The organism is Deltaproteobacteria bacterium HGW-Deltaproteobacteria-6, assembly GCA_002840435.1.
Lineage (GTDB): Bacteria > Desulfobacterota > Syntrophia > Syntrophales > Smithellaceae > UBA8904.
Genome location: PHAT01000008.1, coordinates 57,672 through 115,342 on the forward strand (window position 1 = coordinate 57,672; position 57,671 = coordinate 115,342).

General features: G+C 52.4%; 54 protein-coding genes (2 of these 54 cut by a window edge). 9 read left to right on the forward strand and 45 right to left on the reverse strand.

Translation table 11 applies throughout. The features are described from left to right. The 23 genes from CVU71_16420 to CVU71_16530 form a co-directional block, all read right to left on the reverse strand. Positions 1-15 carry the 5' portion of an NAD synthetase gene (locus CVU71_16420; GenBank protein ID PKN17361.1) on the reverse strand. It extends 1,374 nt beyond the left edge of the window, so 15 of the gene's 1,389 nt are visible here — the first part of the coding sequence; its start codon is at positions 13-15; its stop codon lies beyond the left edge, outside the window. Between the two features lies 1 nt (position 16). Then, entirely contained in the window at positions 17-298 is a 282-nt protein-coding gene (locus CVU71_16425; GenBank protein ID PKN17362.1) for an NAD(P) transhydrogenase subunit alpha, read from the reverse strand. A 5-nt stretch (positions 299-303) separates the two neighbouring features. Beyond that, positions 304-1,497 carry an NAD(P)(+) transhydrogenase (Re/Si-specific) subunit alpha gene (locus tag CVU71_16430; GenBank protein PKN17426.1) on the reverse strand — a complete coding sequence of 398 codons (1,194 nt, stop codon included), beginning with the start codon at positions 1,495-1,497 and terminating at the stop codon, positions 304-306. 19 nt (positions 1,498-1,516) lie between these two features. Further along, positions 1,517-4,579, reverse strand: a complete 3,063-nt coding sequence (locus tag CVU71_16435; GenBank protein ID PKN17363.1) for a multidrug efflux protein — start codon at positions 4,577-4,579, stop codon at positions 1,517-1,519. A 15-nt stretch (positions 4,580-4,594) separates the two neighbouring features. Next, positions 4,595-5,725, reverse strand: a complete 1,131-nt coding sequence (locus CVU71_16440; GenBank protein PKN17427.1) for an efflux transporter periplasmic adaptor subunit — start codon at positions 5,723-5,725, stop codon at positions 4,595-4,597. Positions 5,726-5,745: 20 nt separating this feature from the next. After that, positions 5,746-7,260 carry an RND transporter gene (locus CVU71_16445; GenBank protein PKN17364.1) on the reverse strand — a complete coding sequence of 505 codons (1,515 nt, stop codon included), beginning with the start codon at positions 7,258-7,260 and terminating at the stop codon, positions 5,746-5,748. 170 nt (positions 7,261-7,430) lie between these two features. After that, entirely contained in the window at positions 7,431-7,721 is a 291-nt protein-coding gene (locus tag CVU71_16450; GenBank protein ID PKN17365.1) for a hypothetical protein, read from the reverse strand. A gap of 183 nt (positions 7,722-7,904) precedes the next feature. Continuing rightward, positions 7,905-8,360: a universal stress protein gene (locus CVU71_16455; GenBank protein ID PKN17366.1), complete on the reverse strand. Its 456-nt coding sequence runs from the start codon at positions 8,358-8,360 to the stop codon at positions 7,905-7,907. Between the two features lie 41 nt (positions 8,361-8,401). Then, positions 8,402-9,019 carry an NAD(P)H:quinone oxidoreductase gene (locus tag CVU71_16460; GenBank protein PKN17367.1) on the reverse strand — a complete coding sequence of 206 codons (618 nt, stop codon included), beginning with the start codon at positions 9,017-9,019 and terminating at the stop codon, positions 8,402-8,404. 326 nt (positions 9,020-9,345) lie between these two features. Then, the gene (locus CVU71_16465) at positions 9,346-10,170 is read right to left on the reverse strand and encodes a hypothetical protein (GenBank protein ID PKN17368.1); all 825 of its coding nucleotides are present in this window, start codon (positions 10,168-10,170) and stop codon (positions 9,346-9,348) included. A gap of 70 nt (positions 10,171-10,240) precedes the next feature. After that, complete coding sequence (locus CVU71_16470; GenBank protein ID PKN17369.1) at positions 10,241-11,401, reverse strand: hypothetical protein; 1,161 nt, start codon at positions 11,399-11,401, stop codon at positions 10,241-10,243. 3 nt (positions 11,402-11,404) lie between these two features. After that, a complete protein-coding gene (locus CVU71_16475) occupies positions 11,405-11,788 on the reverse strand; it encodes a hypothetical protein (GenBank protein ID PKN17370.1) in 384 nt (127 codons plus the stop codon). After that, entirely contained in the window at positions 11,781-12,548 is a 768-nt protein-coding gene (locus CVU71_16480; protein PKN17371.1) for a phosphoribosyltransferase, read from the reverse strand. The genes CVU71_16475 and CVU71_16480 overlap by 8 nt, the downstream gene beginning before the upstream one ends. Before the next feature lie 134 nt (positions 12,549-12,682). Then, positions 12,683-13,801 (reverse strand): sorbosone dehydrogenase, encoded by a 1,119-nt coding sequence (locus CVU71_16485; protein PKN17372.1) that lies wholly within the window; start codon positions 13,799-13,801, stop codon positions 12,683-12,685. A 15-nt stretch (positions 13,802-13,816) separates the two neighbouring features. Next, the gene (locus CVU71_16490) at positions 13,817-14,284 is read right to left on the reverse strand and encodes an NUDIX hydrolase (protein ID PKN17428.1); all 468 of its coding nucleotides are present in this window, start codon (positions 14,282-14,284) and stop codon (positions 13,817-13,819) included. 43 nt (positions 14,285-14,327) lie between these two features. After that, entirely contained in the window at positions 14,328-14,789 is a 462-nt protein-coding gene (locus CVU71_16495) for a YHS domain protein (protein PKN17373.1), read from the reverse strand. A gap of 200 nt (positions 14,790-14,989) precedes the next feature. Continuing rightward, entirely contained in the window at positions 14,990-17,659 is a 2,670-nt protein-coding gene (locus CVU71_16500) for an acetyl-CoA synthetase (GenBank protein ID PKN17374.1), read from the reverse strand. A 58-nt stretch (positions 17,660-17,717) separates the two neighbouring features. Then, positions 17,718-18,158 carry a DUF1499 domain-containing protein gene (locus tag CVU71_16505; GenBank protein ID PKN17375.1) on the reverse strand — a complete coding sequence of 147 codons (441 nt, stop codon included), beginning with the start codon at positions 18,156-18,158 and terminating at the stop codon, positions 17,718-17,720. A 12-nt stretch (positions 18,159-18,170) separates the two neighbouring features. Beyond that, a complete protein-coding gene (locus CVU71_16510) occupies positions 18,171-18,881 on the reverse strand; it encodes a TVP38/TMEM64 family protein (protein ID PKN17376.1) in 711 nt (236 codons plus the stop codon). After that, complete coding sequence (locus CVU71_16515; protein PKN17377.1) at positions 18,878-20,344, reverse strand: mercuric reductase; 1,467 nt, start codon at positions 20,342-20,344, stop codon at positions 18,878-18,880. Before CVU71_16515 ends, CVU71_16510 begins: the two co-directional genes overlap by 4 nt. 140 nt (positions 20,345-20,484) lie before the next feature. Continuing rightward, positions 20,485-21,585, reverse strand: a complete 1,101-nt coding sequence (locus tag CVU71_16520; protein ID PKN17378.1) for a methionine sulfoxide reductase — start codon at positions 21,583-21,585, stop codon at positions 20,485-20,487. A 162-nt stretch (positions 21,586-21,747) separates the two neighbouring features. Further along, entirely contained in the window at positions 21,748-22,005 is a 258-nt protein-coding gene (locus CVU71_16525; protein PKN17379.1) for a hypothetical protein, read from the reverse strand. Positions 22,006-22,133: 128 nt separating this feature from the next. Next, positions 22,134-22,415, reverse strand: a complete 282-nt coding sequence (locus tag CVU71_16530) for a hypothetical protein (GenBank protein PKN17380.1) — start codon at positions 22,413-22,415, stop codon at positions 22,134-22,136. A 254-nt stretch (positions 22,416-22,669) separates the two neighbouring features. Between CVU71_16530 and CVU71_16535 the strand changes: the two genes are divergently transcribed. Further along, the gene (locus CVU71_16535; protein ID PKN17381.1) at positions 22,670-22,891 is read left to right on the forward strand and encodes a hypothetical protein; all 222 of its coding nucleotides are present in this window, start codon (positions 22,670-22,672) and stop codon (positions 22,889-22,891) included. Positions 22,892-22,917: 26 nt separating this feature from the next. On the opposite strand, the gene CVU71_16540 is transcribed toward CVU71_16535, so the two are convergent. The 8 genes from CVU71_16540 to CVU71_16575 form a co-directional block, all read right to left on the reverse strand. Further along, on the reverse strand, positions 22,918-23,421 hold the full coding sequence (locus CVU71_16540) for a cytochrome p460 (protein ID PKN17429.1): 504 nt from the start codon (positions 23,419-23,421) through the stop codon (positions 22,918-22,920). Between the two features lie 119 nt (positions 23,422-23,540). Further along, a complete protein-coding gene (locus tag CVU71_16545; protein ID PKN17382.1) occupies positions 23,541-24,530 on the reverse strand; it encodes a formate dehydrogenase subunit gamma in 990 nt (329 codons plus the stop codon). A 15-nt stretch (positions 24,531-24,545) separates the two neighbouring features. Next, positions 24,546-24,734 carry a hypothetical protein gene (locus CVU71_16550; GenBank protein ID PKN17383.1) on the reverse strand — a complete coding sequence of 63 codons (189 nt, stop codon included), beginning with the start codon at positions 24,732-24,734 and terminating at the stop codon, positions 24,546-24,548. Further along, positions 24,731-25,339 carry a formate dehydrogenase gene (locus CVU71_16555; protein PKN17384.1) on the reverse strand — a complete coding sequence of 203 codons (609 nt, stop codon included), beginning with the start codon at positions 25,337-25,339 and terminating at the stop codon, positions 24,731-24,733. Before CVU71_16555 ends, CVU71_16550 begins: the two co-directional genes overlap by 4 nt. Positions 25,340-25,417: 78 nt before the next feature. Further along, positions 25,418-28,306 (reverse strand): formate dehydrogenase, encoded by a 2,889-nt coding sequence (locus CVU71_16560; GenBank protein PKN17385.1) that lies wholly within the window; start codon positions 28,304-28,306, stop codon positions 25,418-25,420. Between the two features lie 35 nt (positions 28,307-28,341). Beyond that, positions 28,342-28,539: a formate dehydrogenase gene (locus CVU71_16565; GenBank protein ID PKN17386.1), complete on the reverse strand. Its 198-nt coding sequence runs from the start codon at positions 28,537-28,539 to the stop codon at positions 28,342-28,344. 4 nt (positions 28,540-28,543) lie between these two features. Further along, positions 28,544-29,203, reverse strand: coding sequence for a hypothetical protein (locus CVU71_16570; protein ID PKN17387.1), 660 nt, complete (start codon positions 29,201-29,203; stop codon positions 28,544-28,546). Continuing rightward, on the reverse strand, positions 29,179-30,678 hold the full coding sequence (locus CVU71_16575; protein ID PKN17388.1) for a hypothetical protein: 1,500 nt from the start codon (positions 30,676-30,678) through the stop codon (positions 29,179-29,181). The genes CVU71_16570 and CVU71_16575 overlap by 25 nt, the downstream gene beginning before the upstream one ends. Before the next feature lie 88 nt (positions 30,679-30,766). Between CVU71_16575 and CVU71_16580 the strand changes: the two genes are divergently transcribed. Then, a complete protein-coding gene (locus CVU71_16580; protein PKN17389.1) occupies positions 30,767-30,985 on the forward strand; it encodes a hypothetical protein in 219 nt (72 codons plus the stop codon). On the opposite strand, the gene CVU71_16585 is transcribed toward CVU71_16580, so the two are convergent. The 8 genes from CVU71_16585 to CVU71_16620 all read right to left on the reverse strand — a co-directional run bounded on the left by CVU71_16585 (position 30,968) and on the right by CVU71_16620 (position 36,152). Then, on the reverse strand, positions 30,968-32,068 hold the full coding sequence (locus CVU71_16585) for an alcohol dehydrogenase (protein PKN17430.1): 1,101 nt from the start codon (positions 32,066-32,068) through the stop codon (positions 30,968-30,970). The two genes, CVU71_16580 and CVU71_16585, sit on opposite strands and share 18 nt — an antisense overlap. A 217-nt stretch (positions 32,069-32,285) precedes the next feature. Beyond that, positions 32,286-32,786 carry a hypothetical protein gene (locus tag CVU71_16590; protein PKN17390.1) on the reverse strand — a complete coding sequence of 167 codons (501 nt, stop codon included), beginning with the start codon at positions 32,784-32,786 and terminating at the stop codon, positions 32,286-32,288. Positions 32,787-32,885: 99 nt separating this feature from the next. Continuing rightward, a complete protein-coding gene (locus CVU71_16595) occupies positions 32,886-33,311 on the reverse strand; it encodes an OsmC family peroxiredoxin (GenBank protein PKN17391.1) in 426 nt (141 codons plus the stop codon). Positions 33,312-33,400: 89 nt separating this feature from the next. Next, positions 33,401-34,000: a hypothetical protein gene (locus CVU71_16600; GenBank protein ID PKN17431.1), complete on the reverse strand. Its 600-nt coding sequence runs from the start codon at positions 33,998-34,000 to the stop codon at positions 33,401-33,403. A gap of 262 nt (positions 34,001-34,262) precedes the next feature. Continuing rightward, a complete protein-coding gene (locus CVU71_16605; GenBank protein PKN17432.1) occupies positions 34,263-34,682 on the reverse strand; it encodes a hypothetical protein in 420 nt (139 codons plus the stop codon). 137 nt (positions 34,683-34,819) lie between these two features. Further along, positions 34,820-35,278 (reverse strand): universal stress protein, encoded by a 459-nt coding sequence (locus CVU71_16610; protein PKN17392.1) that lies wholly within the window; start codon positions 35,276-35,278, stop codon positions 34,820-34,822. 123 nt (positions 35,279-35,401) lie between these two features. Next, complete coding sequence (locus CVU71_16615; protein ID PKN17393.1) at positions 35,402-35,938, reverse strand: ferritin; 537 nt, start codon at positions 35,936-35,938, stop codon at positions 35,402-35,404. A 31-nt stretch (positions 35,939-35,969) separates the two neighbouring features. Then, a complete protein-coding gene (locus CVU71_16620) occupies positions 35,970-36,152 on the reverse strand; it encodes a hypothetical protein (GenBank protein ID PKN17394.1) in 183 nt (60 codons plus the stop codon). A 238-nt stretch (positions 36,153-36,390) separates the two neighbouring features. On the opposite strand from CVU71_16620, the gene CVU71_16625 reads away from it, so the two are divergent. Beyond that, positions 36,391-37,017 (forward strand): hypothetical protein, encoded by a 627-nt coding sequence (locus CVU71_16625; protein PKN17395.1) that lies wholly within the window; start codon positions 36,391-36,393, stop codon positions 37,015-37,017. 125 nt (positions 37,018-37,142) lie between these two features. On the opposite strand, the gene CVU71_16630 is transcribed toward CVU71_16625, so the two are convergent. From CVU71_16630 to CVU71_16650, 5 genes are all read right to left on the reverse strand, one after another. Next, positions 37,143-38,477, reverse strand: coding sequence for a hypothetical protein (locus tag CVU71_16630; protein ID PKN17396.1), 1,335 nt, complete (start codon positions 38,475-38,477; stop codon positions 37,143-37,145). Between the two features lie 63 nt (positions 38,478-38,540). Beyond that, positions 38,541-42,023, reverse strand: coding sequence for a hypothetical protein (locus CVU71_16635; GenBank protein ID PKN17397.1), 3,483 nt, complete (start codon positions 42,021-42,023; stop codon positions 38,541-38,543). 352 nt (positions 42,024-42,375) lie between these two features. Continuing rightward, positions 42,376-43,089, reverse strand: coding sequence for a peptidylprolyl isomerase (locus CVU71_16640; GenBank protein ID PKN17398.1), 714 nt, complete (start codon positions 43,087-43,089; stop codon positions 42,376-42,378). Positions 43,090-43,217: 128 nt separating this feature from the next. Next, on the reverse strand, positions 43,218-43,934 hold the full coding sequence (locus CVU71_16645) for a peptidylprolyl isomerase (protein ID PKN17399.1): 717 nt from the start codon (positions 43,932-43,934) through the stop codon (positions 43,218-43,220). Between the two features lie 55 nt (positions 43,935-43,989). Beyond that, entirely contained in the window at positions 43,990-45,231 is a 1,242-nt protein-coding gene (locus CVU71_16650; GenBank protein PKN17400.1) for a hypothetical protein, read from the reverse strand. A 262-nt stretch (positions 45,232-45,493) separates the two neighbouring features. On the opposite strand from CVU71_16650, the gene CVU71_16655 reads away from it, so the two are divergent. From CVU71_16655 to CVU71_16680, 6 genes are all read left to right on the forward strand, one after another. Further along, entirely contained in the window at positions 45,494-46,399 is a 906-nt protein-coding gene (locus CVU71_16655) for a quinolinate synthase (protein ID PKN17401.1), read from the forward strand. 31 nt (positions 46,400-46,430) lie between these two features. Further along, positions 46,431-49,985, forward strand: a complete 3,555-nt coding sequence (gene mfd, locus CVU71_16660; protein ID PKN17402.1) for a transcription-repair coupling factor — start codon at positions 46,431-46,433, stop codon at positions 49,983-49,985. A 221-nt stretch (positions 49,986-50,206) separates the two neighbouring features. Beyond that, entirely contained in the window at positions 50,207-51,193 is a 987-nt protein-coding gene (locus tag CVU71_16665) for a hypothetical protein (GenBank protein PKN17403.1), read from the forward strand. A gap of 29 nt (positions 51,194-51,222) precedes the next feature. Continuing rightward, positions 51,223-52,200, forward strand: coding sequence for a hypothetical protein (locus CVU71_16670; protein PKN17404.1), 978 nt, complete (start codon positions 51,223-51,225; stop codon positions 52,198-52,200). An 18-nt stretch (positions 52,201-52,218) separates the two neighbouring features. Further along, positions 52,219-55,053, forward strand: a complete 2,835-nt coding sequence (locus CVU71_16675; GenBank protein ID PKN17405.1) for an excinuclease ABC subunit UvrA — start codon at positions 52,219-52,221, stop codon at positions 55,051-55,053. A 147-nt stretch (positions 55,054-55,200) separates the two neighbouring features. After that, complete coding sequence (locus CVU71_16680) at positions 55,201-56,337, forward strand: hypothetical protein (GenBank protein ID PKN17406.1); 1,137 nt, start codon at positions 55,201-55,203, stop codon at positions 56,335-56,337. 72 nt (positions 56,338-56,409) lie between these two features. Here CVU71_16680 and CVU71_16685 read toward each other — a convergent pair whose 3' ends face one another. Continuing rightward, on the reverse strand, positions 56,410-57,671 hold the 3' portion of the coding sequence (locus CVU71_16685; GenBank protein PKN17407.1) for a hypothetical protein. Its footprint extends 568 nt past the window's final position; the window shows 1,262 of its 1,830 coding nt (coding positions 569-1,830); its start codon lies beyond the right edge, outside the window; the stop codon is at positions 56,410-56,412.

Below are 57,671 nucleotides of genomic sequence, written 5' to 3' on the forward strand. Positions count from 1 at the left end.
GTAAATGCTGTTCACATTATTCCTTTCTTTTAAACATTTTAAGCATCCGGTGCGTAATCAGAAATCCGCCGACAACATTGATGGTTGCAAAAGCAACGGCAACAAATCCTAAAACGGAGATCAGCAGCGATTCCTTTGCGCCGGCGGCAATCAGGGCCCCGATCAGGGTGATGCCGGAGACGGCATTGGCGCCCGACATCAGCGGGGTGTGCAGAATGGGGGGCACTTTGGTAATGACTTCAAAGCCCACAAAGGTGGCCAGAACAAAAATGGTCAAAGCGGTAATGAAAGCATCCATTAATTTTATCCTCCCGTCATTTCATTTTGGGAAGCGGTCGCAGGTTCGAGTAATTTATTGACTGCCGGATGTATGACCCGGCCGTCCCGTGTAATCATGGTTTCACGGATGATTTGATCATCCAAGTTAAAGTTTGCCGGAAGTATTTTACCGTTGCCGGTCAGGTGCAGAATAAAATTTACGACATTGTTGGCAAACATCTGGCTGGCATGATAGGGAACCGTCGAGGCCAGGTTTTCGGGTGCGATGATGGTTACATCGTGTTTTAAAACTATTTTACAAGACTCCGTGAGTTCGCAGTTGCCGCCCTGTTCACCCGCCAGATCAATAATGACCGTACCCGGAGACATTCTTTGCACCATCTCTTCCGTAATCAGGATCGGCGCTTTGCTTCCGAAGACGGCGGCGCTGGTCACGACAACGTTACTTTCCATGATCGCCTTGGTCATTAACTCGCGTTGCCGAAGGTAGAATGCCTCATCCATTGCCCGGGCATAGCCTCCGCCTGTTTCAGCATCCTGAGCTTCCGCGGGCAGATCCAGAAACTTTGCACCCAGACTCTCTACCTGCTCTTTGGCCGCCCCGCGAATGTCCCAGGCCTGCACCAGGGCGCCAAGTCTCCGGGCAGTGGCTATCGCCTGCAGACCAGCCACGCCGGCGCCGATAATGAATACATGGGCGGGCAGAATTGTACCGGCCGCCGTCATTAGAAGCGGAAACAGGCGGGGAAGATGATCGGCAGCCAGAATAATGGCCTTGTAACCGGCAATCGAAGCCATGGAAGATAGCACATCCATGCTCTGCGCCCGGGCTATTCGGGGCATGAGTTCCAAGGCAAATGCGGTTACCATATGATCGGCCAGCGCTTTGACCGAAGTCGGTGCACCCAGCGGGTTTAAAAGCCCGATCAGGACCTGACCCTCGTGCATCAGGGAAAGATCATCCTCATCTATCATGCCTTCCCGATTCAGAGCATGAACCTGGAAAATGTAATCGCTTTGATCAAAGACAATTTGCCGGTCTGAGACAATAGCAGCGCCTCTGGCCCGGTAATCCTGATCGGTAAAGCCGGACAGGCGGCCGGCCCCTTCCTCCATTAGGACTGTAAAACCGGCAGCCGTGAGCCTGGGAATGACCTGGGGAATCACGGCGACACGCTGTTCGCCGGGATACATTTCTTTAGTGATGCCGATATTTATCATTTTCTATCCCTGCTTTCTAACTTCCTTTTTCTTCATCAACGTCTTTTGAGTGTTCCGCAGCCAGCAGCAGATACATGCCGGGTACGACAAAAATGGTGAACAATGTGCCGATGGCAATGCCGGTCATAATCACCAGGCCCATATTAAAACGGCCCTCGGCGCCGGCGCCCGATGCCGTAACCAGCGGCACCACCCCGACAACCATGGCGGCCGTCGTCATCAAAATCGGGCGAAGCCTGATGCAGGCTGCCATCTCGATGGCATCGCGCTTATTTTCGCCTTCTTTTTGCAGATCATTGGCAAACTGAACAATCAGAATGCCATGTTTGCTGATCAATCCGATCAGCGTCACAAGGCCGACCTCGGTATAAATATTGAGGCTGGCGCCGCCCACGCCCAGACTGATGAAGATCATGGCGCCGCAAATGGACATGGGCACGCTGATCATCACGATCAGCGGATCGCGAAAACTTTCAAAGAGCGCCGCGAGAGCCAGATAAATGATGAACAGGGCAAAAATAAATGTCACCAGAAGCGTGCTCGATTCATTCATGTACTGCCTGGACTGGCCGGCATAGTCAATGCTGTATCCCTGCGGCAGCAGATCCACGGCAATATTTCTGAGCGCAGCCAGGGCATCACCCAGGGTGACTCCGGGGGCGGGCACCGCTGAAATCGTCGCCGAATTCAGTTGTTGAAAATGATTGAGCGATTCCGGCACAACACTGGTCTTCAGATCGACAATCGTTGAAAAAGGAATGGATGCACCGCTTGACGTTTTGAAATAGTAATCCCGCAATTGACTTGTGTTAAGTCTGAAATTCTGCTGGACTTGGGGAATCACTTTGTACGACCGGCCCTGCAGATCAAAATAATTGACATAGCCGCCGCCCAGCATCGAGCCCAACGCGGAGCCGACGTCGCGCATGGTCAGTCCCATCTGGGCCGCTTTATCCCGGTTGATGTTTAAAATGGTCTGCGGCTTGTCAATTTTCAGATCCGTGTCCACATAAGCAAACAGGCCGCTCCGGTAAGCAGAGGCCAGCATGTTTTGCGATATCTCATTGAGATTTTCGAAGGATTCCGTTGTGCCAATGATAAATTGCACCGGCAATCCGCTGGTGCCCGGCAACGGCGGTCTTAAAAAGGAGACGGCCTGGGCGCCGGCGATGCCGCCCAGCTGCATCTGAACCTGCGGGTTTAACTGCATGGTGGTGCGTTTGCGCTTATCCCATGGTTTCGTCACCATTCCGGCCACGGCCGTATTCAATCCATTAACGCCGTCAAATTGAAACACATGATCCGTTTCGGGGTATCCTTTGATGATATCAAATACCTGCCGGGTATTGAGTTGCGTCTGCGCAAGCGTCGCATTCGGCGCAGCCGTAATGAAAGAAATGATAATGCCCTGATCTTCCTGCGGAGCCAGTTCACTATTGGAGCTGATAAATAAAAAATAATTACTGAAAATGATCAGGACGGCGAAGACAATCGTCACCGGCAGGTAGTCCAGAGCCGTGGCAAGCATTTTTTTGTAGATGCGGCGCAAAAATTCAAACTGGCCGTTGACAAATTTTTCAAAACGGTTTTGGGCGGCATCGCTTCCCCCCTTCAAAAACCTGGAGCACATCATGGGAGACAAGGTTAAGGCGATGACAGCCGATACGGCCACGGCGGCGGCCAGTGAGTAAGCAAATTCGGTAAAGAGCGCTCCGGTAAGGCCGCCCATAAAACCAATCGGGACATATACGGCAATCAGCACCACGGTGATGGCAATGATCGGCCCGGCCAGTTCTCTCGCTCCATCGATGGCCGCCTGCACCGGCGACAAGCCCATTTCGATATGCCGGTGAGCATTTTCGACGACAATGATGGCATCATCGACGACCAGCCCAATGGCGAGCACCAAGGCCAGAAGGGTCAGCAGATTAATCGAATACCCGAGAAGCAGCATGATAAAAAACGCCCCGACCAGAGACAGCGGGATGGCAATCGTCGGGATGATGACGGAACGAACCGACGCCAGAAACAGATAAATCACGATCGTGACAATCAACAGCGCCTGGAGGATCGTGATGATCACTTCTTCGATGGAGCTGTTGATGTATTTGGTGGCGTCGTAGACGATGCGGCCTTTGAGTTCGGAGGGAAACTGCTCCTCGATGGGAGGAAAAGCCTTGCGCACCTTGTCAATAACAGTCAGCAGATTGGCGCCCGGCGCTACTTTAATGCCGATAAACGTTGCCTTGTCGCCGTCAAAGGCAACCGATGTATCATAGTCTTCCGACCCCAGTGTAATTTTGCCGATATCACCGAGGCGGATGATGGCGTATTTGCGGGATTTAACGATCAGCGCCTTAAATTCCTCCACCGAATGAAGCGTGGTATCGGCCACCAGATTGACGGTAATCATCTGTCCCTGTGTGCGGCCGATGGCGGAGATAAAATCATTGTCGGCCAAAGCATTGCTTACATCCGTCGCGGTTATGCCATAGGCCGCCATCTTCTGCGGATCGAGCCAGATGCGCATGGCGAAGCGCCTGGCACCCAGAACCTCGGCCGTCTGAACGCCCTCCACCGCCTGCAATTTCGGCTGCACCACCCGAATCAGATAATCGGTTATTTTATTGGCAGGCATGACTTTGCTGTAGAAGCCGATATACATGGAGGCGATGGTTTCGCCGATGGCAACGGTGATAACAGGATGTTGCGCATCTTTCGGCAACTGGTTGAGGACGGCATTTACCTTCGTATTGATTTCCGTCAGCGCGGAATTGGGATCGTAATTGAGGCGCAAATTGGCCTGAATGGAACTGACGCTTTGCGTGCTGGTCGAGGTGAGGTAGTCAATCCCGTTGGCCTGGGCAATCGAATTTTCCAGGGGGGTGGTAATAAAGCCCGCAACAACCGACGGATCTGAGCCGGTATACACGGTTGTCACCGTCACCACCGCATTTTGAGTGTAGGGAAACTCCCGGACCTTTAACAGGCCGATTGAACGCAGTCCCAGTGTTAAGATCAGCAGGCTGATTACAATGGATAAAACCGGCCGCCGGACAAATATATCCGTGAAATGCATGGATAATCCTTTCGCTCATTCATCGACAGTCACTGGCGCTGCATCATTTTTGGGTTGAAACTTGTTATCAATGACCACGGAGCTCCCCGATTTCAGTTTGAAATGACCGCTTGTCACAACCGTATCACCCTCTTTGACGCCGCTTAGTATGGCCACCTGATCTCCGCGGACCGGCCCCGTTGTGACGATGGATTGCTTCACGGTCCATGCCTCGCGTCTGGCCTGATCCTGCGCGCCTTTTTCAACAATGAAAACCATTTCTCCATAGGGGTTAAAGGAAACGGCGGTCTGAGGAAGCGTCAGATACTTATTGACAACACCCGTCTGAATTTCGATGGAAACAGACATGCCCGGCAGAAGTTCGCCCCGGGCATTGCGAATGACGGATTCCACCTGGATATTGCGTGTTTCCGGATCGACCTTCGGATTAATGGTTGTAATGATTCCCTGAAACGTCCGTCCCGGATACGCGTCACTCACTGCAATAATGCTCTGGCCTTTTTTTATACGCCCCAGTTCCTGCTGGGGCAGATAGAAATTGCCATAGAGGGCGTCCAGAGACTGCAGGGTAACAATTTTATCACCGGCGTTGAGGTATTGCCCGAGATTAACCATGCTGATTCCCAGCCGTCCATCAAACGGCGCCCGGATAGACTTTTTCGCAACAAGCGCCTGCTGCTGCGCAAGCAACGCCCGCTTACTCTTGAGATCGGCCTCATCGGCATCCAGGACGGCCCGGCTGACAGCCGAAGCGGCATACTGCCTGACGTCGCGATCATAAACGATTTTAGCAAGCTCCGCCGCCGCTGCCAGGGAATGCATCTGCGCCACATCCGAATCGGCATTAAGCTCAACCAGAAGCTCGCCTGCCCGGATATTTTGTCCCGGTTGAAAATGAATCCGGCGCACCAGACCCGATATCTCGCAGGTCACATCCACGCCGCGAACGGCGCGCAGGCTGCCGACCACCCTGAGCTGCGGCTGCCAGACTTTTAATTCGGCTTTTGCCGCCGTCACCGTTACCGGAGGCATCTTCCGGCCGGCCATTGATTTCCCGGCCATCTGCGTCTGAAGAGCCTTGTATCCGAAAATACCGCCGAAGATAATCCCCGCCGCCAGCAGCATGATCACCATACCCCTGACCATTCTTTTTCGTTGTTCAGAAATCATTGGCGCTTCTCCTCAATAGATTCCGAGGTTTCCACATGCTTTTCATTGCTGTCCCACCAGCCGCCGCCCAGCGCCGCAAAGAGCGCCGCCGTATCGGCATAACGGGCTGCCTGCGCCTGAATCAGGCTGATCGCAGCACCCTGATACTCACGCTGGGCGTTGAGCAGAAAAAGATAATTTACCGCGCCCAGTTCATACTGCCTCCGGGCCAGCGCAAGGGATGTCCATGCCGCCCGTTCAGCCGTCGCCCGGGCCTGCAGGGCTTTCGCATCGGTCTCCAGCGTGCGCAGGACATCGGCCACGTTTTGAAAGGATTGCAGAACCGTCAGGCGGTATTGCGCCAGGGCTTGATCGTATACGGCGATGGCCGCACGCTTTCTTGCTGTGAGCGCTCCGCCTTGAAAAAGGGGCTGCAGAAGCCCCGCCCCAAAATTCCAGAGAATGGAACGGCTGTCCAGTAAATCGCCTATATTGTTGGATGCAAATCCATACGAACCGGTCAGTGTAATTCGGGGATATAGATTGGCTGTGGCAACGCCGATTTCCGCACTGGCTTTGTGCAACACCGTTTCGGCCGCTTTGATATCCGGGCGCTGACGCACTAATGCGGAAGGCATGCTGACAGGCAGTTCCTGCGGCAGAGACATCGCATCGAAGTCAAATTCCGGAAGTTGTATTTCCGCAGGTGCTTTTCCGACGAGAACAGTCAGTTGATGGCGGACCATCGACAGATTTTTTTCAAGTAAAGGCAGCGCAGCCTGACTTTGCGCCAGTTGAGTCTGCTGAGTCAGGACGTCAGGGAGGGAGACAGCCCCGGCTTCATAGCGTTTTTCGACAAGCTGCAGCTGCTCTTTCTGAAAATTAACAATTTCTTCCGTGGCCCGCAGCTGTTTGCGAAGCGAGGCCTCAAGCAACGCGGAGGTTACGATATTGGAAGTCAGCATGAGATAAGCCCCCTCCAATTGATATTCCTGGAATTCCACCTGGGCATCCAGAGCTTCCATTTGCCTTCTTAACCCGCCGAAGATATCCAGCGTGTAGGAAACGCCGATGGTCGCGTTAAACAAGCTGAAGGGATCGATGGACGCGTCCGGTTGGCCCAGTGAAGCTCCCGACAGTTTCTGGCGGCCGGCGGATGCGCTTGCGTCAATACTTGGAAAAAACGCTCCCAGCCGGGCGGCGCGGTTTTCGCGGGCTTCACGCAACCTTGCCTGCGCAAGAGCCACGCTCGGGCTTTCCTGAAGAGACAGGCGGATTAACTGATCCAGAGTTTCTGATTGAAATAAAGTCCACCACTGGCGGGGAATGTCCTGCCCGGCGATAAATATTTGCCGGGCTCCTCCGGCTGCATCCGCGGCAACGGTTTCCGCGGGCATCGGAGAAGATGTATACCGGTCGACGGACGGGGCGTCCGGAACCTGAAAATCAGGACCGACCGCACAGCCGATCAAAAACAGGGCACAAAGCACCGTAATAAATATTGGCCTCAGCGGATATAAAATCATTTTCATATTCGTAAGAGAACTTCTGCGGTGGTGATCCGGACTCTCAGACTCGTCTTTCAGATGAAATCCCGGGTCTCAGTTCTTCCGATCCTTTCGGCAAAGAAACCGCACTTCATGTTCATTAAATATGACTGAAATTCCCTCATCATATACAGGTGGTGCATTTAAAATCCCGGCTACATCTTCATTCCGGCCGCCCCGGTGCTTTCCTGGTTAACAAAATAAGATGTAAAATATTTGTATTTTTCATCGGCGATCATTTTAAAGTCATTGCGCCTTTTCTGGTAAGCCGAAACCCAGTCATTGACAAATTTTTTCCCTTCTTCGGGCATCCAGTTGGTTTTCTCCATCGCGGTGGTGACCATTCTTGCCGATTGATCCTGGACAGAGCTGATCATGTTAAAGGTGTTATCCAGCATCGATTTATTCAGCGCAAACATCTCTTTTGCCATTTGTTGATTATCCATTTTACTGCCTCCTTCCTGAATGTTGATATTTAGGTTCATCCTATCGGTTAATTGATGATTTACAATAATGGTTGTTCCATAGGTTAGTGATAGGATGATCCTATGACAAAAAATAATGAAAAGACCTCAATGCTGCTTCCGGCAAGAGACAATCCGCATTCACTGGATATCCGCATTGTCTGTTTATGATTCCACCCCACAGGCTTCCGGCCTGACTAAAAAAATTGAGCAGGGCATGGCTCTGATGATTTCATCATTGCTTCCCCCGACCAGAAAATGCTCTATGCGGCTTTCTTCGTGGCTGCGGAGGACCAGCAGATCAACATGTTCTTCTTTTATCGTTTGAAGAATAACCTGCGACGGAATGCCTTCTTTAACGATTTCCTTAATGTCCAACCCCTTCTTTTTTTCCGCATGGATTATTTTATGCAACTCTGATTTTCGCATTTGCATGTCCCTTTTGAGCTCCTCTTCAATTGCGACCATCGGCAGGTTCCAGCCTTTCAGCCAGGTCGTGTCCATGACGTGCAATATGGAAAGTTCAGTTTGATACTTTTGGGACAGTGAAATTCCGGCTTTCAAGGTATTATCACAATACCTGGTCAGCCAGCTCACGGCGAGAATGCGTCTGAAATCCATTCTTTCACTCCCTTCCTGTCATTGTGTATGCGCCGTACGTTTTAATCTTTGCGGGACAGTTTTGCGGCTATCTGGGCGACATGCTTTCCCTGGTATCTTGCCGCATTCAGTTCATTTTCACTGGGCATTCTTTCACCCTTGCCGCCGGCTATCGTGGACGCGCCATACGGAGAAGAACCGGTGATTTCATCAATGCGCATTTGCCCTTCAAAAGCATAAGGCAGGCCGACAATGACCATTCCCTGATGAAGCAGTGTGTGATGAAAACTGAGAATGGTTGATTCCTGACCGCCGTGCTGCGTTGCCGAGCTGACAAAGACACTTCCCACCTTCCCCACGAGAAGCCCCTTCGCCCAGATCCCTCCGGTGGCATCGAGAAACTGCCGCATCTGGCCGCACATGTTGCCGAAACGCGTCGGTGTGCCGAAAATAACGGCATCGGCCGAAACCAGATCATCTACAGTACAGATATCAATATGAGCCGTTTCCTTTTGAAAATTCAAAGCCCCCATTTTCTTTAAAACATCTTCCGGTAATGTTTCGGGCACACGGCATATTTTGACCTCCGCGCCTTTGACTTTTTTTACCCCTTCGGCCACGGCTAAAGCCATTTTGTAGATGTGGCCATACATCGAGTAATAGGCAATCAGAACTTTCATATTTTTGTTCTCCTGTCCTTTGATAGTCTTTTCATTTGAATCATGATAACGGTTCTTTTTATCGTTATCCTTCTTTCAGCGATATCTTTCTGTTTGAATTCAATAATAAAGGGTTGCAGAGAACAATACTGATTAATTGTAAGCAAAATAGCAGGCAATGCCTACCATACCGGCGGGATTTCCCGGTTTCTCCCGTTTGGACTACAGGGATACGGAACCGTCCCGCCCCCTGCGCGGGGAAACCGACGTCCAATGCCCCGCTTTGCACACATCAATGGATAATTTTTTTGCCGCTTGACTGAATAAACTTTCCTGCCGGCTGCTTTCTATTGCTTCCTGATAAACGTGCCTGCTTCAAGCTCTCTGAAAGCAGTTTCCAGTTCTTCCGGAGTATTCATCACGATCGGGCCGCCCCAGGCGATCGGTTCGTTGATCCGCCGGCCGGTGACAAACAGGTAATGGACATCTTCAATCGCCTGTACCTCAATGATTCCGCTTTCCGTAAAGAGAATCAGCTGAGCTTTTTCCAGCTTCGTTTTATCAAACTCGCCGGTCCCTTCGATCAGATAGCAAAAACCGGTATATCCTTTTTTGACAGTATGGGACAGGCCGGCTCCCTTTTTTAACCGGACATCCAGGTACTCGACATCTATCACCAGTTCCTGCACGGGCCCGGTAATGTTCTGGTAAGCGCCGGCGATGACCCGCACTTCTCCGCCCGGTATCCTGACGACCGGTACGTCGCGGTCAAGGATGCCCCGGTAGCGCGGCTTCATCATTTTACTTTTTGCCGGCAGGTTTACCCACAACTGCAGCCCGTGCATCATTCCCCGGGAAGGCTGCGGCATTTCCTGATGAATGACGCCGCCGCCCGCGGTCATCCATTGAATGTCCCCCGGCCCGATCGTGCCTGCGTTGCCGATATTGTCGCCATGTTCGACTGTTCCCCCGAGCATATAGGTCACTGTCTCAATTCCGCGGTGAGGGTGCCAGGGAAAACCCTTGATATAATCGTCGGGATTGTCTGAACCGAAATGATCAAGAAGCAGGAACGGGTCGGTAAGTTTGGTGTGGTCATGCGCGAAAATACGCCTCAGCTTAACGCCCGCGCCGTCATATGTTGAATGTCCCCGTAGAATTATTTGTTTCATCCGCCCCCCTGTAAACTGATGCTAAAACCTTCCCTGTCCGTCTGTTTCCATCCCCCGCCCGCTGATTCATTCATACCTTTAAAAACTCTTCCGGAGCCAGCGATGCAGCCAGCATGACGTCGTTGATGTCGCAATGATCCGTCCAAGTCCCGGCGCTCTGATGCGAGGGCGAAAGCCAGAATTTTTCAATAGCCTGCACCGCCGGCCCGTAATGGAGAATCTTTTCAATCAGCCCACCGGCCGCGCCGCCGAATAATGCGGGAAAATCCGCCATCCGTCTTTGCAGTCCTGCTGCCGCCTGCAAACCGATGGAAAGACCAAACTCACGAAACGGCAGGCGGTAGCGTGCGGACACAGCGAGCGTATTTCCCTGAAAGAAGGCCGTCATTCCTTTCAAAGCCGAAGACAGGATGTTTTCCAGGAAATCCGGCATAAAGGTCACACCTTTAATCTTCATTTGTCCGACACGAAAGGCTGCGTCGAGCAGGCCACCCAGCCCCAGAGGATCATCCGTTGTCCAATCGCGGCCGCGGCACAATATGGACATTTCATTAATTTCAGCTCCGAGGTCCGGACCTGATTCTGCTCCCCGCGGGCCGGAACAAAGCTCGTAATAAGTAATCAGACCGTCCAGAGGATCATGATGCCCCATCGACACCACGAGGGGACGGGTCAGATCAATGCTCATTTTCCAATACATCCGCGGCGGACCGCCGGACATCGGCGCGTCCGTGAACCGGGCGTGCGCAGTGCGCGCCAGCTCCCGGGCGAAACGATTGAATTTCGAGTCGCCCGTTACGCAGCCGGTCCGGTGAAGGGCATGCATCCATTTTGTCAGGTAATGAAAATATTGGCCGTCCCGGTCCCACTCGAGGCGGTCGTCGTCGGGGTCCTCCAATCGCTTCTCGGGAAGATTTTTTCCGATTCGCAAGCCGCCCGCCGTCGGATGAGCCCGTCCCTGTGCTTCATCCAAACCACTGATCCAGCCCCGGCGGGTATCGTCCGGCCGGTGGCGTCCCAGGGTTTCGTGAACCTGCAAAATGAGATCCAGCGCCAGTTTGCGGAACCGGTCCTCCTCCGTCCGCCGATAAAGTTCAAGAAAATTGCAAACGGCAAAAGCATCCGTCCAGAGATAGCGCCGCGGCGGTTTGTCCGGCGCGGACAACCCCGTTCTGTCGGCAAATGCGAGCATCAGGGATTGAACAATGGATAAGGGATCGGATCGTCTCATGGGTCAGCCCCCTGCGCAGGCAGCCCCGGGATCCTCCATTATTTTGTCGGGCGGAATCTCCCGTTTTGGAGCGGGCATAGCCGCCCTGGGACGAAACATGAAAAATCTGCCGGTTCTGACGGAAACCGCGCTCGAAATTACAACCGATCGCCGCGATTCCGGACGACCGCAATCCGGGGAGGAAATGGAACCGTGGTTTCTTTCGACGGGACCGGCAGGGGCGGCGATCCTATTCCCGTAAATAACGGTATAGAGAATTCCCTTTCTGTTTTGCCTCGCGCCGCAAATGCCATACTTCGATTCTGATATTTCGCATTCATGGACGCACAGGTAACAATGAACCTTTTGATGATCCATTTTATTCCAGAAAAGGGCTTCTTTAATCATGACGTTTTCCCCTGCGATTCTTTTTAAATTTTTCCAGATCCTGCATCACTTCATCGTCAGTCAGATCATGCCATTCCTCATAGAAGCCCGCCACAGCGAAAGGATATGTGGACGAGACAACCGGACACACAACCTGGTCAGCCTCTCTGCTGACAATTTCCCAACCGTTCCCCGAAGCAACCGGCGCCGCCGCCACAACCGCTTGTGCTCCGCGCCGGCCAAGGGACCTGACCGCGGCCACCATCGTATAGCCTGAAGCTATTCCATCATCCACAATAATGGCTTTTTTCCCTGTTACTGACGAAGGCTCCAGAACCGCCTGGAATATTTTTTTGCGTCTCGCAATTTCAGCACTCACTATTTGGGCATGGTGTCTGATCTGTGCCTCCGTCAAATGCAGTTCGCGCACCAGCGGTTCATTGAGGACAATGATGCCGTCTTCCGTGACGGCGCCATAGCCGGCCTCCGTATGATGAGGAATCGGTATTTTTCGCGGCGCGATGATATCCAGATCACAGTCGAGTTCCCTGGCAACTTCAACTGCGACGGGAACGCCCCCGCGCAGGACGGCAAACACAACCACGTCGCTTTCCCGAAAGGATATCAGACGCAAAGCGAGATAACGCCCCGCATCCTTTCGATTGCGGTATGAATACTCAGGATAAGGCATCATCACACACCAGGTGATACGGCGAATGTTCTGCTCCATTATTGACCCGGCCGGACGATCTCCCGGCCGAAACGGTCCGGATTCTAACATCCACGAAAGTATGTATATTATATTTAGTCCTGCGCCCGGTAACAGGCAATGAGGATTAAATGGAAGTATAATAGCAGGGATAACCTACCTGATCTTTTTATTCACACCGGCAGGGGATGATCCGGTCCCGTATGTTATGGATAGGCAATTCGGTAGATCCTGTCCGCTTTGTCATCCGAGACCAGAAGTGCGCCGTCGGGCATGACCAGGACATCCACGGGGCGGCCGCTTACGGAACGGCCCGAAAGCCAGCCTTCAGCAAACACTTCATATCGCTTAGCCTTGTTTCCTTCCAGCGCAACGGTTGTTATGCGGTATCCAATGGGCGTGAGTCTGTTCCAGGAGCCGTGCTCGGCGATAAAAATGCGATGATGGTATGGTTTGGGAAACATCCTGCCCGTGTAAAAACGCATGCCCAGCGCTGCGACATGAGGCCCCAGTTCGATGGCGGGCGGCACAAATTCCCGGCAGGCCTTTCCGCCGCCATATTCAGGATCGGTGATTGATGCGCCGTGACAAAAAGGAAATCCAAAATGCAGGCCTTTTTGCGGAGCACGGTTGAGTTCATCCGGCGGCAAATCACTGCCCATCCAGTCCCTGCCGTTATCCGTAAACCACAGTTCCCCGGTCCCGGGATGCCAGTCAAAACCGACCGTGTTGCGCACACCATGGGAAAATATTTCAGGTAGAGAGCCATCCGGCCTCATCCGCGTAATAGTCGCGAATATTTTATCGGGACTGAGGCAGACGTTGCAGGGAGCGCCGACCGGGACATAGAGCAGGCCGTCCGGGCCAAACGCGATAAACTTCCAGCCGTGATGACGGTCCTTCGGAAATCCTTCATAGATCACAACCGGCAAGGGAGGATTCTTTAAACGGTTTTCAATGTTATCGAAGCGCAGAATACGGTTGATCTCCGCGACATACAGCGAAGTGCCGCGGAAAGCCACGCCGTTGGGGGAATTGAGCCCTTTCGCAATGACGATAACATCATCCGCAAGGTGATCGGCGTTCCGGTCGACAATCGCGTAAACTTTGCCCTCACTGCGCGACCCGACAAAAACCATGCCCTCGGGAGAGAGCGCCATGGACCTTGCGCCCGGCACGGAAGAGGCGTACACACTGATCTCAAAGCCGGGCGGAAGTTTGATCCGGCGGGGGTCAAACGCGTCGGCCGAACAAAGCATCACCTGGCACAAAATAATCGCAAGCGCGATCCCGATTACAATTTTGTTTTGATGTGCCATTTTCATGATCTCTCCTTGACCTCAGCGGGAACGATCAAGCTTTTTCTGAAGCTGAAGCAGTAACGGAGCCTGACCTGGCAGTATCTTGCTAAGCGCGATGTCCACCGGAAGCCAGGCTGCCTGATCGACTTCTGGAAACTCCTGCAGCAGCCCGGAGTTTGCAGGCCACTCCAGCGAAAATGTATTACTCTTCAACCGGGCGGGATCAAAATCCCCCGCGACGGCCCAGGCAAAAACGATTTTACCGCTGGGCTGACGAACAGGGTCCAGGGCAATGAAATTGCCGCCGGGCGTCATACCCGTTTCTTCTTCAAATTCACGTCTGGCCGCAGTGAGCGGCTCTTCGGGAGGCTGGAATTCCCCTTTGGGAATCGACCAGATCCCTTCATCTTTTCCGGTCCATAACGGCCCGCCGGGATGAACCAGCAGCACCTCGAGCCTGCCGTCCACGTTCCGGTAAAGAAGCAGCCCCGCGCTCTTTTTAGCCACAGACACACCCGTCTCCACCTGCTGTTCCATCAACGTTTCACCGTCATTTTCCGCCGGAGAACTTCACCCAGTTTACATCCGCCTTCCTGATATGGCCGGGAATATCCCTGCTCCATTTTTCATGCGCGGACCGGCTGCAATTCAGATAAAGTTTCCCGTCAACCATCTGCCATACATCAGGGTCCGTGCGGGCTTGACGACCCTGCGACATGGCCCAGGCGCAATAGCCGTCATACTGCGGCGCGTATTTTTCCGGACCGGCCGTAAATAAATCCAGATTTTCTTTCGTCGAAAAATGCCAGGTAAGGCCATGCCATTTATACGTAAATGACGCACTGCCTTTCACCGGTTTGCCGGCCGTAAAATAGGAAACAGCATCATACCCGCTGATGGCCGCGTCATCCATCCATGCCATTCCGGCAGCCGTCCCGCCGGCGCCGGTCAAAGACAGGAACACAAACGAACTGATCATTAAAATTTTGTCTATCGCTTTCTGTAATTTCATATCGCTCACCTCCCCGTACGTTTTTTATCGGATTAACCTATTGACTGTCACCATTATTCCATCCAGGAACCCAACTTCTCAGGTCAGGCATTTTAAAAAACTCATGACATCCTTTGCAGACTTCCCGGTCTGTCAGCCTGTCCGTCCCGAGGCCTTCCCTCTGAAGGACTCCGCGCTGCCGGGATGCCCTGAAAAGAAGCTTACTTCAAGTGCAAAGTCATTTTCAACAGATCATAAGACGTTTTATTCTGGGCCATGCCCAGTTTTGCTGTCAGGTTGACCATCTTGCGGTTCGAAGGCTCGATGTAGCCATAGAATTCCTCCAGACCCTTTTCATCGGCGATGCCGATGATGACATCCACCAATTTGGCGGCAAGACCCTGTCCCTGATAATCATCATGGACGAGAACGGAAAACTCGCATTTTCTGCTGTCCGGCTCGATCACAAAGCTTCCGATGCCGATGATCCGCCGTTTCCCCTTCTCGTTTATTTCAGCCACAATGGCCATTTCGCGGTCATAGTCGATATTACAAAAACGGGCGTGCATTTCATGAGTAATGGTCTTGATGGTCTGGTAAAACCGCTCCCGCAGCGTGGCCGGGGAAAGGGAGGTGAACATCTCATGTTCCAGGGGTTCGTCTTCGGGCTTGATGGGGCGGAGGATGGCCTCCGTGCCGCCCCGGAGATGCCACCGCGTGATATAACGCGCCGGGTAAGGGGTAATGACCAGATGCGGATAAGGCGTTTCCTTCAGGCCGTCGGGCCGGTCAAGAATGATCCGGGCGTCAAGGGCTACAGCCTTTCCGTCGCTGATGGCCAGGGGATTCATATCCATCATGAGAATCTCCGGAAAATCGACAATCAGATTGGAGAGGCTCACGATGATTTGTTCCAACTGCCGCAGATCTGCCGGCTTTTTCCCCCGGTAGCCCTGCAGCATCTTATAGACCCTGGTATCCTCCATGAGTCTTCTGGCCAGAGCCTGGTTCAGGGGGGGAAGTCCTACGGCAAAGTCCCGGAAGATCTCCACCCCGATCCCCCCCATGCCGAAGAGGATCACCGCACCATAGTCCGGATCTTTTTTTGCCCCCAGAATCAATTCATAATCGATGACCTCGACCATCTTTTGAACCGTAACACCATGAATGGCCGCCCCGGGCTGGCGTTCTCTGACGCGTTCGATCAGCCGGTCGTATTCCCTCCTTAATTCGGAAGGCGTTGTGATGCCGCGGACGACGCCTCCCACATCCTGACGGAAGATGATATCCGGGGAGGATATTTTGAGTACGACAGGATATCCGATTGTATGGGCATAACCTGCGGCTTCCTCCGCATTCAGGGCCGTAAAGGTTTGAATCAGGGGAATACCGTAATTGGTCAGGAATTTTCGGGAGTCTTCATCCGTCAGAATAAAACCGTTTTCCCGGGAAACGCGGCGGACCAGCGATTTAAGATGATTTTTGGACGGCGCTTCGTCCACCGACAATTCGGACGGTGTTTCGTTCAGATCGCGGAGGTTTCGTTCATAATCATACATATACAGATAGGTCCGCACGGCCGCTTCCGGTGTATCGTAGACGGGGACGCCGCTTTTCAGCAGAATATCCCGGCCGCGGTTAACCTCCTCACGTCCCAGCCAGCTGGCGATAACCGGTTTGGAGGCGTTTTTGACAAAAGAGGTCAGCGTGCCTGCCAGCTCCTCATCATCGACTGCATCCATTCTGGCAAACAGAACCAGGATGCCGTCAATACCCGGATCGCCGAGGCAGATTTGCAGGGTATTCTCATAACGCCTGGCATCGGCTGTCCTTTGAATATCCACGGGATTTCCCCGATTCCAGGAAGCCGGCAGCAGCCCGTTCAGCGATGCGACCGTTTCATCCGACAATTGAGCGAGCGCGCCTCCCGAACGCCGGAGCCGGTTGGCCGCCATCAGGCCTGCGCCGGTTGTGTTGGTAATAATGGCCAGCCTGGGTCCACGGGGGAGATTCCGTGAATAGAGGACATCAGCCGTATTATAGAGATCCTGCGCTTCCCGGACCCGGACGACGCCCAACCGCCGGAGGAGAGCGTCAAAGACATCCTCCGGTCCGGCCAGCATATCCGTGTGGGATTGCTTTTCTGGGAAGCCGTTCGGCACAGGGGGCGGTTTCAAAAGGACGATGGGCTTGTAACGGGAAAATCCACGGGCGGCGCTGGCAAATTTTTTAATATCGCCGATCCGGTCTTCCATATAGATCATGATACTCCGCGTGTGCGAATCGTTGCCGAGATAATCGATGAGATCGCCGAAGTCGATGTCGATGCCCGACCCCAGGGAAGCCAGCATGCTGAAGCTGACATGGGCATGCATCCCCCAGTCAAAAAGGGTTTTCTCAAAGGCGCTGCTCTGGGTCAGAAGCGCGATATTGCCCATTTCGGGGACGGAGCTGAGGCCGGATGCGCAAAGGCCCGCATGGGGCCGGATCACACCCAGGCAGGATGGTCCGAGAATTCTCAGCGGGTAATTTTTTTTAATGCGGATGATCTCTTCCTCGAGAAGGCGGCCTTCGATGCCTGCCTCCCGGAACCCATCTGTAATGATGATCAACCCGTCCACGCCGGCCCGCCCACAGGCATCGACAATCCCCGGCACGGTGGTGGCGGGGGAGGCTACAATAGCAAGATCGATATGTTCGGGGATGTCCCCGATGCTGTCATAGCAATGGAAATGACACACCGTCTTCTGGTTGGGATTGACCGTGAAGATCTTTCGCTCCTTGCAGGCCTGGAGGTTGTCGATGAGGACCCTCCCCAGAGATCCTTCTTTTTCACTGGCACCGATGACAGCAATCGTCGCCGGATCGAACATGCGCTTCAGATTATCCATCGTTCACTTCTCTCTTGATATAAGATAATGCTCACGTCCATGAGTGGGTCCGCCCCGGTTATTTTACGAATCTCCTGCGTATTTCTTCAACACGTTTGCGGTTGACTCCCATATCGGAATAGCCGACCCGGGAGGCGCTGCGCACATGAATCACCTTTTCCGGAGCAGGCAAATAAAACTCGACGTCATCTACGAACCGGAAGATCAATGATCTGGCCTCCGCGTGAAGATAATCATCTTTCTCTTCGACAATCTTCATCCGCGTCATCTCAGTCAGCACTTTTTTCAGTTTCGCGCAGGCTTCGGCGCGGCTGCCGGTATAGACTAGCGGAGCAACAGCATGTCCGGAATCACCGGCCTGCGACGAAACACAATTGGGACTTTTCGGGCATACTTTAAGAGGGCCGCCGCCAGAACCGCTGAACGGGGAGCCGCTTTGCGCAAAACACGATCCGCTCGTGAGGAACAACGCCGGCAATAACCAGAACAGCACTTTCATGGTGATCTCCTTTCAATTCTTGGCGGAAAGTTCCGCAGGTTTTCCGCTTTTGCTTTTCATCAGTTTCCTCGCCAGCACCGGGCTGATGACCAGAATGCCCAGAAGAACAAAGGCCGTCATGACCGGCCAGGAAAGAATATCGCCGGGTTTATCGATGATTCCCAGCTGGCGGCCGGCGTAAATATAAACAAAAGAACCGGGGAGGATGCCGGCCATCGTGGTCCAGGTGAAAGTTGCGAGCGGCACGCGGGTCAACCCGGCAAGAACATTGATGAGAAAGAAGGGAAAGACCGGAACCAATCGCGCTGTCAGCAGGTAATGGCGGCCATTTTCGGCAATCTCGCTGTTGAATGACGCAAGTTTTTCTTTGTAACGCGTTTGAATCCAGTCACCGAGCAGATACCGCGCCGCCAGAAAAGCCATCACAGCGCCCAGGGAAGCGGCAATGTTCACATAAATCAAGCCGTAGAAACCGAAAAGAAAACCGGCGGTGAGCGTCAGAACGGTTGCGCCGGGAATCGACAAAGCCACTGCGGCAATATAGATCAGCATAAAAATTGCCACGGTAAAAAGATAGTGCTCCCCGGTAAACGTAAGGAGCTGATCCCGATGCTGCCGGAAAACCTCCATGCTTAAAAGTTGATCCCATCCGAAAACGCGAATCAGGACCAGGATAGCCGCAAATCCCAGTGCGATGAGAATTTTGGGATAAGCCGGTTTCATTTTGATCTCCTGAATAATTTTATCAACCGGACAAACGGATTTGCCTGTATTCTGTCGATATAGGCGCTGCGGGCGGCTTGCTTCACAATGTCGTTATAAGCCGGATAGGCATGGATGACACGGTCGAGTTTAAAAAGGGGTATCCCCAGTGACTTGGCCGCGTGCAACTCGTGCATGACTTCCGTCGCCCTCTCCCCCAGAATATGAATACCCAGAATGGCTCCTTTTTTATCGCAGATAATTTTCGCCAGACCTGATTTTACGCGATCGGTAACGGCCCGGTCAATACCCGAATACGGAACCCGGTAGACACGGACACCCGATCCATGTCGTTCTTTTGCCTCCTGTTCGGTCGCCCCGCTGCGGGCAAGCTCCGGGTCAGTCAGAGTGCACCAGGGAATGTGGTCATAGTTTACTTTCCTGTGGATGGGCAGGAGCGCATTGGCCGTTGCCGTAATAGCCTGATAGTTGGCTACATGACTGAACTGATACGGACCCACAACATCGCCTGCGGCATAAATATTTTTTGCGGTTGTCCGGAGATATTCATCCACCCGGATGCCTTTTGTATCATAAGCAACGCCTGCCGCTTCCAGGTTGAGGCCATCCGTATGGGGCCTCCGGCCGACGGCCACCAGGAGACTCTCCGCCGTTATCCTGCCCGGGGCGCCGCTTCTTTCATAAAACAAGGTTATGCCGTGTTCCGATCCCTTAACCGAGACGGCTTTCGCGCCGGTCAGGATCGAGACGCCCTCACCTGTCAACTTCTCAGTAAGGATATCCACCAGCTCGCGGTCTTCACGGATCAGGATGGTCTGCGCCATTTCCACCAGAGACACTTTTACACCCAACCGGGTAAAGGCAGTGGACAATTCGGCGCCGATGGGGCCTCCACCCAGGATAATCAGGGAGGCAGGGATTTTTTCCATGGAGAAGATTGTTTCGTTGGTAAAATAGTTCAGCTGTTCAAGACCCGGTATGGGCGGGACCAGCGGGCCGGAACCGGTGGCAATAATGAATTTCCCGGCGGACAGATTCTTTCCGTTTACGGAAAGAACCGTTTCATTGACGAAGGACACCTTCGCATCTTCGATGACGGTAATGCCCATCTTTTGAAAATGCCCGGGCCTCTCCGTATCGTAAATGTCCTGTACAATGGCCCGCACGCTCTCCATAACCCGGCCATTGCCGACACGGACAGACCCCTCAAGGGTCAGGCCAAACTGCTCGGCCCTGCTGATCATTTGCGCCGCTTTGGCCGAACCCAGCAGCGACTTACTGGGAATGCAGCCGGACCAGGTACATTCACCACCGATTTTTTTTTTATCCACCATGGCGGTTCGTTTGCCAAGACCTGCCGCCATCCTGGCAGCGGTGATGCCGCCTCCGCCGCCTCCGATCACCATCAGATCAAAATCAAATTTCCCCATATAATTTTTTCCTGTTTCGCCGCCGAATTTCATGGCTCATGCGGCTGATCGCGCCTGTGCAATTCCCGGCTAAGCTTCCGAAATCACCCGTCTCAAATAACCCGATCAGGCGGGCAGAAAAAGCTCAGCGGCGCGCTGTGCTTCGCAGAACGTTCCGGCATCTGCAAAACAGTTTATTGAACCGGTGTAAATAATTTCAGATACCGGCCGTAACCTTCTTTTTCCAGATCTTCTTTGGGAATAAAACGAAGGGCCGCCGAATTCATGCAATAACGCAGGCCGGTAGGCTTAGGTCCGTCGGGGAAGACATGCCCCAAATGAGAATCACCGTGTTTGCTGCGCACTTCCGTCCGTGTGGTAAAAAGGCTGCGATCTTCTTTTTCCACAACGGCGGACGGCTCCAGGGGTTTGGTGAAACTGGGCCACCCGGTGCCGGAATCATATTTGTCCAGTGAGCTGAAAAGGGGTTCTCCGGATACGATATCCACATAGATGCCTTCCCGCTTGTTCTTATCGTACTCATTTTGAAAAGGTGGCTCGGTGCCGTTTTTCTGAGTGACTTCATACTGCATTTTAGTGAGTTTCTTTTTTAACGTGGCGTCATCGGGCTTTTTGTAACTGCTGCCTGAGACGGGTTCCGTGGTCGAGTCGTTTCCCCAGATTTTCGCAAGAAAGACGTTACGACCCGAGCCGCTGCGGTAATATTTGTAACGGAGCGGGTTTTTTTTGTAATAATCCTGGTGGTATTCCTCCGCCGGATAAAATGTGTCCAGTTTCAGGATTTCCGTAACAATGGGTCTGTTGAATTTTCCGGACTTTCCCAGAGCGGCCAGAACATTTTCAGCGGTCTTTTTTTCTTCAGCGTTTGCATAAAAAATGGCGCTGCGATAAGCCGGACCGCGATCCGCAAATTGTCCGCCCGCATCCGTCGGATCCATATGCTTCAGGAAATAGTTCAAAATCTGTTCAAACGATAACCGGCCGGGATCGTAATAAACCTGAACGGCTTCAATGTAGCCCATTCTCGAATAGGTTTCATAGGTCGGACCGGCCCCTTGACCGCCCGTATAACCGGAAACAACCTTGATCACGCCCGGCAGCTTCTCCAGGTCTGCTTCCACGCACCAGAAGCACCCGCCGGCCAGCGTGGCTATTTTCTCACTTTTTGTCTCCTGAGTTGGCGTCATTTTTTTCCCCTCCGCTGATTGGGTATTGCCGTTCTGGCAACCCAAAACAAAACTTAATATTACCAGACAGGTTAAAAGTTTTTTCATAGTTATTCTCTCCGACTTAGAAAGCAGTCAAGGAAGGACCTGATCCTGATTCAGAACCGGCGGGCCCGCGATATCGTTTCCCGCCTCAGCCGGGCATCATTCAGTGAAAAGGGTCCGCTGCAACCATTGTCTCCGCAAGACTAATCCGGCTGCCGCGCGGGACTACTTTTGCTGCGACGCCCGGATCTTTGCCCCGGACAATGGGCCGCCCAGGATGGCACTGACATAGCAAAGGTCGAATGCTCCGGCACTCAGCGGCAAAAGACTGAAGACCATGGCGATGATTCCCAGCGGATGATCTCTGAACAGGTAACCGGCTGCGAGCAATCCGGCGCCGGCAATCAGGCGTAAAACGCGGCCGGCCGTACTATTGATGAATCGCGCAAACCCCGATCGATTAAAAGATTCAGCCATGCTCATAATTTCCCTCCCTGATGATATCGTACGGTGTTTCCACCATAAGCATATTGCTTTCTTACGGATCGTTTCGACCAATCATTGTGTCAGTATAAAAAATCAGCATCGCCGGCCTTTCATAACCGGCTGCGTTATTTCAGCCACAGCGCATGCTCTTCCTGCAGGCGGGCAAGCGTAAACTTTTTCAATCGGGCTTTCGCTTTATTGTTAAAACGGGAGGCCGCGTGATTTTTTTTATACGTTGAAACCCCTTTGGTTTTTTCCCTGTCATCGGGCAGTAAACCGGCATTATCAATCACAGAGGCATATATTTTTGCCGATTGGTCCCAAATCGTATTGACTGCACCATATGTATTGTCCGGTAACACGTTGTCCAATCCGATCACTTCTCCGGCCATCAGTTGATGATTCATATTTCATATCTCCTTCATAATTTAACTTTTGCCGCTTCCAATTTTTACACGTTGAAGCGGGACAACGATTGTCATGGTCGTCATCTTTTCTTTGATATTTTTCTCTTCCGGCAGACTAATGTGAGCTGGGGACAAAAACAATACTGATTAAGTGTGAGGGAAACAGTAGGTAATGCCTACCATATAAGATAATACTAACAAATTCAGGGGGCTGCACTCAATGGTTAATATCTTCTTCATCGGGTACCCGGAACGTGCGTTTTCTGACAATTTATATCTGGATGGAATATTTTTTTGCCGGTTCCGCCGTTGAAAGAACAAGGACGATAATGCCCCCGCGATCATCAGAAAAAGACAAAGGCCACGGCACAAAACCCAAATATCTCCGCAAGCGGCGTGGATGGGAAAATCAGTGCATACCCGTAGCTGAACCATACCTCAAAGCCGTCATCCGCCTGTTTTTTTACAACAGGTAATCGCGCACCTCCTTCACGGAGTAAGATTACCGGCGGGGATAACCGGTAAAGATAAAATCTTTCTGTTTCACAGCCGTATGGCATTGATGGCAGTCCTGAACGAAAGAGGCATCTTTGCCAAACGGTGCAAAGGTTGAGGTTTTGGCATCATACACAAACCGCGCATATCCCCAGCCATCGGAATCACGGAATCTTTGGGAATCCTTGATAATGAACTCAACTCTTTTGAGAACGTCAGGCTCCAGAGCAGCGGGAAAATCGGGATTTTTCCTGTCCGACCAGCCTATTTTTACGATGGTGGATCCGTCGGGAAAAAGTTTGCCGTTGCCGGGGATGCCTTCCTGATAAGCGTTGATCATGACCGGATTGCCGAGGATGATCCTGACTTCATGGTTGTCCGTCCTGTAGCTCGGCGCGATGACCTGCCAGGTTTCATATCCCCTGATCTCGGAAAAAGATATTCCGTTTGGCGCTTTCAGTTCATATTTATTCTGTGCGACGACGGTGATGCCACCCGCCATCATGAGCATAGACGCGACAAGAAACATGACAAAAATAATCATTTTTTTCATGACCGGCATCTCCTCGTTGTCGAATATTGTTTTGCAGGTTTTGTGTCGCCCGGGTGATCAAAGACGGCTTGCGGCCGTCAGGGTGTTTCCGAATCCGGTTTTCCGGCATTCTCCCGGGTCATTTCTTCGTACCAGAGATCATGGTTCTGCTGGGCCCATACGGCATCCACTGAACCCGTCCACATGGCTTCAAAAGCCCCTTCCACGCCCAGCGTGCCCATATAGATGTGGCCGAAGGAAACCGTAACGAAGATGACGGCGACTGAGGCATGAATGATGTGAGCTACCTGCATGGTGAAACGGCTCTGATTCCAGATGGGGAAATCAAGCAGAACCCCGGTGATTCCCACGGCGCTGCCGAAAATGAAGATCAGCCAGAACCAGCCCTTCTCCCCGGCGTTGACTCTGCCGATATGGGGCGGGGTCCCGTGGCCGATCATCCCTCCCATGGTCTTAAACCACGCCAGATCGATCTTTTCGGGAATATTGAAGCGGACCCAGAGGATAAACTCCAGCAGGAATCCGATGAGCAAGAGCGGTCCGCCATAATTGTGCAGCACTTTTGCCGCCTCGAGATATCCGGACGTGAGCCAGTGGCCGAACACCGGTATCAGAAGGTACCGTCCCAGAAGAAGGCTCAAACCCGTAACCGCCATGACAATAAACAGCGCCGCCGTATACCAGTGCACGATCCGTTCCCGAAGCGTGAAACGGACGATTTTCACGCCGGACCGGGGTCTGGTTAATTTTTCGGGTCCCACCGTCCGGTAAAACACGGCCATGCCCGCCAGCGCCAGCACGATGATCCAGGGAGAAAACCTGGCGACAAGCCCGTTGCGGATTTCACGCCAGTTCTCGCCACTGTTTTGAATCAGGACGGTGTGACCCTGTGCCGGCGTCGATGTATAAGCCGGCAGGCCATCCCGGACGGCTCTCCAGACATTGGCCCGCGGGTTGCTTGGATCCGAACCAACCACCTGATAGGACATCACTCCGCCGAGAAGCGACAGAAGCACTGCCATGATCACAAGGCGCCTGACGGGCAGATTGCTGCTTTTTGTTGTCATAAAGCCTCCTCTTTTTCAGCGATCGGTCTGCACAAGTTTCAAGCGATTGATCAATTCCTGCTGCTGGTTTTGCACCAGCACCGGATCCTGAACGCCCTTATAAACACCTGGTTCATGCATGGTGACGCTGCGGGGTTCCGGAGAACATCCCGAAAATCCCATCAAAGCAATCAGCGCCAATATCATAGTGTATTTGAGCTTCATGGATTTTTCCCCCTGCCTGATTTAAAATTGTAAGCGGTTTCCCATCCCCATGCTTCGGGGCGGCTGCCGCGCCGGGTAATGCGTTCCAGATATATCTCGGAAACGACATTGCCGTCCCCGGCCAGCAGGGCCTTGGTGGCGCACATCTCGGCGCACAGCGGCAGTTTGCCCTCGGCAATCCGGTTGCGGCCGTATTTTTTATACTCTTCAACCGTATTGTCCTTCCCCGGCCCTCCCGCGCAGAAAGTGCATTTATCCATTTTGCCGCGGGCCGCGAAAGAATTCTCTTCCGGAAACTGCGGCGCGCCGAACGGACAGGCATAGAAGCAATAGCCGCATCCGATGCACAGATCCTTGTCATGCAGCACAATGCCGTCCGGAGTTGTATAAAAACAATCGACTGGACAGACCGCAGCGCAGGGCGCGTCCGTGCAGTGCATACAGGCCACGGAGATGGATTTTTCGCCGCGCTCCCCGTCCTTCAGGGTAACCACATGACGCCGGTTGATACCCCACGGCACATCATGCTCATTGTTGCAGGCCGTAACGCAGCCATTGCATTCAATGCAGCGTTCGGTGTCACAGAGAAATTTCATTCTAGCCATGGTTCGTCTCCTTTTCATAAGCGGAAATTATTTTCCGCAGAAAATAATTTCGCCGGGCATTCATCTCGCTCCCCGGGCCTATGCCGGTGTAATGCGGCAAAGCGTTGCCTTGGTTTCCTGCATCTGTGTGACGGAATCGTATCCATAGGTGGTGGCGGTATTGCAGGATTCACCGCGGACATAGGGCGCCAGACCTTCCGGGTAGCGGTCATAAAGATCTTTCCCCTGAAACCAGCCACCGAAATGGAAGGGCGTCCAGACGGTTCCGGGGCCGACCCGCTTTGTAATCATGGCCCGCACTTTGATCCGGCCGCCTTCGGCGCCTTCAAGCCAGATATACTGCCAATTCGTGATATGGGCATCGGCTGCGTCTTTCGGATTGATTTCCGCAAACATCTCCGGCTGAAGCTTGGCCAGCCAGGGCTCCGAACGCTGTTCCTCGCCGCCGCCTTCAAATTCCGTCAGCCGGCCGCTGGTGAAAATCAGTGGATATTTGATGCTGTGGTTGACCGACTGAATCGATGCGTAGCGCGTGGGCAGCCGAAAGAACGCTTTGCGATCGGCATACGTCGGATATTTTTTGGCCAGGTCGAAGCGCGGGGTATACAGCGGCTCCCGGTGGACGGGAATAGGATCAGGATAGGTCCATACGTTGCAGCGGGCCCGACCGTTGCCGAAAGGCACGCAGCCGTGTTTAATCGCTACCCGCTGAATGCCGCCGGAGAGATCCGTCTTCCAGTTTTTGCCTTCCGCTTCCTTCTTTTCGGCTTCGGTCAGATCATTCCACCAGCCCAGTTTTTTGAGGATATCCGCGGTAAATTCCGGGTAGCCGTCTTTGATGTCCGATCCTTTTGCATACGCGCCGCTGGCGAGCAGGTTCTGGCCATTATAGTCCGTTCCCCAGGCGGCCCGGAAAACAGAGCCGCCCTCGGCCACGGGCTTGCTCGGATCATACAGGATGGGTGTGCCCGGATGCTTCATTTCGGGTTTGCCCCAGCAGGGCCAGGGCAGTCCGTAATAGTCGCCCTTGCAGGGGCCCGCATCGGCTTTCAGAGTCAGGGTATTGAAAGTTCCCCGGTATTTGGCATGCATCTTGAGGCGCTCCGGGCTCTGGCCCGTATAGCCGATCGTCCAGGCACCGCGGTTAATTTCCCTCAAAACATCTTCAATGACTGGTTCATCGTTTACGACCTTGATGTTTTTAAACATCTGATCGGCAAAGCCCAGTTTCCTGGCCAGTTTGTAAAGAATAACATGGTCCGGCAGGGATTCGTAAAGCGGCTCAATGATCCTGTCACGCCACTGCAGCGACCGGTTGGACGCCGTTGCAGAGCCTGCGCTCTCATACTGTGTGGAGGTCGGGAGCAGATAGGTGTCGTTTTTACGATCGCTCATAACCGACATATGCGTCGGGTACGGATCCGAGATCACGACCATATCCAGTTTCTCCAACGCCTTTTTCATTTCCACGCCGCGTGTCTGGCTGTTCGCGGCATGCCCCTGAAAGATAACGGCGCGAAGGTTGTCTTTTTGCGAGAGATTATCCTTGGCCTCCATCACCCCGTCGATCCACCGCGAAACCGGAATGCCGGGGATGTTCATGGTATAAGCCATTTTGCCGCCGCCGGCGTCATACTGTCTGGTCATGTCAAAACGGGATTTGATCCATTCGTAATCAACGCCCCAGACTCTGGCCCAATGCTGCCAGGAACCTTCGGCCAGGCCGTAATAGCAGGACAGCGTATGGCAGTTCGGCCCGACATCCGTTGCGCCCTGCACGTTGTCGTGGCCGCGGAAAATATTGGCGCCGCCGCCCGACATGCCGATGTTACCCAGGGCCAGCTGGAAGATGCTGAAGAGACGGACCGTATGGCTCCCCATATGGTGCTGGGTTATGCCCATGCACCAGACAATGGTGCCGGGCCGGTTCTGCGCCATCGTTTGGGCGATCTCGAATACCTGCTTTTCCGGTATCCCGGTGACATTCTCCACTTCCTGGGGCGGCCATTTCTGCACTTCTTTGCGGATGTCATCCATGGCATAAACCCGCTGGGCGATAAACTCCTTGTCTTCCCAGCCGTTCTTGAACACGTGCCACAGCAGGCCGTAGATGAAGGGAATGTCCGTGCCCGACCGGATGCGGGCGTAAATGTCGGCATGGGCGGCCGTGCGGGTAAAGCGCGGATCGACCACAATCATCTTCGCCCCTGCTTCCTTGGCGCGCAGGACATGCTGCATAGCAACGGGGTGCGCTTCAGCGGCATTGCTCCCCAGAAACAGCATGGCCTTGCTGTTTCTCATATCGTTATAGGAATTGGTCATCGCGCCGTATCCCCAGGTATTGGCCACACCGTCCACAGTCGTGGAATGACAGATGCGCGCCTGGTTATCGACGTTGTTGGTGCCCCAGAAAGCGGCGAATTTCCCCTGCAGGTAAGCGCCTTCATTGCTCGCTTTGGACGATCCGCAGAAGAATAAGGCATCCGGCCCCGATTCCCGCCTGATTTTCAAAAGTTTGTCGCCGATTTCATTGATCGCCTGCTCCCAGGACAGACGGGTCCAGACGCCATTGACCAGCTTCATGGGATATTTGATGCGCTTGTGGCCGAAGCCGTGGCCTCTGGCGGCTGCACCCTTGGCGCAGTGTGCTCCGAGATTTAAAGGCGACTCGTAGTCCGGCTCCTGGCCGGTCCAGACGCCGTTTTGAACTTCGGCGATAATGCCGCAGCCGACGGAACAGTGGGTGCAGATGGTGCGCCGGTACTGGGTCTGCTCATCGGGCTTCGGGAAATTTCTCTTTTCCTCGTCGGTTGCCTGCCTCATACAGGCCAGCGGCAGCAGGCTGATCAAGGCGCCGCTTCCCAGCGCCACCCCGCCCCGGATCAAAAAAGTCCTCCGGTTGATGCCATCGGGAGATGCAGGTTCGGAGGAAACCCGCTCGAACCGTTTTTTATTGGATGATTTCATGAGTGTCATTCCTCCAGTCTCTTATCGATCGTTGTTTATTGACCCGCCGTTTCATAATATTTTTTGATATGAGCCGTCAGCCGGTAACCCTGATCCGCAGGCTTCGGCTCTTTGTCGGGAGTGGCAGGATCGGACACAATTTTTTTGCTAACCCCCGCGAAGAGGGCGGATCCGCCCAGCAACACCGCTCGCTTAAGGAATGTCCGCCGGCCGCTTGAGACTTTGATTTCCATCGCACTATTCTCCTTCCCCGGTAAAATTATGGTTTTTTGCCGCATCAGGCAGAAAGACGCTTTCGGTTTCCAGAAATGATCCGCCGAATCGGCCTGCGGACCGGTAAAAAGCGCCGTTTGCGGCTTCCTCGATATCGCTAAATAAATGCATCATCCACGGCGTGATATGCCGGTTAAAGAATGCCGTCTGTTCGACATAATCGATGCCGCTTTGTTTCCGGGTAATGATGGCCATGATTTCACAGAGCGCACCCGCATGATCTTCCGAGTCATGCCAGTCCGCCTGTCTTACAATACCAATGTGCATCAGATCGGCGCGCAGAGCGGCCAGCGGCGCCGACTGAATCTTTTTTTCCGTATACCAGGACTCATAGGGGATGATCCGGCCGCAACCGAGACCGATGAAAAGCCGGTTGTATTCTTTTTGAACGGCGGCCGGCTGAAAGGCCTGACCTGCCAGCTTCAGCGCGGCAAACGCATTTTCCAGCTTCTCCGGAAGCCCTGCATCCCAGTATAAAGTCATCAGGATCTCCATCATCACTTCGGACGGAGGGCCTTGCAGAAGAGATGCCAGCAGGGCATAGCCGTCAGAGCGCAGGGCTGCATAGGAGTTGATCCAGGACCACGGATGGTTCTTTTTTATCGTACCGGAAATTGATTCCATGTTTTCATATCCTCAGAAAGCAGTGCATCCCGCGTCCGGCAGGTGCGGCACATTTGCAGGCGGCTTAATTGCCGTTCGTTTCCGAACATCCAATGGCCGGCAAGGTTGTTTTGGATGCGGTTGATCATGGCCTGGGAGGCAAAAGGAATACCGCATGCAATACACCGGGCCGTTTGAGATTCATGGAGCGCCACGGCGGTTTCCAGCCTGTCCGGATCACAGAGCATACGAGGCTGCAAACGAATGGATTTTTCGGGGCATATGTCCTCACACAAACGGCACTGGTGGCAGCGGGATTCAATCAATTCGAGTTTCGGCACGCTGCCTGCCGCAAGCAGGGCTTTGGAAGGACAGGCATCAACGCAGGCCATGCATAAGGTGCAGGTCGAATCGACCACGATCGTCCCGAAAGGAGAGCCATCCGGAAGGGGCAGTGAGGGCTGCTGCGCGTTGAACCGGTCATGGAGCCGCTGTACCGCCATTCTGAGCAGTGTTCGTTTATCAGGTTGATGAGAAAACTCATCCGGCAATGGAAAAGGCTCATCCGCTGGCATTGCACAGTCCGGTACCACAAAAATTTCTTTTTCAGACTGATGGTTGTCGGGTGGAACGGTAAAACGAATTCTGTCCTCGGGCGCTCCCAATCCGCGCAGGATGGCCCGGCCCAGCCGGGTCTGCCACCGGACCGCGTCAATCACGGCCGGAGTATTTTCCGGATCACAGACGACAACCACATTGCCTGCCCCGTATATCAGAGCGGCCAGCAGCATTTCCGCGCCGACATGGCTGATATGATCCATTACCATGATTTTATGATCGGGGCTGCATTCATCCATCGGGAATGTTGCATACCGGTCGTCTTCATCATCCGAAATGATCAGTGTTGTGACAGGGGCATGGCCGGTCAGCAGGCGCCTTAAAGCATCCAGCCGCTCTGCTTGGGAGGGGTAAACCAGCTGAATGGCGTCCGTCGGACAAACCAGAGCGCAGCTGCCGCAACCCCGGCAAATATCGTGGTTAAAGGATATTCTCCCTCCGGCGGACTGGATGGCTTTCTGCGGACAAACCGCAAGACATTGCCCGCAGCCGCTTTTGCGGGAGCGTCCATGCAGACAACGGGTCTCCTGAAAAAGCGTAAATTGCGCCACGGACACGGACGGCAAATTTGTGGATTCATCCGCTTCGTTTCCCCGTCCGGCATGGTTCGGGAGAACGGATTTGTCGGACGATAGAGCCGCATTGCCGCCGCAATGCCGGATCTTCATCTGATGAAGCATGTCGGCGGTTACAACACCGTCGAGCGTCTGGAAGGTTCGACAGTTTCCGTTAAGATCGCTCAGGTCGTCTTGAAAATTGAATTCGGCAGAATGGAAATCGATGGTGATGCCTGAGGCCGTCTTGTAGCCTCCTGCCGCAACCGGATCTTTCCCGTCACCGGAAAGCTCAGCTTGTTCTCCTTCCATTGCATTTTTCATATCATTTTCCCGGCATGTAAGATATTCCTTTAGCCATTTTGATTGAGGTGACGACGTTAACCGCTGGCTTCTTCTTTCCGGAAACCCTATGGTAAATTATGCCGTCGTGAGGCTGAACACAATGATGATAAAGTGTAAGCAGATTGGCAGGTCAAGCCTATCATCCCGTTTGGACAAACAGCCGCAAAGCAAAATTGGGAAACTCAGCATGATGGGAAATAGGATCCGGGGCGCGTTCCTGTTCGGAAAGCAGGTAAGATGCCGGCTTCCGGACGCAAAGGCCGTGAGATCATCTCTCCATGAGTAGAACGGGTTTAATCGTCTTGCCGCTCAAAGAATCTTTCATGGCCCGGTTGATATCTTTAAAATCATAAAACTTCAAAAGCCGATCAAAGGGAAATCGGCCCGAGTGATATAATTTTATCAGCCGGGGAATGAAAATCTGCGGGACGGAATCCCCTTCCACAACATGCACGGCTTTCATCCCCCGGGGCAGAAAATCAGGTGTATCATTGCCGGTGAAGAAGGCAATGGTGCCTTTTTTTCCGGCAATCTCCGGTGTGAGATGAAGCATCTGGTCGTTGCCGGTGGTTTCCAGCACGTAATTCACGCCGTTTGCGGCAATTTCTCTTATGGCCGATGCCGCATTCATCTTACGGCTGTTGATGATATGCGTCGCCCCCAGCGCAAGCGCGACGTTCAACCTGTATGGCGAAATATCCACACCGATGATCGGACAGGCGCCCGCAACACGGGCCGCCATGACGGCCGCAAGGCCGACGGCACCCGTGCCGAAAACGGCGACGCTTTCACCCCTGCGAACATGCAGCATGTTCATCACCGTACCCGCCCCCGTTTGCATTCCGCAGCCCAGCGGTGCAAGAACTTTCAACGGCAGTTTCCGGGAAACCTTGACCATGTTGCGCTCCGTTGCCAGGACATGGGAAGCAAAGGAGGACTGGCCCAGAAAGTGGCCACGCACACCGCTTGCCTCCAGGGCATTACTCCCGTCCGCTCTGTGAAAACCGAAATTCAGCTCATAAAAACGACGGCATTTATTCGGTCTCCCGCTTTTGCATGGATGACATGTTCCGCAGGATTGATAAGACAAAATGACATGATCACCGGGCCGCACAGCCTTGACTTTGCTTCCGGTTAATTCGACGACGCCCGCCCCTTCATGACCCAGCACCAGCGGTCCGTCGGATGCCTCCCAGTGGTGCACCATGCTGATATCCGTATGACATACACCGCAGGCCACGATCCTGATTAATGCCTCCGAATCCTGCGGACCTTCCATTTCCAGCGTTTCGATTTTGAGCGGACCGTCCTGTTTGCACACAACGGCTGCCCGAATTTTGATGCGGGTTGATTTTTTTATCGGAACCATAACGGCTTCTTTTTTTGATGCTGCCCCTTCACCGGCTCCATGCAGAATACCCATCACTCCCCAACCGCGTGTTTCAGGCGTTGCCTTTACAAAAACGCCCGCAAAGCGAAACGGTTTACAGATGGCCGATCAGGAGGAGCAGCATAATGGCCAGCCCATGCAATACCCACCAGCCCGGCTTGAACAACATGAAATACTGCATCATGATATCCTCCTTTTATTTCCAGAAGTAGACACCGATGAGGTAAACGGCGGTTAACGTCACCATGTGCACAAACCAGAATCCCATGTTCGGAAAACGGAAAAATCTGCCGGTTCGCCTCGCACCATCGGGTTGTTTCATCACGGCGTCCATTTCAAAAAGGGCTTTGCCCAGTGCAAATTTCCCCCAGAGAATCACAATGTCGGCAAACAGCGTTCCCAGCAGGATTGTCCCGAACGTCCAAACCTGCGGCGGATGTTCAATGGAAAAACGCGTCATGGCAATGGTGCCGACGATGACGGTCATGCCGTTGAGAAGGTAGGCGAAAGGAATTGTTGAGCGGAAGATAAATAGAACGGGAATGATAAACACACTGATCAATCCGGCTATGGCCGGTATCCAATACTGCGCGTTTTCGGCAACCGGATGGATTCTCAGATGAAGCAGCCAGCCGCCCAGCGCCAGGAAAAAGACGGCCAGTATCAATATCAACCGGAGATAATCTTTCTTTTTCATCCCGCATCTCACCTTCAGGCAATTATTATACCGCACCGGGCATCATCAGCAACCGCATTTCTTTCGAATGGTTCGCTCCTGAACGGGACCGTTATGGTCTCAGGGCTCCAAAACGGTATCCATCGTAATGCTGGCATTCAGTACTTTTGATACCGGACATCCCTCTTTGGCTTTTTTTGCCGCTGCGTTAAAGGCATCACCGGATGCTCCGGGTATTTTTGCCTTGACGTCAAGATGGACAGCGGTAATGGAAAAGCCGTCGCCCTGTTTTTCGATGGTGACGGTTGCCGTTGTCCGGATGGTATCGGCGGTCAGCCCCGCCGCGCCCAGTTGTCCGGACAGGGCCATGGAGAAGCAGCCGGCGTGCGCCGCGGCAATCAGTTCTTCCGGATTAGTCCCGATGCCGTTTTCAAAACGGCTGACAAATGAGTATTGTGTCCCGGATAAGACACCGCTGTCCGTGGTCAAAGATCCGCGGCCATCCTTTATTCCGCCCATCCATACTGCTGAAGCTTTGCGTTTCATGGAGCAATCTCCTTTAACTGATGATAACGGTGAACATGCTAATCGACTGTATTTTCTGCGCGGGCAAAGGTCTCCATGCTGTCTTTTACCTAATGCATGTGCCCTTTCTTCATATCATGCTTGGCAGCAGGATTTTTAGCCCCTTTATGATGTTTGTCATGCGGATCTTTGCCGGCTGCGTCAAGATAGATCCGCTCCACATAATGTGTATATTCAACATACGCTGCGACAAACTCCCTGCCCTGCTCGACACTGTCATCCTTATGCCGGTAAGTCGCTGCCGCACGCTCGAAACGATTTTGAATACCGGCTGCAACATTGTCCGTGACCATTTTGACCAGGGCATCAGCAGAGCCGCCTGCCAGGGATCTATCTGCTTGCGTAATGACGGGCAAAACGTCACCTGCCGGTTTCAATCCGGTAAAAGGCGCTCCTTCTCCGTCCCGATGAATCTTGACGAGGGTCGCAAAAAAATGATGCTCCGCCTGGTCGGCGTTTTTCTTGCCCTGGGCGCGCTCGGCCCTGGCAAAGGCCGTACGAACGGCTTTCTCATCTTTTTGTTTCACCCACTTGAGCACCGGCGTGACATCTTTGGCCGCCAGGGCTTTCCTCGCATCCTGAATAACAGGTCCGTCCAAAGTATCGCAATGGGCGGAGGCAAAGCCATAAATCAGGAGAATCAGGGCCATTACAACGGCAGCAAGCAAAAGCGGCCGGGCGAAAACCGATTTCTTCTTCAGCGTGGCATTCCAGCCATTGGGCCATGTGGTATCCATGATGTTAAAAACCGAAAGTGCAGCTTTATGATTTGGAGCCAGGGAAAGTCCATACGGCATGGTCTTGCTGCAATTTCTATTCAACCAGCTGACATCAAGAACCGGTTTGGTGTTATTCATGATCTTTCTCCTTATGGCATTATTCTTAACAGCGGTTCCCTGTCCTTCATCGATGCTATTTAACCGGGAAGTTATCCGGATTGATAACAAACCATATATTGTTCACCCCCTGGCCGTTGGTTTCGCCGGGATTCTTGTCATTAACCCAGTAATAGAGCGGGTAGCCTCTGAAGGTTGTCTGCTTCAGGCCGTCTCCTCTGGTAATCGTTCCAAAATCCGCCGCCTCTGTTCCCTGGGGAGCGGCAACCGCTTCCCGGTAATAGACGGGCCATTTTTCCAGACAAGGACCGGCGCAGGCGCTCTTTCCTGCTGAATCCTTTTTAAACATATACAGGGCATGACCTTCCGTATCCGTAAGATACTTTCCAATTCCATCCTTTTTTTGAATTTTAACGGCATGATGCATCCCCATGACGGCGCTGATTCCCAACACCAGCACCCCGACTACAACCAGGAACATTGTGATTTTTTTCATTTCCATCTCCTTTTTTATTGATGATTGCTTCTCAAGATTGGAACGGTCAGGGATGCTTTTATCAAGATGCCCGATCGGAGCTTCGTCATTATCCGGTAAAAGCGCCCCTCCGGCCGCCGTTTTAAATTTCACAAAGATCAGCTTCTCACCAGCAACACGGGGCATTTGGCTTTCTTCATGACTTTATCGACAACACCGCCCATTAAATTGCTCAAAATGCCCGTCTTTCCGTGGGATGCAATGACGATTAAATCAATGCCTTTTTCTTCCTGTTCTTTGAGGATCTCTTCATAAGGGATGCCTCTTTTCGTATCGTAAATAATTTCGATGCCGGAGTCTCCGTCCATAACTTTTTTAGCTTCCTGCTGGAGTTTTTCCTTGGCATTTTTGATGCTGTCTTCAAGAATTTTCCGCACATCCCCTTCATTCAGACAATAATCAACGGCACATTGCTGAAATCCATCATCGATCACATGCAGGAGATAAATCTTGGCTTTATTCTGCAAAGCAATGTCGATCGCCTGTTTCATTGCGTTATCCGCATAAACAGAAAAATCCGTCGGTACTAAAATTTTCTTCGGTGCAAACATAATCATGTCCTCCTTTTTTTTCTTATGTGGTTTTTAAACCAGGCGTCCTATTTCTCACTCGTCTTCGCCGGATCGCTCATGCGCGTGTGTCAGCGGAGGAATCCGGATCGTTTCAGCCGTATCTAATTTTCACGCAACAACATTGTAAGCCGCAGGATTAAGCGGCGATCCCGCCGGAAAGACGCGTGCCGCGAGTTCCCGATCCACCATCAGGATGCCTTCCTTGGAGTCTTCCACTCTGATCAGATCCCGACAAACTTTATCCGTGTTTTTTTCTTCTTCAATCTGTTCGTTTAAAAACCAGGAGAGCAGGGGCTCCGAAGTATAATCATTTTCCTCACGGGATATTTTGGTCAGATTGATGATCTTCCCCGTAATAAATTTCTCATGTTCATAGGCGTTCTGCCAGGCTTCCAGTGGATTCTTCCATGATGTTTTGATCTGCTTGATATCCAGCAGGGTCACCTGCCCGCCCCGGTCAAGAATGTGATCAAAAAATTTCATGGCATGGATCATTTCTTCATGCGCCTGACAACGCATCCAGTGCGCCATGCCGTCCAGATTCTGGGAATGAAAATAAGCAACCATTGATAAATAAACATAGTAGGACACCAATTCATGCTTGATCTGATCATTCATGGCCTGCCTGACTTTTTCTCCAATCATTATGTTTACCCTCCCTTCAGGATATTATTTCTTACAAATCGTTCGTCATTTCCATCTTGGCCATGTTCACGTATTCCGGCGGCGCCTGCAGGAGGGCCACGACATTGGACTTGTGTTCTATGGCCGGAACATCATCTTGAAGAAACCGGCCCACAAAATTGTTGATGCGGCCTTTCAACTGATGCCATTCCTGTTCCGAATCCTGTTGATTCATGATGTGTCCTCCTTGTTCAATTTTGTTTGTTTTTATAATGGAATATCGAATAGCACCGGTAATGACAATACTGATTAATTGTAAGCAGAGTAGTAGGTAATGCCTACTAATATGGACGATAAGACAACTGAATTAAGCCGTTGCGGCAGGGAAGGGTTTGCACGGTTCACGATCGCCCGCATTGTTGAGAATCCGTGGTAGTCTTTGACAAATATCACAAGTGTGCGATAATGAAGTTATGAAAAGATTTGTCCTTATTTTTGCCATTTTGATTTCAGCCTCCTGCGCCGGTCAGCAGATTAAGCCCTATGTGATTCCGCAACACGTTCAGGAACGCACACCGGATATTCTTTCCAATTACACCAGCGCCGTTGCCTGCATGGACATAAAAAAAGACGGGGAAACCCTCCGTCTGGGCCTTAATCCGGGCAAGAAACCTAACGCGTGGGTCAATGAAGAAGATAACATTATTATCACTGAAGGCCTTTTCCAGTTTGACAATGACACGATTACCTTTGTCCTCGCCCATGAACTTTCTCACATAAAATTGAAGCACATCCAGAATAAACAAGCGGTCAGCCTTGCGACAACCGGAGCGTTCATTGTTGCCGGTGCTTTTATTCCGGGAATCGGTTTGCTCAATTACGCCGTCAATCCGGCTGTCACCAATAATTACAGCAAGGTCCAGGAGTATGAAGCCGACAAGCTGGCGTCCGAAACGCTTATCCGCTGCTTTAATATTTCTCTTGATCGGCAAATCGAAATTCTTCAATCCATGCAAGCCGCCACCAAAGACGGCGGCGGTTTCTGGGATCAACATCCGTCCTGGGACAACCGGATAAAAAACATTAACAACAAGCCATAAGGTTTCATTACCGGGATTATTTATCCGGAAAGGCCATGTCCGGAGTTGCGACGTCTCTGTTTCCCCCGCAGGTATTCATTTCCAACACCACCTTGTTTTGAGCCAAGACCACATCCAGCAAGCGTTCAGATGGAGCTGACGGTTGCCTGCACCTTTTCCTGTACTTCAGCAAGCAGGGTGTCGATATCCGCTTCACTCAACGACAGAAGTTGCAGGACATCGCTTAAATCCGGGGGTTGCTCTTCGAACATGCTGAAGCCTATCCGGCGTGTCAACATGTTTGCGAGATAAAGAATAATAACCATATTCCGCGAATCGGCGGAAATCTCCGGGGCTTCATGGGTGCTAACGGCTTTAATCAGGCTTTCTTCAAATCCCCAGCGCTGGAAGACGGCGCCGCCGAAACCGGCATGAACCGTCTGAATCACTGCCATGATGTCATCCAGTTTGAACTCCGGAGATTTGCCCTTCATGGCAAGATTCAAGGTCATGGCATGCAGCAGCAGCACCTTGCCGATATCATGGGTCAACCCCAGAAGAAATATCGTGTCTTCGTCTTCGCCATTATGTTTTTTAACAATGGCCCGCGCCACATACGCCGTTGCAATGGCATGATGAAAAAGTTTATCCATAACGGCTTTCACCGGCGCGCTATCCGCCTTATAGAGCGATTTCATGGCGATGGTGGATACAATGCCTTTGGTATCTTTTATGCCGACGAGGGTCAAGGCCTGAACAATGGATTTGACCTTGCCCTGTCCTCCATAATGAACAGAATTGGCCATACTTAAGAGCCGCAGCGTCACAATCTGATCCTGTTCGATGCACGCGGCGATATCTTCGAGGGTGACATCGGGCAGTCGGAGAACCTCCTGAATCTTCTGGATGAGGGCGGGAAATGCGGGCAGTTCGATTTTACCTTTTTTGAACGCTTCGATGACATCCTTGACGGCATTCAGAAGGACCTTTCCTTCCGGATGCGCGGAATTTGCCGCAGGCCCCCCGTTTGTTTTTGCATCTTTTGTAACGGGGCTCATCCCGCCTTTTGCAGAACTCGTTTCCGACGGACTGATCAGCCCCACCTTGATCAGCTTTTTTGCCAGGGTGTCGCGATCGAAGGGTTTGGCGATATAATCGTTACATCCGGTCTGAATGGCCGTAACGATCGTATCTTTGTCCGCCGAAGCCGTCACCATGATAATAATCGTCCTCTTGTCCGCCGGCACTTCTTTTTGTTTCTCCATGGCCCGGATTTGAAAAAGGACGTCCAGCCCGCTCATATCGGGCATGGAAATATCAAGGGTAATCAGGTCAAAAGGCTTCTGATTCTCCCATGCGGTTTTAAATGCCTCGATGGCTGCTTTTCCACTTTCCACAGCTGCGCATTCGCCATAACCGGTCATGATCCGTTCCATGAGCTTCCGGCTGACGAGTTCATCATCCGCTATCAATATCTTCATTTGCCGCTCCAATCAGATATAGTGTAGAATCACGATATAACCCTGCTGCTTACCGTATCTTTTTTACAGGCATCCATTCCTGGCGGTTGCCATGAAATGCCTGAGGCGTTCGAAAGCTTCTTCCATTGCAGGCAGGGTGTCCCGCAAGCCCTGGAGGTTTCCTGTTTTACCGAATTTTTCCATCAGGGCGGCAACTTTTGCCAATTCACGGGCTTTGAGATTTCCTGCCCCCCCTTTGATGGAGTGCGATTCCCTGCCGGCCGGAGCAGCATCTCCATCAATGATAGCCTGCCGGATAAGAATCAGCTGCTTTTCAACATTCTGTGCAAATCCATCCATGACTTCCTGCAGAAAATCCCTGTCGTTGCCGAACTCAAGAAGTGTCGCATCATAATCCATGACGGCTTTTTCTTCACAATCTTTGTTCTGTTCAATCACGGGAGGATCCGGCTGATCGCCCTTGATGACGGAGGTTCGGGATGTCCACTTGTCAACGACGGCCAGCAGATCCGATCTTCTGACCGGTTTGGACAGGTACGCATCCATTCCCGATTCCATGCATTTGTCGATATGCTCCCTTATCACATGAGCGGTCATGGCGATAATCGGAATACGCTTCGCTTCCTGCATGTCCGCCTCCAGCCGCCGTATCTCCATCGTTGCTTCATAGCCGTCCATCACGGGCATTTGAACATCCATCAGGATCAGATCATAGGACTTCCCCGTAAAGGCCTGGACGGCCTGTTCGCCGTTTTCCGCCAGATCGACATAATAACCGGCATTCTTCAAATGACTCATCGCAATCTGCTGGTTTGTCGGATAATCTTCCGCCAGAAGAATAACAACATGGCCCTTGTGTTTTTCTTTGATCGTGTGCTGCGTCACCAGTTTTCCCGCTTTGCCGGAAGCACCATCCGGGCCGCTTAAAACATCTTCGATGGCATGGTAAAGTTCATCTCTCCGGATGGGTTTGGTCAGGTATCCCTGAATGCCGAGATCCCGGCAGCTTTTCCCGTCGCCTCTGCTTCCGGCTGACGTCAGAATGATGCAGGGAATCTTTTTGAATTCCTCCCGGGAGCGGATCCGTCTGACCAGTTCAAATCCGTCCGTCTCCGGCATCAGATAATCCGAAAGAATAAGATCGAAAGTTTCCCCGCGCTGATGCGACGCGTCAAGGACCATCAGGGCTTCAGCGGCCGTTGCGGCCTCGGCGATATGACACTCCCAGGGGTTCAGATATTCCCGGAGAATAAAACGGTTATTGGGATTGTCATCGACAATCAATATGTTCAGTTCCTGAAAAAGAATCTGGCGTTTGGACTGCGGTTCATCCGGCAGGGGCTGTTTTCTGAAAACAAGATCAAACCGGAAAGTTGCGCCCTGCCCTTCTTCGCTTTCCAGGCTGATTTTTCCTCCCATCATTTCCACCAGCATGCGGGAAATGGTCGTTCCCAATCCCGTTCCGCCGAATTTCCGCGTTGTTGATCCATCCGCCTGGGTAAAACTCTCAAAAATGCTGTCCTGCTTGTCCTTGGGAATGCCGATCCCCGTATCCTTGACGGAAAAACGGATCAGGACGTCATCCCCCCAGTCCTCAAGCAATTCGCCCTTCAAATAGACCTCGCCCGCCGGGGTAAACTTGACGGCATTGCCAATCAGATTGACGAGAATTTGCCTGAGGCGGCCCGGATCTCCCATGAGCAGGGACGGCACATCGGTGTTGAGAAAAGCGATGAGTTCAAGTCCCTTCTGGGCGGCACGCACGGAAAAACCGTCTGCCACATTATCGAATGTGGTTTGAAGATCAAAGGGGATGGACTCGATCCCCATTCTGCCGGCTTCAATTTTGGAAAAATCGAGAATATCATTAATCACGTCCAGAAGCGATTCAGCCTCCCGGTTGATCGTGCTCAATATGCGGTGAAGGGCTTCATCAGTATTCAGATCCAGTGCGATTTCGGTCATGCCGATGACGCCGTTCAGGGGCGTTCTGATCTCATGACTCATGTTGGCAAGAAACTGGCTTTTAGCCCGGGTCGCCTCTTCTGCCGTGGCTTTCGCCTGCCGCAATTCCTCTTCATTCTTCAGCCGTTCCGTTACATCCCTGCCCACCCCTCTGAATCCGATGACCATTCCCTTCACGTCTTTCAACGGGTTAATGAAAGCCTCGATATAGGCTATTTCACCGTCCCTCTTGACGAATTGCCAGTCAAACCTTGCCGGTTCACCGGTCAGAAAGATTCGATGGAAAGTTTCAAAAACCTTGGAGACATGAACAGGACTGGTAAATTTCTGATAATTCATGCCGAGAAGTTCTTCTTCCGTGTAATCGAGTATTTTGGCAACGGAAGGATTAAAGAATCGAAGGCAACCCGACAGATCCGTCTCGAAGTATCCGTCATCCATGGTGACCAGGATATCTCTGTATTTCTCCTCGCTCTTGCGGAGCGCATCTTCTGCTTTTTTTCTTTCTTCAATATCTTTTTTGAGCTGCTTCTCCTGCCTCAAATCATGAACAATTAAAGCCAGCCCTACCATCTCACCCCTTTTGTCGTTCACGACGCCGAGCGTCAGGGAAACAGGAATGACGTCACCTGAACGGTTCTTAAGATGAAAGTCTCCACTCTGATGCAGAACCGACAGGTCCTGTGCCTGATCATAACTTTCCTTGAGAAAATGCTCCTCGGCAAACAGCGTGGAATAATGCCGGCCGATAATGTTTTGCCCCTCCGTACAAATCAGAGCCGAGGCGCTGTTATTGACCTCAATGATTAATCCATCCGTATCGGCCAGAACAACTATATCGGTAATGTTGGCAATGATGTTCTCCGCGGCAATAGCGGCGGTAAAGCTCATCAACCGGTAGCGGGTAATCGCCAGCCAGATGCCTCCGATCCAGATGATAATTCCCAGATAGGCTACGGCGGGAGTTGCAATGCCGATGCTGGGAAGGATAATATTGACGGCCAGACCGAAAATCATCGTCGGAACCCATGTGGCAAAAATAATCAGTGCCTGCTTTCTTTCTTTCCTGATTTTCGTCCTGATTCTCCAGTGCACAAAAAGAACCGGCCCGACCAGCATAACACTGAACATATAAACAACATAGGCCCCATAGAGAAACCCGTGCGGCACGACGACTTCGCATATCCCCAATGGCGTATCTTTAAAACCGGTTATGAGCAGAATATCGGTTAGCACGTAATAACAAAAGATAAAGCCGGGGATAAAAAGCGCCGCTAAAAATAATTTTTTTACGCCGCTGAATTGAAGATTGCGCTTCGTAACGCTCAGAATAAAGCATAATAGCAGCGGGGGGAAAAGGCACCAGCCGGGAGCCCCTACCTTGTACCAGAACCAGCGGGCTTCTTCCGTCGGCGCGATAAAAACAAAGGTATATCCGAAAGACCAGATGGTAAAACAAAGGCACAGGCCAAAGAAGAAACGATTTTCCCGCGCCCTGGCGTTCAGCAGCAAAACATGAGTGCCGAAATACAGAAAGATTGCCGCGGCGAGAAACGATAAGAGAGATAGAATCGTATTCATCTTATAAGAGAGTCGTCCAGCGCTTTCACATTATGCCAAGACTGATCGATAAAAGCGCAAAAAATATTTGTGCTCTTCTTAGCATTTTTTCGAAGAAAGAACATCATCGATCTTAACTTTTAAAACGCGTATCTGTTAAAATTAACAGGATACTTGTTCAGGCTCACTAATCAGGCAGTTCTGAAAGCATAATGGCGCAACGCAGAAGAGGCCGTGGGAGAAAGGGAAAGGGATCCCCAACATCCGGAGCATCATCACTGCGGGCAGGGCGGCCAACCGGTCGAATACAGCAAGGGGCGGGTTTACGACCCGCCCCTCAAGAGATGGTAAAGAATAAATGGTTCCTGTAAAATTATTTCCTGGCGTTTGGTTTCGGCATGGAAGGAACGGCGGCCGCCGTGGCCGCTTTGGTATCCAGCAGTTCCACTTCAAAGATCAATGTCGCGCCGCCGGGAATAACAGGCGGACGTCCCCTGTCGCCGTAAGCGGTTTCCGACGGACAAACCAGTTTAGCCTTGCCGCCCACTTTCATCATGCTGACACCTTCCGTCCAGCAGGGGAAAACCTGACTAAGCGGCAATTCCACCGGCTGGCCGCGTTTGATGGAGCTGTCAAATTCCTTGCCGTCCATCAGCGTGCCCACGTAGTGCACTTTGACGATGTCCGTAACTTTAGGCTGAGCGCCCGTGCCTGCCTTGATTTCCTTGTAGATCAGACCGGAAGCGGTTTTTTGCGCACCTTTTTCGGCAGCAGCTTTTTCTAAAAACGGCTTGGCCTGTGCTTTTTGTTTTTCAGTAGCTTTCGCCAGGCGAGCCTGAGCCAATTCACCCAGTTTCTGCATGTTGGTTTCCGGCTCCGCCACCAGCTTCTTACCGGTGGACGCATCGGACATACCCTGCTGGACAAACTTCAACTCTTCGGGCGACAGATCAAAAACGGACAGTTGCTTGTTGAGATGAACACCCAGCGCATAAAAGGCCTTCTGATCTTCTGTTTTCGGCGCTTCCGGTGAACAACCCCAAACAGCCATAAGGGCTATCAAAACGACAATCATTACTTTACGCATATCATTCCTTTCTTTTCTCTTTTTATTTATATTGCTCTTTGCCCTGAGATAATGAGTTCAATCTATCCGGGAAGACCTGATCATAAAAAAATTAAAATGATGACCGGCCCCGTTCATCAGCCCCGGGACTATTTCTTTTTGCCTGCCTTGGGGGCTGCGGGCGTTTTGGTCACAGCCGCCTCAGGTGCTTTTATGTCCAGCAGTTCGACTTCAAAAATCAGCGTCGCACCGCCGGGGATAATGGGCGGCCTGCCCTGGTCGCCGTAAGCGAGATCGGCAGGGCATGTCAGTTTAGCCTTGCCCCCGACTTTCATCCTGCCCACGCCTTCGGTCCAGCAGGGAATAACCTGCCCCAGCGGAAATTCCATGGGCTGACCGCGCCTGATGGAACTGTCGAACTCCTTACCATCAATCAGCGTGCCGGCATAGTGAACTTTCACCGTATCCGCTGCTTTGGGAGAAGCACCGGTGCCTGCCTTGATTTCCTGATAGATCAGGCCGGTTGCGGTTTTTTGCGCGCCTTTCCCGGCAGCCGCTTTTTCCAGATATGGTTTGGACAGTTCTCTTTGTTTTTGCGCGGTGGCCATCATCCTTGATTGAGCCAGCACGTTGAGCTTCTGTCCATAGGCTTCCGGTTCGGCAATTAATTTTTTACCGGCGGCGACATCCGTCATGCCCTCTTTGACATATTCGACCTCCTCGGCGGACAGGTTGAACATGGCCATCTGCCGTGCCATATGAACACCCAGGGCATAAAGGGTTTTCTGGTCTTCAGTCTGAGGCTGGGCCGCCCAGGCGGGCAAAGCCATCAGTAAAACAAAAACACAAACAATCAGCTTACGCATAAACTTCCTTTCTCGAATCATAAAATTTAATCTCTTAACCTCCTGCCATTAACGCCTAATCGAAGCGGGAAACATCCGTTTGGATCAGCGTATCATCAAGCAACTGCAGAACGACTTTTTCACCTTTTTTCACGGCGAAAACATTTTCATCAAGAACAATAAAAGCATTGGCGGCCACCATGGATTTCAAAATACCGGAGCCCTGTCTGCCCGTGATACGGGCAATGTAACGGCCTTTTTCTTTTTGAACAACGGCGCGGATGAAATGTTTGATGCCAGCGCTTTTTTTAATATCCTGGGCGCTTTCAGCTGCGAACGTCTGACGGAAAATCCGGGCATGCCCCTGCATTTTCAGCAGAAAGGGACGGACAAACTGCTCAAAAGAAACCATCACGGAAACCGGATTGCCGGGCAGACCGAAAAGCGGAACACCGTCAATTGCGCCGTAAGCCAGCGGTTTACCGGGACGCATGGCGACCTGCCAGAAATGCATGGCGTTGCCGATATCGCCCATCACGTCTTTGACAAAATCATAATCTCCAACCGAAACACCGCCGGAGGAAAGAATCACGTCAGCCTTTCGCGCTATCTGAAATTTTTCAACAAGCTCTTCTTTCTGATCGCGGCCGATGCCCAGCATGATCGGAATGCCGCCGCAATCAAGAATCTGCGCGGCAAGCGCGTAGCTGTTGGAGTTGACAATTTTACCGGACGGCGGATCGATCTCAATATCGACCAGTTCGTCGCCGGTGGAAAGGATCGCCACACGCGGCTTCTGGTAAACACTGACAAATGACTTTCCCAGCGCCGCCAGCATGCCGATATGCCCCGGGCGCAAAACGCTTCCCGCCGCGATGACCCGTTCATCCTTCTTGACATCCTCGCCGGGGAAACGGACTTCCAGCCCCGGAGAGGCGGCAATTTTAATCAACACCGTCTCCGCCGACTCGATCGCATCTTCTCTGCGAACCACCGCATCAGCACCCCGGGGAATCAGCGCGCCGGTCATAATGCGCGCAGCCTGCCCGCTTTTAACGGTTTTACGGGGAACTGCGCCCGCGTAAATGGTTTCAATCACCTTGAGTTTCAGGGGTTTCCCGGCTTTCACACCTTTCGTGTCGCCTGCCCGCACGGCATAGCCGTCCTTCGCGGAGTTGGCGGCGGAGGGAATATTGTGCGGCGCATCAATATCCTCCCCGATCACCCGGCCGCGGGCGTTCAGAATATCAACTTTTTCCAATCCCAGCGGGCGGCAACCGGTCAGAATAGTTTTAAGCGCCTTTTCCACCGCAATCATTTCGTTGTCTCCCTCACAGGGGCGTCACTTTATCAAAGACGGGAGGGTTGTCAATCAGAAAAAAGACTGAAGACTGAAGACTGAAGGAGGAAGGAGGAAGGACAAAAGACGAAAGACCGAAAACTGATATTATTAAGATAAAAAGCCGAAGGCTCACAAAATAAACCTTCAGTCTTCAGCCTTCAGTCTTTTTTTGTTCCCCTTGAACTATCCGGATATTTGCGCTAGTGAAGAGAAAAGATTATATAAGGATACACATTTCATGACCCCGCAACAGAATAAAATCCGTAAAATGCTGGCCGAAAAGCAGGGCATTTTGCTGGTTCACTACTACGCCAGGCCTGAAATCCAGGAAATAGCTGATGTTCTTGGTGATTCGCTGGCGCTTGCCCAGGCTGCGGCACGCGCAGACGCCCGCGTGATTGTCTTTGCGGGCGTACATTTTATGGCTCAAAGCGCGGCGATTCTGTCGCCTCAAAAAACCGTGCTGCTGCCCAGGCTGGATGCGGGCTGTCCTCTGGCCGATATGGCCACTGCCGACGCGGTAAGAAAAATGAGGCAGCAGGAACCGGACGCCGTTTTCGTAACCTACATCAATTCCACCGCGGAAGTTAAAGCCGCAAGCGATATCTGCTGTACATCAGGCAACGCGCTCAAAATTATCAAGTCGCTGCCGCCTTCAAAAAAAGTGGTCATGCTGCCCGACGGCAACCTGGCGCGTCATATTGCATCCCTCACCGGCAAAAGCATCATCGCGTGGGAAGGCTGTTGCCCTGTTCACCAGGCGCTGACCGTTCAGGATGTCGCGGCACGCAAGCGGGAATATCCATTGGCGCCTTTTGCCGCGCACCCGGAATGCCGTCCCGAAGTGCTGGCGCTGGCTGATTTTACAGGTTCCACCGCGGCGATTCTCCAGTTCGCCCGCGACTCGAAAGCAAAGGAAATGATCATTGGAACGGAAGCAGGCATTTTGGCCCAGTTGCAAAAGCGCCATCCGGAGAAAACCTTTATTCCCGCCTCCCCCGCTCTTTTCTGCGCCGACATGAAAAAAATTTCGCTGGATGACATCGAAAAATCGCTCACCACGATGCAGCCGGTAATCAAGGTGCCGGGGGATGTGAGCCTGGCCGCCCAAAAGGCGCTGGATAAAATGCTGGCGATTTCTTAACCGGCCGTTTGATTTATTTGGATTGAGTTCATTGAGAAAAATTATCGATAAAAAAATACTTCAGGACGCGCCGCCTGTGCGGGAGCTTCTGGAGCTGATTGACCGGGAGACACCCGTAATTGATGTTCAAGGGCTGACCGGCGCCGCGCGTCCGTTTCTGACCGCGCTTTTGTTTGACCGCCTGGGACACCCTCTCACCGTCATTTGTCCGACAGCCAGGGAAGCCGCCGCTTTCGCCCGTGATTTGATGCTCTTTCTGGGTGAGGCAGCCGTGCTGCATTACCCCCCGCTCGATTTTCTATCCATCGACATGTTTGCCCTGCAGCGGGAAGAAGAACTGGCCCGTCTGAATGTGCTGACCCAGTTGCAGGTGGACAGCCGCAGGATCATCGTCACCTGCCTTGCGGCCTGCATGCAGAAAGTCATGCCGAAAGCCGAATTTCAACAGTATCTGAAAATTATTTCGACAGGCGATATGCTGCTTCTGGAGGAATTTCCCGCGAGGCTTCTGGCCGGCGGCTATCAGCGGGTATCGCTGGTGGAAAATCCCGGCGAATTCAGTCTCCGCGGCAATATTCTGGATATTTTTCCGCCCACCGAAACGGACGGGCTGCGCCTGGAAATGACCGGCGACGAGATTGAATCGATCCGCCGTTTTGACTGCTCATCTCAACGCTCAGGCGTTGCCGTTGACGCTTTCATTCTGGGACCGGCCGGTGAAATTCTGATCGATGAAACAAGATTGAATCGCGCCGTGCGCAATGTCAAGCGCCGGGCCGACGATCTGGACCTTTCACGCGATCTCCGGAGCCGTCTTACGGAAACGCTCCGGCAGCAATCCGCAACCTCCGTCAATCCGATCTTTTTGCCCCTCTTTTATGAAGACTATGACGACCGGGGAAACCTGGGAGAGCAAAAGCTCTCCAGTGTTTTTGATTACCTGCCGCAGAATACTCTGTTTATTCTCAACGATCCGCTGGCAATTGATCAGGCCGCGCAAACCGCCGCGGCCAATATTGATAAGCTGCTCTACAAGGCGAAAGCGAGCGGCAAGTTTTATCTGGAAAGCGCCGGTGTCTATCTGGAGGAAGAATCACTCAGCGCGCGTCTGGCCGGGTTCAGACAGATTCGACTCTCGGGTCTCGCGCTGGATGCAAAGGAAACCCCGGCGCAGGCAGTGACGCTTACGGCGCATCAGGAAATACTGATCGCCGAACCCCAGGCCTTCGAAGTAAAGGAAGAGGCGCTTCTGCGCCGCACGGCAAATAAGATCAAAAACTGGCTGGCCTCCGGCATGACCGTATTCTTCATTTCACCGACACCGGAAGACACCACCCGGATGCAGCATCTGCTTACCGGGTATGATCTGCCGGTACGGATTCTGCCTGCGGACAGCCCCCTGCTTAACGCCATTGATGATCCCGGCTGCGTCCCGGCGCTCTTCCTGCACGAGGGGAAAATATCCGGCAGTTTCGTCTTTGAAGCTCTGAATCTGGCCTTGTTGAGCGAAGAGGAAATCTTTGTCAAGAAGACATCCCGCCGCCGCGTAAGGCCGGTCCGTGAAGGTTATTTTCTCAAATCATTCGGCGACCTCAAAGAGGGCGATTTTGTCGTTCATACGGATTTCGGCATCGGAGTTTACCGCGGCCTGCAAAAAATCACCGTGGGCAAAATTGAAAACGATTTTCTGGTCATTGAATATCTCGAGGGCGACAAACTCTACCTGCCGGTAAACTCACTGGAGAAAATCCAGCGTTATCTGGGTCCGGAAGGCGTCACGCCGAAAGTCGAAAAAATGGGAGGAACCTCCTGGGACGCAGTCAAGGAGAGGGTCAAAAAATCGGTGCGGGATGTGGCCGAGGAACTGGTGGCGATTTACGCCGCCCGCGAGGCGATGGAACGGAAATCCTTCGCACCGCCGGACCGCATCTATGAAGAATTCTGTGCAACCTTTGAATTCGAAGAAACGCCCGATCAGGCCAGAGCGATTGAAGATATTCATACCGACATGGATGACTTAAAGCCGATGGACCGGCTGATTTGCGGAGACGCCGGATTCGGCAAAACGGAAGTCGCGCTCCGGGCCGCATTTCGCGCGGTCATGGACGGCAAGCAGGCGGCGCTGCTGGCGCCGACCACGATTCTGGCCGAGCAGCACTACGCGACTTTTTCGCGGAGACTCGCCGACTTTCCGATCCGCGTCGAAGTCCTCAACCGTTTCAAAAGCGCAGCCGAGCTCAAGAAAACCATAGCGGATCTTCGTCTGGGGAAAGTGGATATCGTCATCGGCACGCACCGCCTGCTGCAAAAGGACGTGGAATTCAAAGACCTGGCGCTGGTGATTATTGACGAGGAACAGCGTTTCGGTGTTTCGCATAAGGAGAAACTGAAGAAAATGCGGACACTGGTTGATGTGCTGACGCTCTCGGCCACGCCGATTCCGCGCACACTACATTTGTCGCTGGTCGGTATCCGCGATTTATCCATTATTAATACGCCGCCGGAAGAAAGGCAGCCGATTAAAACCTATGTTCTGGAGTTTGATGAAGATACCATCAAGGCGGCAATCGAGGCCGAACTGACGCGGGGAGGCCAGGTGTTTTTTGTGCATGACCGGGTGCGCTCCATCTATTCCATCGCCCACCTGGTGCAGCGGCTCGTCCCCCGGGCAAAAGTCGGCGTGGTGCACGGCCAGATGAAACCGATAGACATCGAAAAAGCCATGTCGCAGTTTATCCGGCACGAATTCGATGTGCTCGTCTGCACGACCATCATCGGATCGGGTCTGGATATTCCCTCCGCGAACACCATCATCATCAACCGCGCCGACCGCTTCGGCCTGGCCCAGCTCTATCAGATCCGCGGCCGCGTGGGCCGGGGCAATCAGGAAGCCAGCGCTTATCTGCTCCTGCCCATAGGCGCGCTCCTGTCGCGCGACGCCTTAAAAAGGCTTCAGGCCATCAAGGAATTTTCCGAACCGGGTTCCGGTTTCCGCATTGCCTACAACGATCTGGAAATCCGCGGGGGCGGAAATCTGCTGGGTCTGTCGCAGGCGGGACACATTTCCGCCGTCGGTTACGAACTTTACACCGAACTGATGGAAAAGACCGTACGGGAAATCAAAGGAGACCCGGCGCCTGTCGAAGAATCTCTTCCCGAAATTCAAATGGGGATCTCCGCCTTTCTTCCCGAAGACTACGTGGAGGACATTCATCAGCGGCTGATTTTGTACAAAAGAATATCGCACGCATCGGGCGCTGCGGATCTCGACGAGATTCGCAGCGAGCTTATCGATTGTTACGGCCCCCTGCCGCAGACAGCGGAAAATCTTTTGCGCGTGATCGGCATCCGTAATCAATTGCAGCCCTTACGGGCCAAAAAAATGGGATATGACGGCAAATACTTTTATCTGTATTTCCGGGAAAATTCCCCGATTGATCCCGCCAGGATCATTTCACTCTCCCGGAAGAAAATCAAAGACTTACGGTTCACACCCGACTTCAAATTGTTTTTACCCGCCGAAGCGGCAACCGCGGCCGAGATACTGGACCAGGCCGAAGGACTCTTAAAGATGCTTGCCCAATAACTATTATCAATATATAAAATATTGCTTAAAAGGTCGGTATCAAGGTTCCATAAAGGTTTACAATGAATCCTCTGATGTTTTGCAGATTATAGAAGATGATCTATCGGATCAATTAAAACCCGCCTTTGGAAAAAGGGGGTAACAACAAATGATTATGAATAAAATATTCAGCTAACAAGATCAATGCACCCAATCGCTGCGCTCAGGTGATTTTTTTCGCTATGAAAAACATGCAGTCGCCTATATTAAGAATTTTGACCGGGCCGGACGGGCCGTCGATGCCCCTGGCTTTTCTGGGAGTGCTGTGCCTTCTTGCCGTCTGCAGCTGCGATCATGTCTTCAATCGACAGGTTGTCGCCACCGTCAACGGCGAAAAAATTTACCTGGAGGAATATCAGCAACGATTAAACGCCCAAAAGGGGCTGCTCTCCCCCAGAGCTTTTCCGGATTCATTAAATAAGCGGGAAATGCTGGGAGAGGAAATTCTGGATTCGATGATTACTGAAAAAATTATCCTCCAGAGAGCCCGGGAAAGAAAACTGTCTGTCGGCGATGCAGAACTGGAAAAAAAACTGATAGATATCCGGAAAGATTACGGCGATAATTTTTTTGATTTGCTCAGTGCACAAAATGTGCGATATGACGATTGGCGGGAAGAACTGAGAAAAGAGATGCTCTTCGACAAGCTGGTGGCGCTGGATGTTAATGCATCCATCCGTGTTTCGGAAGATGAAGCCGAAGATTATTTTAATGAGCATCCCCTTCTGTGCAAGCCTGAAGCACGCGTCCGGGCGGCGCAAATTGTTGTAAGAGACCCGGCAAAAGCCGCACAGATAAAAGCCAGACTGGAAAGCGGCGAGGATTTTGCCAAAGTTGCCTCCCAGGTATCCATCGGACCGGAGGCGGCGCGTGGAGGCGACCTGGGCCTGATTTCCCGTGGAACCATGCCGGAGCCGCTTGACAGAACGCTCTTTAAGTTGCCGACGGGTAAAATAAGTCCGATTGTGAAAAGCGCATACGGATACCACATTTTCAAGGTAACCGAAATTCAACCGGCCCGTGCCAGATCTTTCGCTGACTGCCGGGAAATCGTTATGGCCGGGATCCGGGAACAGAAGGAAGATGCGGCATTTACCGCATGGCTGGATGGATTAAAAGCCAAAGCCATCGTCAAAAAGGAAATCCATCTTCTCAAAAAGAAGCCGTAATAAATTAATTTCAAACAGGGAGGGAAACTGTGAAGGTTTATAAAATAGGTTTTGCGCTCATTTTGGCGGTTCTGCTTATTGGCGCGTCGGCTGCCGCCGAAGTCACGGATAGAATTGTCGCCGTAATCAACGATGAAATCATCACGCTGTCCGAATTTAATCGGGGATTTGAACCGTATGCAAAAAATATTAAGGCCGGCTATAAAGGCAACAACCTTGAAGACGTTATGGCGAAGAGCAAAGCATCCTTTCTCCAGCGCCTGATTGATCAGATGCTGATCGAACAGGAAGCCAAAAAAGCGGGCATGGGCATGGCTTCCATCAAAGACGCGGAAGTCATGGATATCATCAGCAACATGCTGGCCAAAAATAATACGTCCATGGAAATCTATTTAAAGAAGCTGGCGGATGAAGGAAAAACCCTGGAGAGCGTCAAAAAAGATATCAAAGAGCAGCTGTTGCGCATGAGACTGCTGAAAAGAGAGGTTCAGGCCAAGATCCTGGTCACCGATCAGGAAATCGGCGAATATTACGACAAACACCGGCAGGATTATGAGGGCAAGGAAGCGGTGCACATCAAATTGATTTTATTGCCGGTGCCCGCAGGCATGAGCAATGCGGTGCGCGAAGCGGCCAGAGACCGGGCGCAGCAATTGCACACGCGCATCCTGAACGGCGAACCGTTTGAGCAGCTTGCGGCGCAATATTCCCAGGGCCCGGCCGCGGCTCAGGGCGGAGATATCGGCTTTGTGGAAAGAGGGGTCATTTTACCGGATGTGGAAAAAGTGGCTTTCAGTCTGCCCGTAGGACAAGTAAGTGGTGTGATAGAGACGGAACTGGGGTTTCAGATTCTCACCGTTGTGGATAAGCGCGGAGCGGGATTGAAACCGTTCACGGTGGTGCGCGAAGAAATAAAGGCAACGATTGAAGAAGAAAAAATCACCAAAAAATATGATGAATGGATTGAGGGCATCCGCAAAAAATCTTTCATCGATGTCCGTCTTTAGGAAGCAGCAAAGCAAGCTATGGATCTGATCAGAATAAAGGGCGCGTCCCAGCATAATCTCAAGCATGTCAGCCTGGATATTCCCCGCGACAAGCTGGTGGTGATCACCGGTGTCTCGGGCTCCGGCAAATCTTCTCTGGCCTTTGACACCATTTACGCCGAAGGCCAGCGCCGTTATGTCGAATCGCTCTCCACTTACGCGCGCCAGTTTATCGGCCAGATGGACAAACCGGATGTGGAATCCATCGAAGGCCTCTCACCCGCCATCGCCATCGAACAGCGCGCAGCCAGTCACAATCCGCGCTCCACGGTGGGCACCGTCACTGAAATTTACGACTATTTCCGTCTGCTTTTCGCCGGAATCGGCGTCTGCCATTGTTATGGCTGCGGGCGGGAAATTCAGTCGCAAACGATCGACAGCATCGTGCAGAGCGTGCTTGGCCTTCCCGAAAATACCCGTTTCAGCGTCATGTCGCCGATCATCAGAGGGAAAAAAGGCGAGTTCGCCAAAGAATTGAAAAAGCTCCAGAAGGAAGGATTCGCCCGTGTCCGCATAGACGGCGGGGTTCAGGATTTGTCGGATGATATTGTCCTCGCGAAGACAAAACGCCATGACATCGATCTCATCATCGACCGACTGGTCCTGAAAGAAGGCGTTCGCAAAAGACTGCGCGACTCCGTGGAAATCGCCGCGAATAAAAGCGACGGCCTGGTCAGAATTGTCACCGCCGACGGTTGTGAAACGCTGTATTCTGAAAAATACGCGTGTCCCGACTGCGGCATCAGCATGCCCACGCTGGCGCCCCGCGTGTTTTCCTTCAACACGCCCTATGGCGCCTGTCCGGAATGCAACGGCCTGGGTTCACGCATGCATTTTGCAATCGATCTGGTGGTGCCCGACGCGGGCCTGTCGCTTCGTGAAGGCGCCATCGCGCCCTGGGCCGGGCGGAACTCCCTTAACTACTATAATGTTCTGGATGCGTTATCTTCGCACTATAAGTTCGACATCAATATGCCATTCAACAAGCTGCCCGAAAAAATCCAGAATATTCTCCTATACGGTTCAGGGACGGAAGCCATTAAATTCTACTCCGACCGTCCGGACAAGCGCTATTTCACCCATCATCCTTTTGAAGGCGCCATCAAACAACTGGAGCGGCGCTGGCGGGAAACAACATCCACCGCCATACGCAATGATCTGGCGCGCTATATTGATTTAAGGCCCTGCGAAAGCTGCGGCGGCGCGCGGCTCAAAAAAGAAAGCCTGGCTGTCACCGTGGGCGGTAAAAATATTTACGAACTCTGTCTGATGTCCATCCGCGAATGCTTCAATTTCTTCCAGGCCCTGCAACTCTCGGCGCAGGAAACGCTCATTACCGAGCGCATTCTCAAGGAGGTCAAAAACAGGCTGACCTTTCTGCTCAATGTCGGCATGGACTATCTGAATCTCGCCCGGTCAACCTCTACGCTGTCGGGCGGAGAGTCCCAGCGCATCCGGCTTGCCACGCAAATCGGCTCCGGTCTGATGGGCGTTTTGTATGTGCTTGATGAACCGACCGTCGGCCTGCACCAGAAAGATAATCTGCGGCTGATCGATACGCTCAAACAACTGCGCGACATGGGCAATACAGTGCTGGTGGTGGAGCATGACGCCGATATGATGCTGGCCTGCGATCATATCGTGGACATGGGGCCGGGCGCCGGAACCTTGGGCGGCGAAGTTATTTTCCAGGGCACGCCCGCCGAGGTGCTCGTCAGTGAAACCTCGCTGACCGGCAAATTTCTTTCCGGCAGAGAAGCCATCGCCCTGCCCGCTGAAAGACGACCCACCCGGGGCCGTCATATTATTCTGGAAGGCGCGTCGCAGAACAATCTGCGGAATATCGACATTAAAATCCCCACTGGTGTTTTGACCGCGGTAACCGGCGTGTCGGGTTCCGGCAAAAGCACGATGGTCATTGAAACCCTGTACAAAGTGATGGCGCGCCGCCTCAACCAGCACACGGGCGGCATGGGTAAAATCCGGAAGATCCGGGATCTGGGAAACATTGAACGGGTCATTATGATCAATCAGCAGCCCATCGGACGAACGCCCCGGTCCAATCCCGTGACCTATACGGGCATCTTTTCCTTTATCCGCGATCTTTTTACGGGGCTCCCTGAAGCGCGTGTGCGCGGCTATAAACCGGGACGCTTCAGCTTCAACGTGAAAGGCGGACGGTGCGAAACCTGTGAAGGAAACGGGCTGATTAAAATCGAAATGCATTTTTTGCCGGATGTTTACGTCACCTGTGACGCCTGCCGGGGCAAACGATTCAACGCGGACACCCTGGATGTTAAATACAAGAACCAGAGTATTGCCGACATCCTGGATATGACCGTCGATCAGGCGCTGGATTTTTTCACCAACATCTCCTCCATTAAAACGCACCTGCAGCTGCTTTCTGATGTCGGCCTGGGGTATATCCGCCTGGGGCAGTCGGCCACTACGCTGTCCGGCGGCGAGGCGCAGCGGATCAAACTGGCCAGGGAGCTGGGCAAAAGGGCCAACAGCAATACGCTTTACATCCTGGATGAACCGACCATCGGACTGCATTTTGCGGATATCCAAAAATTACTGGACGTTCTGATGCGTCTGGTGGATATGGGCAATACCATGGTCGTCATCGAGCACAACCTGGACATCATTAAGAGCGCGGATCATGTAATCGATCTCGGCCCCGAGGGCGGGCCCGGCGGCGGACAGATTGTAGCGGCGGGCACAGTTGAGGAAGTGGCGCGAAATGAACAGTCTTCCACCGGCCATTTTTTAAGAAAAATCCTGGATGATCACAAAAACCGGACGGCCGGTTAATCCGGCCATGCCGGATTTCGATCCTCATCCAAGGATTTCCGCTTTTTTTCTTCTGCGTGTTCTGTTATCCTCTGCCGCAAAGGATTTCATGACGACTAATCGGGATGGCAGGAATAAAATATTTATCGAAGTAATGGACTTAATCTAATGAATTCATTTCCGTTAATACCTTTAAAACACCGGCATTCGATCTTGATTATTGATGACGAAGAAGCCATTCTGGATATCATGGCGATGACGCTGGCGGATGAAGGATATGATCTGCATACGGCCAGCTCCGCAAAAGAAGGGCTCAGCATATTAAAAAAATCGCCGGATTTTTCCCTGATTATCTCCGATCAGATGATGCCGGGCATGACAGGCGTGCAATTTTTCACTGAGGCCCGGGAAATTTGCCCCAACGCCATGCGCGTGTTGCTGACCGGTTATGCCGACATCGATGCCATCATCCAGGCCATCAACAGCGGCGGCATTCATCTGTATCTCACCAAACCGTGGCACAAGGATGAACTGCTTCTTTCCATCAATCAAATGCTGTCTAAAGCGGAACTGCTGATCGAAAACCGGCGTCTGGATGAACTGGTCAAAAAACAAAATACGGAATTGATCGAACTGAACCGACATCTGGAAGAGAAAGTGCGCCAGAAAACACTGCATCTGGCTCAGCGGGCTGAAGAGCTCAAAGCCAGCTATGACAAGATCCAGCTGATTCTGGAAGGCACGGTGCTGGCCATATCCAAAATCGTGGAAAGCCGCGATCCCTATACGGCAGGCCATGAGCAGCAGGTCGCCAGAATCGCCGGCATCATCGCGCGAAAAATGGCTCTGTCCGAAGACCAGATAGAGGCCATTCGGATTGCCGGACTCCTTCATGATATCGGCAAAATCGCCGTTCCGGCCGAAATTCTGACGAAACCGGGGCAACTGAGCCGCCTGGAAATGGAGATGGTGAAAACCCATTCTCAAAATGCCTATGATATTCTCAAAACCATCGAGATCCCCTACCCGATCGCGCAGATTATTTTACAGCATCATGAAAGGATAGACGGTTCCGGTTATCCGCAGGGACTAAAAGGAGAGGAAATCCTCCTGGAAGCGCGCATTATCGGCGTGGCCGACGTGATTGAAGCCATGTCCGCACACCGGCCATATCGTCCCGCCCTGGGCATCGAAAGAGCCATTGAAGAAATCACCCAGAAACGCGGGTCTCTTTATGACGCTCACATCGTGGATATCTGCCTCGGCATTTATTCAGATGAAGGGCAAAAAGGATTCATGGAATAGCCCGTCGGAACCTTTGATCAGCCGCCTCGCAGCAAGCCGCAACGAATTAACGCCTGATCCGCGTAAGCGGAATTAAAACAGCTCGACATTATCGCCCAGGTCGTCGCCGCCGCCGGCCCCGCCCTGCTTTGCCGCGGGCGGAACCTTTTCCATCCGGGCGGCCATCACCGGATTTGATTTTTCAACATACCCCGCAGCAGAAGCCAGATGCGTCGCCCTTTCGCTGTGCATGGTATATTTCTTCGACAAATCTTCCAAAAATCCGTTTTTTTCGCGCGCAGGTCTTTTTCCCCCGCCCGTCATCATTTTATTGACCGCTGCGTTCAGGTATGCCGCGACTTTCGTGAGCGCCGAACTTATTTTTTCATGAACATGAATTCCGCCCAGTAAATGCCCGATATCCCCGGCCAGCAGAACGCCGGATTGTTCGATATCCGGCAAAAGCGCGGCAATCTCCAGCTCTATCTTTTTCAGGGGGCCGAGCATGGTGAGAAAGTCCTCATGAACCTGAGCCAATTGATCGCTGCCGCCGGTACCCGCCATACCGGCCAGCTCTCTGGCGTTTTCCACAACCGTCTGAAGATCCGACATGATTTTTTGCACCATCAACGACGTTTCCTGAGACAACTGATGGATGGATTCCGCGAGCACCCCCAGCGTGGCCCCCTCGAAACCAAGATGCGCCGCATGCACGCGCGCATTAAGCGCCAGTCTTTGCATTTCGATACCGATTTTTTCCATATCCTTTACAAATACGGACATTCCCATGGCCGTTTGCGACAGGGCGGACATAGCCGCCGTCAAATCCTGCTTGATCCGCGCAACATCACCGGCGGAATCGGCAAGCGCGTTGACATCTTTTTCCATCTGAACAAGAAATGCATCTTTTCTGCCGCCATCCTGACCGGTAAAGGATATGATTTTTCCGGAAATGTCTGCTGCGTCTTTCGCAACGAAGCGCAGGCTTTGCATCATCCGCTCCACGGCAGAGCTTAAATCATGATCCGCGCTTTGCAGTTGCGCCGCCTGCAAATCAAACGTACCGGCAATCAAATCCATTTTACGACAGACGCCTGATGAAACGCCTTTTTCTTTTCTCCACTTGTCGAGTTTTCCGGGAAGGCAGGCAAGCGCTTCCCGGGTATGGTCCACCCGCTGGCGGGTAATGTCATGAAATTGCAATGACTGAACCACCTCGCCGACATTAAGAGAAATACGCTGCCACGTTCCGGAAATATCATGAATCGTTTTGGACGATGCGGCGTTCTGCTCCGCAATAGCCGACAAATTAGCGCCGATTTTTTCGAGAATCATTTTACCCTGAACCTGCTGAC

Excerpts from the sequence above, each read along its gene's own strand:
- CVU71_16485 (PKN17372.1), bottom strand. The coding sequence starts at position 13,801 with ATGAAAATGGCACATCAAAACAAAATTGTAATCGGGATCGCGCTTGCG.
- CVU71_16570 (PKN17387.1), bottom strand. The coding sequence starts at position 29,203 with ATGGAATCAATTTCCGGTACGATAAAAAAGAACCATCCGTGGTCCTGG.
- CVU71_16555 (PKN17384.1), bottom strand. The coding sequence starts at position 25,339 with ATGGCTAGAATGAAATTTCTCTGTGACACCGAACGCTGCATTGAATGC.
- CVU71_16585 (PKN17430.1), bottom strand. The coding sequence starts at position 32,068 with ATGGTTCCGATAAAAAAATCAACCCGCATCAAAATTCGGGCAGCCGTT.
- CVU71_16510 (PKN17376.1), bottom strand. The coding sequence starts at position 18,881 with ATGAAACCGGCTTATCCCAAAATTCTCATCGCACTGGGATTTGCGGCT.
- CVU71_16515 (PKN17377.1), bottom strand. The coding sequence starts at position 20,344 with ATGAAATTCGGCGGCGAAACAGGAAAAAATTATATGGGGAAATTTGAT.
- CVU71_16650 (PKN17400.1), bottom strand. The coding sequence starts at position 45,231 with ATGATTGCGGTGGAAAAGGCGCTTAAAACTATTCTGACCGGTTGCCGC.
- CVU71_16675 (PKN17405.1), top strand. The coding sequence starts at position 52,219 with ATGGATCTGATCAGAATAAAGGGCGCGTCCCAGCATAATCTCAAGCAT.
- CVU71_16530 (PKN17380.1), bottom strand. The coding sequence starts at position 22,415 with ATGAATCATCAACTGATGGCCGGAGAAGTGATCGGATTGGACAACGTG.
- CVU71_16645 (PKN17399.1), bottom strand. The coding sequence starts at position 43,934 with ATGCGTAAGCTGATTGTTTGTGTTTTTGTTTTACTGATGGCTTTGCCC.
- CVU71_16505 (PKN17375.1), bottom strand. The coding sequence starts at position 18,158 with ATGAAAGTGCTGTTCTGGTTATTGCCGGCGTTGTTCCTCACGAGCGGA.
- CVU71_16560 (PKN17385.1), bottom strand. The coding sequence starts at position 28,306 with ATGAAATCATCCAATAAAAAACGGTTCGAGCGGGTTTCCTCCGAACCT.
- CVU71_16615 (PKN17393.1), bottom strand. The coding sequence starts at position 35,938 with ATGATTGGAGAAAAAGTCAGGCAGGCCATGAATGATCAGATCAAGCAT.
- CVU71_16635 (PKN17397.1), bottom strand. The coding sequence starts at position 42,023 with ATGAATACGATTCTATCTCTCTTATCGTTTCTCGCCGCGGCAATCTTT.
- CVU71_16550 (PKN17383.1), bottom strand. The coding sequence starts at position 24,734 with ATGAAGCTCAAATACACTATGATATTGGCGCTGATTGCTTTGATGGGA.
- CVU71_16640 (PKN17398.1), bottom strand. The coding sequence starts at position 43,089 with ATGCGTAAAGTAATGATTGTCGTTTTGATAGCCCTTATGGCTGTTTGG.
- CVU71_16440 (PKN17427.1), bottom strand. The coding sequence starts at position 5,725 with ATGGTCAGGGGTATGGTGATCATGCTGCTGGCGGCGGGGATTATCTTC.
- CVU71_16590 (PKN17390.1), bottom strand. The coding sequence starts at position 32,786 with ATGAAAAAGAAAGATTATCTCCGGTTGATATTGATACTGGCCGTCTTT.
- CVU71_16435 (PKN17363.1), bottom strand. The coding sequence starts at position 4,579 with ATGCATTTCACGGATATATTTGTCCGGCGGCCGGTTTTATCCATTGTA.
- CVU71_16600 (PKN17431.1), bottom strand. The coding sequence starts at position 34,000 with ATGGCCCTGATTCTCCTGATTTATGGCTTTGCCTCCGCCCATTGCGAT.
- CVU71_16575 (PKN17388.1), bottom strand. The coding sequence starts at position 30,678 with ATGAAAAATGCAATGGAAGGAGAACAAGCTGAGCTTTCCGGTGACGGG.
- CVU71_16680 (PKN17406.1), top strand. The coding sequence starts at position 55,201 with ATGAATTCATTTCCGTTAATACCTTTAAAACACCGGCATTCGATCTTG.
- CVU71_16595 (PKN17391.1), bottom strand. The coding sequence starts at position 33,311 with ATGAAACGCAAAGCTTCAGCAGTATGGATGGGCGGAATAAAGGATGGC.
- CVU71_16475 (PKN17370.1), bottom strand. The coding sequence starts at position 11,788 with ATGATTAAAGAAGCCCTTTTCTGGAATAAAATGGATCATCAAAAGGTT.
- CVU71_16580 (PKN17389.1), top strand. The coding sequence starts at position 30,767 with ATGGTAAATTATGCCGTCGTGAGGCTGAACACAATGATGATAAAGTGT.
- CVU71_16565 (PKN17386.1), bottom strand. The coding sequence starts at position 28,539 with ATGGAAATCAAAGTCTCAAGCGGCCGGCGGACATTCCTTAAGCGAGCG.
- CVU71_16495 (PKN17373.1), bottom strand. The coding sequence starts at position 14,789 with ATGAAATTACAGAAAGCGATAGACAAAATTTTAATGATCAGTTCGTTT.
- CVU71_16605 (PKN17432.1), bottom strand. The coding sequence starts at position 34,682 with ATGAAAAAAATCACAATGTTCCTGGTTGTAGTCGGGGTGCTGGTGTTG.
- CVU71_16465 (PKN17368.1), bottom strand. The coding sequence starts at position 10,170 with ATGAAACAAATAATTCTACGGGGACATTCAACATATGACGGCGCGGGC.
- CVU71_16625 (PKN17395.1), top strand. The coding sequence starts at position 36,391 with ATGAAAAGATTTGTCCTTATTTTTGCCATTTTGATTTCAGCCTCCTGC.
- CVU71_16520 (PKN17378.1), bottom strand. The coding sequence starts at position 21,585 with ATGAAAAAACTTTTAACCTGTCTGGTAATATTAAGTTTTGTTTTGGGT.
- CVU71_16545 (PKN17382.1), bottom strand. The coding sequence starts at position 24,530 with ATGACAACAAAAAGCAGCAATCTGCCCGTCAGGCGCCTTGTGATCATG.
- CVU71_16655 (PKN17401.1), top strand. The coding sequence starts at position 45,494 with ATGACCCCGCAACAGAATAAAATCCGTAAAATGCTGGCCGAAAAGCAG.
- CVU71_16525 (PKN17379.1), bottom strand. The coding sequence starts at position 22,005 with ATGAGCATGGCTGAATCTTTTAATCGATCGGGGTTTGCGCGATTCATC.
- CVU71_16540 (PKN17429.1), bottom strand. The coding sequence starts at position 23,421 with ATGCTCATGATGGCGGGTGGCATCACCGTCGTCGCACAGAATAAATAT.
- CVU71_16460 (PKN17367.1), bottom strand. The coding sequence starts at position 9,019 with ATGAAAGTTCTGATTGCCTATTACTCGATGTATGGCCACATCTACAAA.
- CVU71_16450 (PKN17365.1), bottom strand. The coding sequence starts at position 7,721 with ATGGATAATCAACAAATGGCAAAAGAGATGTTTGCGCTGAATAAATCG.
- CVU71_16425 (PKN17362.1), bottom strand. The coding sequence starts at position 298 with ATGGATGCTTTCATTACCGCTTTGACCATTTTTGTTCTGGCCACCTTT.
- CVU71_16470 (PKN17369.1), bottom strand. The coding sequence starts at position 11,401 with ATGAGACGATCCGATCCCTTATCCATTGTTCAATCCCTGATGCTCGCA.
- CVU71_16480 (PKN17371.1), bottom strand. The coding sequence starts at position 12,548 with ATGTTAGAATCCGGACCGTTTCGGCCGGGAGATCGTCCGGCCGGGTCA.
- CVU71_16500 (PKN17374.1), bottom strand. The coding sequence starts at position 17,659 with ATGGATAATCTGAAGCGCATGTTCGATCCGGCGACGATTGCTGTCATC.
- CVU71_16455 (PKN17366.1), bottom strand. The coding sequence starts at position 8,360 with ATGGATTTCAGACGCATTCTCGCCGTGAGCTGGCTGACCAGGTATTGT.
- CVU71_16610 (PKN17392.1), bottom strand. The coding sequence starts at position 35,278 with ATGATTATGTTTGCACCGAAGAAAATTTTAGTACCGACGGATTTTTCT.
- CVU71_16445 (PKN17364.1), bottom strand. The coding sequence starts at position 7,260 with ATGAAAATGATTTTATATCCGCTGAGGCCAATATTTATTACGGTGCTT.
- CVU71_16620 (PKN17394.1), bottom strand. The coding sequence starts at position 36,152 with ATGAATCAACAGGATTCGGAACAGGAATGGCATCAGTTGAAAGGCCGC.
- CVU71_16630 (PKN17396.1), bottom strand. The coding sequence starts at position 38,477 with ATGAAGATATTGATAGCGGATGATGAACTCGTCAGCCGGAAGCTCATG.
- CVU71_16665 (PKN17403.1), top strand. The coding sequence starts at position 50,207 with ATGAAAAACATGCAGTCGCCTATATTAAGAATTTTGACCGGGCCGGAC.